The organism is Nostoc sp. NMS9 (assembly GCF_017114995.1).
Taxonomy (GTDB): domain Bacteria; phylum Cyanobacteriota; class Cyanobacteriia; order Cyanobacteriales; family Nostocaceae; genus Nostoc.
The window spans coordinates 1-57671 of sequence record NZ_JABXKL010000096.1; the positions used below are offsets into that span (position 1 = coordinate 1).

Below are 57671 nucleotides of genomic sequence, written 5' to 3' on the forward strand. Positions count from 1 at the left end.
TTAACGCTATTTTCAGCTTACTACCTGTCCCTTTCCTTATCCCGAACTCAGGTTAATCTAGCATTTTTTTTAGAAAGAAGAAGTTTTAAATAATACCAATTACAGCCAAAAGTTGAGAGTATTTTTGTTAATTATTATTGCTAATACTATCAAAGCTAAGGCTAATTTATTCCCGTTAAAACTTGAAAATTATTAATAATAATTTTCAAGTTTATAGATTAAAAGTATAATTTTATACTTTAATATAAAGACATGATAAAGGCGATCGCCTAATCCCGCGAAGAAGAATGCGATCGCCTTTATGTCACCCCTTTATCAGGAGACAAATACAATGATGGCACAATTACAAAAGTCTGCCCAATCACAGTTAAAGCAATACCTGGGTGAAAATTTAGATACACCCACCCGCAAGGAATCAACTGCACAGCCATTTCCCAACAGAGAACCGATTAAGCATCTACTGATTGGTTCTCCCAAAGCCGTTAGCAGTACAATTCACTACTTGCAGGTAATTGGCTATGCCAGTGTAGGAGATTGGAGTCCACTGCTACCAACCGCCAACCCAGGTGAAGTAATGAGTATTTTAAGCCGTCAAATTTTAAGGCAATAACCCCTATCTAACTTAGATCCCCGACTTTTCAAAAAAGTCGGGGATCTGAACATTGCTTAAAGTTTAGGCTTGGGAAAAGAAGTCGTTGCAAATTAGGAATATGGTATTTGATTGGGACGAAGAAAAAGCCAAAAGCAATCTTGCCAAGCATAATGTTTCTTTTGATGAAGCTACTTCTGTATTTGACGATCCGCTGTTTTTAACCTTTGCCGATCCAGAACACTCCCTTCAAGAGCAACGCTTCATTATCATGGGAGAATCAGCCAAAGGGCGATTACTAGTTGTCGCTTATACTGACCGTGCAGGCACCACGCGCTTAATCAGTGCCCGTCCAGCTACCCGTAAGGAACGCAAAGCTTATGAGTCAGACCTTTGAAATGGATGATGACTTACGTCCTGAATACGACTTTACTCAACTCCCAGTTATAGCGCGGGGTCAAGGGCGCAAACGATCCACCCTAACTGTTCAGTTAGATCCCGATGTAGCAGCAATTTTTCCTGATTCTGCGGCAGTTAATGAAGGGCTGCGCCTATTAATAAGATTGATTCAACAAACATCATCCCAAGCAGGTGTACAGTCTGTACCTGCATCAAAAGAGGCATAGCTATTAATCTCAATTTGTAGACTCAATCAACAGCACCTTAAATCTTTGTGGACACAAGACTGAGTTTTACGATGTGCCAAAATAAAATATCAGTGAAATTACAGTCTTGACCAATGGTGTGGAATTCGGGGCAGCAGTTATTTGGCGATCGCTACATAATTGAGAGAAAATTAGGCGAAGGTGGAGTTGGGATTACCTATCTCGCTAAAAATCGACGCGGTGAATTGCGAGTCATCAAAACCCTCAGAGAACAAATCCTCAATGATCCCAAATGGATACCACATCAAGATAAATTACGGCATGACTTTCGAGATGAAGCTTTGCGACTGGCTTTGTGTCGCCATCCTCATGTTGTGCAGGTAGAAAATGTCTTTGATGAAGGTAATTTGCCATGTATGGCGATGGAGTACATCGAAGGCGAAGATTTGGGGAAGCTGATAACCGAAAAAGGGGCGTTACCAGAAGCAGAAGCACTACTATATATTAGGCAAATTGGCGAAGCTTTGATATTGGTTCATGAGAAAGGCTTGCTGCATCGGGATTTGAAGCCGAGTAATATTATGATGCGGGCGGGTAAACCAGAAGCGGTGCTAATTGACTTTGGTCTTGCTAGACAATTTATTTCTGGTGGAGTTTTAAAGCATACAGAGAATCATACCCCTGGTTATGCCCCACCAGAACAATATGTACCCATCGAACAACGGGGAGAATATATAGATGTTTATGCCTTAGCCGCTACATTATATTCTTTAGTGACTGGACAATTGCCCATGCCAGCACCAGCTAGACTGCAAAATTTTACGCTACAAGCACCCAAGGAGTTGAATGGCAGTGTTAGCGATAGGGTGAATGAGGCAATTATGAAGGGGATGGCGTTAAATTACAAGTTTCGTCCCCAGTCGGTGGAGGAGTTGTTGGATTTATTGGGTGCGAGTCCTATACCGCCAACACAACCAGTAATATCTCGTCCCAATACACCCTCATCTTGGGAATGCGTCCACATCATCCCCGGTACTTGTAATGAAATAGCCCTCAACCCCAAGGGAGATATTTTAGCAATTGCAGCAGGTTGGCTTATTCACTTCTTTTCATCAACTACAGGTCAACTTCTCCACACTATCACTACCGATCATCCTGAAACTATTCATTGTCTCATGTTTAGTAGTGATAGAGAAATAATAACTAATGGTTATGTTGACAAGAATATCAAACTGTGGGATGTGCAAACAGGTAGAGAAATTCGCACCTTCACCTATTTTACCTACGTTGGAACTGTCGCCATAAGTACTGATGGTCAAATTCTGGCTAGCGTTGGTAATGAGACTATCACACTGTGGGATGTGCAAACAGGCAGGGAAATTTACACACTCACTGGTCATTCCCATAATCATTTTAGCGACCTAGCCATGAGTCGTGATGGACAAATACTCGCCAGTAACTCAAATAAGACTACCAAACTTTATTCAATAGCAACAGGTAGGGAAATTTGCACCCTAACTCATAGTCATTCTGTCGCTTTAAGTCCTGATGGACAAATTCTGGCTAGCGGTAGTGATGACAACACTATCAAACTGTGGGAAGTGCAAACAGTTAGAGAAATTTGCACCCTCACTGGTCATTCTCAATTGGTATTTACCCTCGCTTTTAGTCCTGATGGGCAAATTCTCGCTAGCGGTAGTAATGACAACACTATCAAACTGTGGGAAGTGGCAACAGGGCAAGAAATTCGCACTCTCACTGGTCATTCCAAGTCGGTTTATTCCGTCGCCATTAGTAGTGATGGGCAAATTTTAGCTAGCGGTAGTAATGACAACACTATCAAACTGTGGGAAGTGGCAACAGGTAAAGAAATTCGCATCCTGATGAGTGGTCATCACAAATGGGTTAGTTCCGTCGCCATCAGTAGCGATGGGCAAATCCTGGCTAGTGGTGGTTGGAACCAAACTATCAAACTGCGGTCAGTGACAACAGGAAGGGAAATTCGCACCCTCACTGGTCATTCCAGCTGGGTTTATTCCGTCGCCATCAGTAGTGATGGACAAATCCTGGCTAGTGGTGATGGGGACGGCACTATCAAACTGTGGTCGGTGACAACAGGGCAAGAAATTCGCACTCTCACTGGTCATTCCAAGTCGGTTTATTCCGTCGCCATCAGTAGTGATGGGCAAATTTTAGCTAGTGGTAATGGGGACGGCACTATCAAACTGTGGTCAATGACAACAGGTAGAGAAATTCGCACCCTCACTGGTCATTCCAACTGGGTTAATTCCGTCGCCATCAGTAGCGATGGGCAAACATTGGTTAGTGGTAGTGGTGACAGGAGTATCAAACTGTGGAATGTGCAAACTGGCAGAGAAATTTGCACCCTAACTGGTCATTCCAACTTGGTTGATTCCGTCGCCTTCAGTAGTGATGGGCAAATTCTCGCTAGTGGTAGTAGGGACAAGACTATCAAACTGTGGTCAGTGACAACAGGGAAAGAAATTTGCACCCTCAGTCATTTTGACCGGGTTGATTCCGTCGCTTTTACCCCCGATGGATGTTGGCTTGCTGCTGGAGGTAGGAGCGGAAATATCAAAATTTGGCGATCGCAGCTAGTGGTACTATAACAGTAAAGAAAGTATCAGCAAATATTTTTATTATCTTAAATAGCAATACTCACGGTGATCGCTCACTTTGAGAATGACTGAGAATTGTGGATATAAAATGTTTGATAATAGAGTGCGATCGCTATTTTAGAAGTAAATCCATGTTGGATTTCACGGTGAGACTTGTGTAGCGAACATGACACGCACGCTAATGCTAAATTATCTGCTGTTGTTTTTCCACCTGCGACAACAGGAGTAACATGATCTATGTGAAATGTTGCTTCTTGTCCTGCTTGCGACAAACAGCAATACTCGCAGCGATCGCTTGCTCTTTGAATAACTAATTGACGTAAAGAAGCCCCAATTGTGGACATTGATTACCCAACTTATGTCTCAGTGTGCTTGATAACACACTGCGATCGCAATTTGAGTAGAGATAAAAATTCAGCTAACTCAACGAGTCCTTCCGCTTCCAATCTTTCTGTTTGAGTTAACTCCTCACCCGTATCTTGTCTGTCCAGTAAAAATTGCAAACGTTCTTGGACAGCACGAGGGAGTTGAAATTTCGCTAGTTCAACGGGTATCTCGATTATCTCCGCCATATATGAGACTCTAACCCCAAGAGCAGCAGACACCTAAAAATTATAACAGTTAGCAGAAGGTTCCTCCTCCAGGGCAGGAAAGGCAACAGAAGTAGAAGTTATTGCCACAGTCGAAAAAGGTGTTACCTTTCCCGCTCAATTTGGTAGAACTGGATTTAGGTGTAACTTTCCCTTCAATGCTGAATGGAATGGCAAGTTTTATACTACTAAAAAAATTGAGGCAATAGCTGTTCAAGAGGAAGAAGACTGGTTAAAAAATTTTTAAAAGAATTAGCAGATTTACCAGAAGATGTGCAAGCTCGGATTGAACCAATCGTCTTTCAAGAACGATGAACTGCAAGCACGGATGGAAAAACTTTTAGAACGAAAAAAAGCTGATTTACTAACTCCAGAAGAAGTTATCGAACTTGAATAAATTGGAGAACTAGATAGAATTTTCACCCATATCAATGCAATGCTGATAGCTCAAAAAGATGAAAGTAATCAATAAAAATAATGATGAACACGCGATTAGTCGATTCGCTGGTACAAATTATTGAATCTCTCACTCCAGAAGAGCGCATCTTTTTACAACAGCGACTAAGCAGCCAGCCAATTCAAGTGACAGTCGGTGTCTGCGGGGGACAGCCACGCATTCGCAACACGCGCATCCCTGTGTGGACGCTGGTGGCTTTTCGCCAACAGGGAGCAGATGAGGAAGAGTTGCTGCGAAACTACTCTACCCTAACCCATGACGATCTAAAAGCTGCCTGGACTTATTATGAACAGCACCAAGAACAATTAGACCGAGCAATCATCAGGTTGACTGAGGATGATGATGGTTAAGCTTTACTCTAATAAGAATTTTCCTATGGATATAGTCAGAGAACTGCGCCAGTTAGGCTACGATGTCCTAACTTCCTACGAAGCAGGACAAGCAAATTAAGGTATCCCTGATGAGGAAGTTCTAATTTTTGCGACACAAAACCAGCGAATCGTCATCACTCTTAACCGTGACGACTTCATTGCCTTACATAATAGCGGCATTGCTCACAACGGCATCATTATCTGCAAAACTGATAGAGACTATTTAGGGCAAACTCAAACTCTCCACGCCTACTTGCAAGATATTAAGTCACAAAGTCTTGCTTGGGCGATGACACTGCAAAATCGCCTGATTCGCGTCAAAAAGCAGAACCAACCCAAATCCAGCCGACAAGTTTTTATCATTCAAGAATACCTAAGATAGGCATCAAAGCTGTTGAGTAAACACAAATTTTTAATTTGAAACGAAAACGTTCTGACTTCAAACCGGAACATTCTCACTTCAAACGAAAACATTCTCACTTGAAACTAAAATGTTCTGACTTCAAACCACAACGTTCTCACTTGAAACCGGAATGTTCTCACTGCAAACGAAAACGTTCTTACTTGAAACTAAAATATTAATGCTCTGAACTCGGAGTGTCTCACTTTAAACAAAAACACCCAAGCTCAGAGCAAAAAGTTTTATGTTTTTAGATAACAGCGTCGAGTTAATTTCTCAAATTACGACGCTTGTGGTTGTACTTTTTTAGCTTTCCGGGCAAATCTGCGTCCTAAATCATCAACCATTGAATCTAAACCAGAGCCTTTACCACTGGCTTTAGCATAGTTATATATCATCAAACCCGCCGCATAAGCTTCGCTACCAACAGCTACAGAAGTATCATCCACCAGTTCTTGCAGTTGCGTCAACGACAGCAAAATGGGATACAGGGCTTCAAATAATTCGATATCTTGGCGCATTTCATTCAAGTCAAAAGAACGAGGTAAGAAGTCAGGGTTTTGTGTGCCGATTTCCAATGCCTTACTCACAAACGCCCGACTCTTATCCCCCAGCTTGGGTAAAGCTTTACGCTCCTCGGTTGTCAAATCAATCAAGAACGGTAACTTTTCGCGGATAGTAGTAATAGCTTGCATCACGGCTTCCCTGTCTGCGGAGGAAAGTTTTGCACTGACTTTATTATCTGCCATTTTTCATACACCTTTAATGGTACTAAATTTCAGTATTCCCCAAGTAATTTAGAAAGTAATAGTTATTTATAAGCAATTAAGAAAATTTTTTATACCTTTAAACAAGTGATATCTCGCTAATTAGCAACCTTGAGCAAGTTTCACGATTAGAGTCCACTGGCATTTGACCTAAGGAAGCCAAACATTTAGAGATAATAGTAGCAGAGGTAATCTCAAAATTTGGCGTTAGCAGAGCGGTGCGCTAGCACTTCGCAGCTAGTTGTGGAATAACATTATTACTTCTATAGGAATCCTATTTGATTGCGTGAAAAAACTCAGTACACATCTATTCGCTTCTGTTACCTATTCCCTATTCCCTTTTGGAAGCTGTGAATTTAGCATAATAAGTACGGTAGAGCCATAAAAGTAATAGCCGAAAAATATCCAACCAAATTTTTATTATGACTTCTTCTCCCCATTACATCCCTCAATCTGACCCGCCGCTTCCTCCTTGGGAAACCCTACCAACGATGTACGATTTACCAAGTGACAACCCAGAGGAACCAGGTTTGCCAGACGATTTCCACTTTTTACAACCCTTACTTTTATACTTAACTTTTCAGCCCATTAACTGGAATCCCGAACTAGTTTACAGTGCGGCTGACCTTAATCTCTACTATGATTTACAGCATCCTTTGTGGTATAAACGCCCAGATTGGTTTGGTGTAGTAGGTGTAGGAAAATTATATAAAGGGCAAGACTTGCGGTTAAGTTATGTAACTTGGCAAGAACCAGCAAATCCCTTTGTAGTTGTTGAGTTATTATCTCCAGGTACGGAAGACGAAGATTTAGGCACAAGAAGAGAAAGTCCAGTAGATAAACCTCCTAGCAAATGGGAAGTTTATGAACGAATTTTACGGATTCCCTACTATGTTGTATTTAGTCGCTATACTAATGAACTTAGGGCTTTTCAGTTAGTCGGCGGTCACTATGAACCGATGAATTTGACCGATGGATACCTACTAATGCCAGAGATAGATTTAAGTTTAGGCTTATGGCAAGGTTCATTTCGAGATATTGAAAGGTTGTGGTTAAGGTGGTTTACCTTGACGGGAGAATTAATTCCCGCACCTACAGAGGAAGCTGCTGCTGCAACTGAACGAGCTATAATTGCAGAACAAGAAGCTGCTCAAGCCAAACGAAAAGCAGAACAATTAGCAGAACGTTTGCGTCAGTTAGGCGTGAATCCTGATGAACTAGATGAATTATTGTAGCTTCAGGAGTCTTTTCTGATACGCAGCATAATTTTCTGCTTTTGAGGAATTACCTCCACTAAAAATTTTGATAGCCGATGCCGAAGCAGCTATCTGATAACGATATTGGCTCCCAGAAAGATTAATTTTTGAGAGCGATCGCATATTTAGCACTTGAAATACATATAATATTCCTTTCAGCAAGTCTATAGCAACCTCAGTTTTTATGAAAAACCATGATGTCATGCTATATCCTTACTGTTCCTCAATCCAAGTTTCAATTGGGTTGCTAAGGCTAAGATCAGGTTCAGCAGCAAATCTAAAAGGCGATGCCCTGAACATTTGCAGATATTACCGCAGACACTGATTATGTTGCGGCGGCTAAAATACTTAAGTATGAGTAGTATGATCAAACTACTCAGGTTAAAATTGTCTATTTGGTAACACAAGACCATCAGAAAATTGTAGAAAAGTGTATTTCCTTGGCTCGATAGTGGTGTTAACCTCAATTTAAAGGATGTTATCAGCCTTTATCTGCTAGAGTTTCTGACTTTCAGCAAATTAGATAATTTATCAATAACAAAATCGCTAGGAGTGCGATGATGATGTCACAGTCCCCTATGACAAGACCAGAAATAGCTGCTGGAACTCTAATCGATAACCGCTATATTATCCAAAAACTTCTAGGACAGGGAGGATTGGGACGAACTTACTTAGCATTTGACACTCGTCGGTTTAATGAAGCCTGTGTTCTCAAAGAATTTGCACCCATTGGCACAGGCGAAAGTGGACTGGAACAATATCGTAACTTATTTAAAAGAGAGGCAAAAATTCTTCATCAATTGCAACATCCTCAAATTCCCAAGTTTTTGGCTTGCTTTGAAGGAGATGGTCGGCTATTCCTAGTACAAGAGTATGTTGATGGTAAAACATATTCAAGACTGCTAGGAGAACTTCAACGTCAAGGAAGAAATTTTTCTGAAGACGAAGTTATACAGTGGCTAAAGAATCTGCTGCCTGTTTTAGAATATGTCCATCAGCACAACATCATCCATCGAGATATTTCTCCTGACAACATCATGTTACCCGATGGCAAGGATCTGCCAGTGCTGATTGATTTCGGGGTAGGCAAGCAAATTGCTGACATGAACGAGGGGAGAAATTCCAACCAACAGGTAACGTTTGTTGGTAAAATGTCCCTTGTTGGCAAAGTGGGATATGCTCCCCGCGAACAGATTAGTTTGGGTTTATGTTCACCCTCTAGTGACCTTTATGCTTTGGGTGTAACTGCTATTGTATTACTCACAGCTAGAGATCCATCTTTACTAATGGATCAATACTCACTTGAATGGAACTGGCGTGATTATACCTATGTTACTGATGGGTTTGCTCAAGTGCTTGATTGCATGTTGGAAGATAGACCTAACAAGCGATACCAAACAGCCAGCGAAGTTCTTCGAGATTTAGAGCGTATTGGAGAACCAGAAGTGGCAATGTCTTCTGCAATCATGGTTGATGATTTGCCAGCCACAGTATTTAACCCGGAATTTCAGGCAATGTCGGCCATATCACAGTCATATAACCAACCTGAAGAAACAATTTTTAATTCACCTACTAGTCCCCAAACTGGGCAAAGAATTGAACAACAACAATCTTCACTCCAACCAGCATTTATCAAACATTGTCAGCAAGAATTAGCCTACCATATTGGCCCAATGGCAAATCTGATTATAGAAGAAATACTAGCTCACAATCCTTATATTTCAGCTGACCAATTTATTGAACTTGTAACTAAGGAAATTCCTAACCTTCAAGCAGCTTTTGAATTCAAAAAAAGCTTATTTTCATAGAGATTTAGACATCATGAATTGAGGAAGAATTTTTAATCTCTTAACTAATTGTGTGGGTTTAACTCAAGAGAGCCGTCTTGAAAGAGCCTCATTACGAATTATTGTAATCGCCTGTACCTCCTTGAGTACGTTTGATTCTTTTCATCGCCATTTCTAAACTTAACTGCATCCGTTTAAAGGCTTTAGCTAAATTACCGATTTCATCATTAGACATCTGCTCAAATTCTACTTCCATGTGTCCCGTACTAACTTCTTCGGCTATGCGAGTCATACGTTTGAGAGGCCTCACAACTTGTCGATTCAAGAACAAGTTGACTAACAGGATAGTCGCTATAAATATAGCTGATACAATCAAGATAATTAGTAAGGAAGACTGATTTGCCTTGCTGATGACATTCTTTGCAGGTACTGATATAATCTGAGCGCCAACAATTTCATTAAGCTTCCACCCAAATCCATTAGCAGCACCATAGAGACTAATCATACTTTGAGGTGCAGCTTCAGGTACACTATGACAGACCAGACAGCTTTCTTCAGAAACTGCTAAGGGACGAGCAATATAAAAGATATCCCCACCAGGAATTGAGCGAAATCCACTAACTTCTTTAAGGTCTGATTTATTTCTGAACTGTTCTACAATTTCCGTCTCAAAACCGTCAGCCTTATCCCGAAGATTTGTGGGATTGAGAGTTGCTTCTTTATAAAAGAAATCACGGTAGTCTGTTGTTTTCCGTAAAATTTCAAACACCTCTCGTGCTGAGTATCCAGGCACGGTTTGCGGCAAAAATTCAGTAGCCAATTTATCAACTAGCTCTGGATTCACTTGAGTACTGGTATATTTACGAACAGAACTCATTGTTTGGATGAGCATGAGACCAGTTGAGCTAATATCTTGTTTAGCATTCTCCCTCAGCAGAGAAGAAAGAGTAAATCCACTCAAACTCAGACCAAATGTCAAAATTACCAGTAGCAGAATTGTAAATTTTTGTTTCAAATTGAGATTCTTTAGCATAATTTTAGATTACCTACAAGTCAAATTATTATGAAAAAATATATCTAAAGTTACTGTTTACTCTAGCATGAGCAATCAACTTTCATATTTTCGTGTAAAGGTATAGTTTAGCCAAAACTATGAGGGTATATTCAAACTTTATACTATTAGTAATTATTGAGGTTAATTAAAATGTTCTCTAAGTAACTAAATGCCAAAAAGCTACAACAGCAATTCAAATGGAATTCCTAAAAATTCGTGTTGGCTGAACTGAATACCGTGCCAAAATAAATACCAGCAATTGTCAAATATTACTAATGGTGTGGAATGCAGGAAAGTCTTTATTCGGGGGACGCTACATTATTGAAAGCCAACTAGGTGAAGGCGGAATTGGCATTACTTATCTTGCCAGAAATCAACGAAATCAACAGCGAGTGATTAAAACCCTCAAAGAAGAAATCCTGAATCACCCCGCCTGGATACTCCACCGAAACAAGTTAAGGCAAGACTTTCGTGATGAAGCAGTTCGGTTGGCTGTGTGCCACCATCCTCATATAGTACAGATAGAAACCATCTTTGATGAGGGGAATTTGCCCTGCATGGTGATGGATTACATCGAAGGGGAAGACTTAGCACAGCGCTTGAGGCGAATAGGGGTGCTATCAGAGGCAGAAGCATTACTGTACATCCGGCAAATTGGCGATGCTTTGACCCTAATCCATTCTAAAGGACTGTTGCATCGGGATCTCAAACCACGCAACATCATGATCCGCATTGATAAATTAGAAGCAGTGCTGATAGACTTTGGCATTGCTAGAGAATTTGTTCCTAATATGATCCAAAGGCATACAGTGTATCGTACTCCTGGTTTTGCCCCACCTGAACAGTATGAATCAGAAGCGCCGCGAGGAGAATACATTGACATTTACGCCCTAGCCGCTACTTTGTATAATTTGCTTACCGCAGTTGTACCAACTAGTGCAGATGATAGACGTCACAATATTAATTTAGAACCACCACAATATTTTAATCCCAACATCAGCAACAGGGTAAATCAGGCTATTATGTGCGGCATGGATCTGGAGTCAACTTATCGTCCCCAGTCTGTGCAGGAGTGGTTGGATTTATTGGGTCCTGATACAGGGGAAAATGTAACCAAAATATCATCTACTTTAGTGATCAAATCTAGACTGCAACTACCAGTACCTGTTGTATTAGATCGGCAGAACTGGCAGTGTGTACAGACCCTCAAAGGTCATTCTAGTATGGTTCATGCGATCGCCATTAGCCCAGACGGGCAATTTATTGCTAGTGGCAGTAATGACAACACCATCAAACTTTGGCAAGTGGGAACTGGCAAGCTAGTGCGTCAACTGGGTCGTTGGTCTTCTAGTCATTCCAGTATGGTTCATTCCGTCGCCTTTAGCCCAATCTCTTCAAACCTTTCTTATCAAGGCGAGTCCGGCAAATCTGCGGGAGTTGCAGACCTGAACCGGGGAATCTTAGCTAGCGGCAGTTGGGATAATACAATCAAATTGTGGGATGTCAACACGGGTAAAGAAATTCGTACTCTGACTGGTCATGCTAATTGGGTGAATTCTGTTGCTTTTAGCCCAGATGGCAAGTTTGTGGCTAGTGGCAGTAATGACTGCACAATCAAACTTTGGCAGGTACACACAGGTATAGAAATCCAAACTCTCACAGGTCATTCCGACCCAGTTTCGTCAGTCGCTTACTTTCCAAGAACGCCTGCGACCACTAGCCAGGATAGACAGCTAGTAGCTAGTGGCAGTAATGATTACACTATTAAACTGTGGCAAGTATACACAGGCAGAAACATCTACACATTCACAGGTCATTCCTTCTTCGTCAACTGTATCGCCTTCAGCAAGGATGGGGAAATTATCGCCAGTGGCAGTGGTGACAACACGATTAAACTCTGGCATGTAAATACAGGCAGAGAAATTCGTACTCTCATTGGTCATTCCGATTCTGTTTGGTCAGTCGCCTTTAGCCAGGATGGACAATTTCTCGCTAGTGGCAGTTGGGACAACACTATCAAACTGTGGCACATACACAGTGGTAGAGAAATCAGCACACTTACAGGGCATTCCAACTATGTTAGATGCGTTGCCTTTAGTCCCGATGGCCAAACCCTAGTTAGCGGTAGTGATGATGACACGATTAAAATTTGGCGAAGAGGGTAGTAAATAATTCGTAATCTTTCTATAAATCTACAGATAGAACTGCGATCGCCCCAAATTTGTGACAATAATGACGGCAGCCGTTATTTTTGAACAATAAAAAATTATATGGGCTTTGGTATTGGTGATTTATTCTGGATTTTCCTCCTTCTGACTTCTTTGCAACCCCTTTGGCAAAAACGTCAAATAGAATATCGGCGCTTGCGTGCTTTACAAGAATTCCAGCAGGAACGCAAAAGTCGGGTGATTTTACTGATTCACCGCCAAGAGTCCATTAGCTTTTTGGGAATTCCCATATCTCGCTACATTACTATCGAAGACTCAGAACAAATATTGCGAGCAATTCGCCTCACACCCCCAGATGTGCCGATTGACTTAATTTTGCACACTCCTGGTGGTTTGGTATTAGCTACGGAACAAATCGCCAGAGCGTTAATTCGCCACCAAGCAAAAGTCACAGTCTTTGTACCCCACTATGCTATGAGTGGCGGTACAATGCTTGCGATCGCCTCTGATGAAATTATTATGGATGCTAACGCTGTCTTGGGGCCAGTTGATCCCCAACTGGGTAATTACCCCGCAGCCAGTATCCTGAAAGTGGTTGAAGATAAACCCATCAGTGAGATTGATGACCAAACCCTAATTATGGCCGACCTCTCACGCAAAGCAATTCAGCAGGTACAGAGGTTTGTACGAACTTTGCTAAAAGACAGCATACCTAAACAAAAAGTTCTGCCAGAAAATATCGAACCGATTATCGAAGCCTTGACAACTGGGCGCGTCACCCACGACTATCCCATCACTATTGAAGAAGCAACAGAAATGGGGCTGCCCGTAACCGTCGGACTGCCCCATTCTATTTATGATCTTATGGATCTGTACCCACAGCCACAAGGAGGACGACCCAGCGTGCAGTACATTCCTATGCCTTACAATGACCGCCGTCCAATTCTACCTACACCCAAGGGCAGACCCTTGGAAGAACCAAATCAGATGACTTGAGGGGCTTTGGGGTAGGAGTTTTTTGTGGCGACTAGGGTGTAGCTGTCGGTGTCGCTGTCGGTGTCGCTGTCACTGTTGGTGTCGCTGTTGGTGTTGCTGTTGGTGTCGCTGTTGGTGTTGCTGTTGGTTTAGCTGTTGGTTTAGCTGTTGGTTTAGTTGTTGGTTTAGTTGTTGGTTTAGTTGTCGGCTGGCTGAAGAGTGTCTTTGCTTCTTCATTCAGCTTTTGGCGGAGTGCTAAGTTAGCAATTCCAGTTTCTTGCAACTGATATTTTTTCTGATACTCCTTCACCACTTCTTCCGTGCGGGAACCATAAAAATGATCCCGCGGCAGGGGAGGATTTGGCTTCACCACTACATTCAAATTTCTGTGCAGAATTTGAACGATGTTAGCAGCAAAATCTTGGGTTTTTGGCCCTGCGATGCCATCAACTGGTTTTAGTTTATAACCAGTCTGAAATTCTCGAATTGCCTTTTTAGTTTCCTCGTCTGTCAAAGCAGTATTTGTTACCTTGACGTTATAGCCTAATCCCCGCAATACCTCACGGAATTGCTGGGGCGTATAACTTTTTTGAGGGGCTGCAAAACCTGTGTCTGCAATTACCAAACTAGCAGTCATCAGGCAAGTAACAGCAAAGGTTGCGCTTGATTTTCCAAACCCACACCACATACTTAAAAACTCCTTTGGGTTAAATCAGCAGGATTATAAACGTTAACAGCTGCATTTTAAGTTTGTTTAATAACTTTTTTCACGATTATTTAATGAATTTTGAACAAATTATGATTTTTTTTTGTTAAATTTAGCTAAATCTGTAAAAAACAATTTGTGTCATCTATCAAAAGAAGTATCTTGTATTAGCAAAGATACAGCGGTTATCATTTGAAGCGAATATACCCTTTTAACACTAAACTGCGGTAGGAAATCACATCTGTGCATTGGCGTCAACTTAAGGTGAAAGGCAGTCTCTTTACCTGTGGCTGTGCTGCAATGAGGAGTATTTTCAGCCTATGGTTGGAAAAGAGGTTTTAAAGGACTTTTGTTTTGGCTGAAGTACTTCTACTGGGGTCTACTCGACTGGAAATTGCTGTAATTGGTTAGAAAGGGCCGAAAATTAATAAATGAAAGAATTTATGTTTTAAACACCTAAACAAGTATCATATATTACATAAAATGAAAAAGATAAAATCTTCTAAGCAGCGTAATCTTTGGTTTGAAAGATTTATGGCAATTGCTGCTGCAGTAAATTTAAGTTTAGTGTTGTTTGATTTAAGTTACGTACCTTGGCGAGATTTCTACTTGCGAAAACTTCCCCAAATTACTAATATTTATGACCAAATCAAAGGTATTGAAAGCCATCGAGACACAAAAAGTTATCTAGACACAGTAGACGCATTAGAAGAACAAGTTAGGCAAACAGGTTTACAGTCGCCTCAGGTAAATAGCAGGCTAATACAAATAAGTCGTCTTAGCAGCGAGATGATTGACAGTAACCCGTTTGCGGGAGCGAATAAGAGTGGGACTTTGGAAAAAATCAAACAAAGGATGCGATCGCACATCCGCAAAGAATCTGCAAAACAGTCCTTCGCTACTTTTTGGAGTCAGTCATACTTATCACAAAATGGCTGGCTTGAAGAAATTAATTTTTTTAACAAGAGCATCCGCCCTTTGATCGCCAGTAACTACTACCGCCAAATCGGGGAAAATGGGGATTTTGTTGATAAATTCTGGATTATTGACTTACCCTTTGTGATTTTATTTGGTGTAGAATTGCTGGGGCGTACCTTCTTGCTCAGACGCCAACATCCCGGTTTTAGCTGGTTAGAAGCAGTATTGTGGCGTTGGTACGATTTATTTTTACTACTGCCATTTTGGCGAGGGTTGCGAATCATACCTGTATTAATTCGCCTCGATCAAGCGCGGTTATTGAATCTGCATCCAGTGCGAAAGCAAATTAATCAGGGGATTGTCGCCAATTTTGCCGAAGAACTGACAGAAATTGTCGTGGTGAGGGTAATTAATCAGGTTCAGGGTTCAATTCAGCGGGGTGAATTAACAAGCTGGCTCTCGCAACAAGAAAATTTACGTCCCTACATAGATATTAATAATGTGAATGAAATGGAAGCGATCGCAGGTCTTTTGGTAAAAACAATTGTCTACCAAGTGCTACCTGATATCCAACCTGCGATCGTTGCCATTCTGCGCCACAACATCGAAACCGTCTTCCATCAAGTTCCCGTCTACCGCAACCTCCAGAATCTCCCTGGCGTGGGACACGCTCAAACCCAGTTAAGCGAACAACTGGCGACTCAAATCACAACTAATCTTTACAAAACTTTAGTTAGGGCTGTTGAAGACCCTGTAGGAGCAAAACTCACCAGTCAACTAATAGAAAGCTTCACCAAGGTCTTGGGATCTCAAATCAAGGAAAAACATGTACTCTCAGAAATTCAGAGTTTACTTTTTGACTTCTTAGAAGAAATCAAACTCAACTACGTCCAGCGTTTATCCCAAGAAGACATAGACCAAATTATCGAGCAAACCCGGCAGTTAAGAACACAAGTATCAGTTCCCGTAGTAGTGGATAAAGGCGCTACTCTCCCAAAAATACGCGAAGGGTAGGGAGAGCAGAGGGGCAAGGGAACAGGGGAGATGAGGAGCAAGGGTGACAAGGTGACAAGGGGGTAAACAAAACTCCTAACTCCTAACTCCTAACTCTTAACTCTTAACTCAGCACTCCTAATGCCCAATCCCCAATCCCCAATGCCCAATCCCCAATGCACGACTATAAAAGAAATGCGCTAAACTCGAATTAGGCGAATCATAATTTGGTTCGTCACAAGACTTCTTGGAAGATATACCTATCGCAGGAAGTGGGTCGATGCCCACTTTTTTTATTGAATTCTCTCATGGTTCATCCTTTAGTTCCACAAATTATTGATTTGGCGACACCAGTGGCAGAAGAACTGGGATTGGAAGTGGTTGGCGTGGTTTTTCACACCAACCAAAGTCCACCAGTGTTGCGGGTAGACATTCGCAATCCTGAGCAAGACACTGGGTTGAACGATTGTGAGAGGATGAGCCGTGCTTTAGAAGCCTCCTTAGATACTGCGGAAATCGTTCCAGATACATACGTCTTGGAAGTGTCTAGTCCTGGTATTTCGCGGCAGCTGGTAACAGAGAGGGAGTTTATTTCCTTTAAAGGATTTCCTGTCATTATCTCCACTTCGCCACCCTACGACGGACAACAAGAGTGGATTGGTCAGTTGATTCGTCGGGATGAGACAGCACTTTACTTAAATCAAAAAGGTCGTGTAGTCGAAATTCCCCGCTCCCTAATTACTAAGGTGCAGTTAGAGGAGCGCCGATAAACAAAGGGCTATGGCTCAAGAGTTAGAGACTAGAGCACCTTAGCTCAAGGCTAAAGATTAGGAACTAAGGGCTAAAGGTTAGAGGCTAGGGGCTAGAGGTTAGAGATTAGTTTAAAGCTATTCTCTAATCCCTGGCTCTAGTGCGTAGTTTTCAGTCCCCAGTCCCTACTCAGTAGAGACGCGATTAATCGCATCTCTCCCCACTCCCTAATTTTTAAAGGAGATTGCTTATGTCAATGGTTACTTTACCCGGATTAAAAGAATTAATTGAAAGTATAAGTCGCGAACGGAATTTACCCCGGCTTGCAGTTCAATCAGCTATTAGAGAAGCATTACTCAAAGGCTATGAACGTTATCGCCGCGCCCAAAATTTAGAGCGCAAACAGTTTGACGAAGATTATTTTGAAAATTTTGAAGTTGAACTCGATATCGAAGGAGAAGGATTTCGCGTTCTTTCCACCAAAACCATTGTTGAAGAAGTAGATAACACAGACCACCAAATTTCCTTAGACGAAGTTCAACAAGTCGCTCCCGAAGCGCAGTTAGGGGACTCTGTGGTGCTGGATGTTACCCCCGACCAGGGAGAATTTGGTCGGATGGCAGCGATGCAAACTAAGCAGGTATTGGCGCAAAAGTTACGGGATCAACAGCGCCAAATGGTGCAAGAAGAGTTCCAAGATTTAGAAGGAACTGTTCTCCAAGCAAGAGTCCTGCGGTTTGAGCGGCAATCAGTGGTTCTAGCAGTTAGCAGTGGCTTTGGTCAGCCAGAAGTAGAAGCCGAATTACCGAAGCGGGAACAGCTGCCCAACGATAATTATCGGGCAAATGCCACCTTCAAGGTATATTTGAAAAAAGTCTCCCAAGGTCAACAACGAGGACCACAGTTGCTTGTGTCTCGTGCTGATGCTGGTTTGGTGGTTTATCTTTTTGCCAACGAAGTCCCAGAAATCGAAGATGAGGTGGTACGTATTGTTGCCGTAGCTAGGGAGGCAAACCCCCCTTCCCGTTATGTCGGCCCCCGGACTAAAATAGCAGTAGATACTCTCGATCGCGATGTAGACCCAGTAGGCGCTTGTATTGGAGCTAGGGGATCGCGAATTCAAGTGGTAGTCAACGAATTACGCGGTGAAAAAATAGATGTAATTCGCTGGTCGCCAGACCCAGCAACATACATTGCTAATGCCTTAAGTCCAGCACGAGTAGATGAAGTACGCCTGATGGACCCAGAATCGCGGCAAACTCACGTACTTGTAGCTGAAGATCAATTGAGTTTGGCTATTGGGAAAGAAGGACAAAACGTCCGTTTGGCAGCCCGTCTAACTGGTTGGAAAATAGACATTAAAGACAAAGCTAAGTATGACTATGCAGCAGAGGATACCAAATTTGCAGCCGTTAGAACAAAATATCAATCAGAGGAATCAGAAGAAGACGAGCTTGAATATAAAGAAGAATTCGAGGATGAAAATCAGAATGAATTAGAAGAGGAAGATAGTTTTGACAATAACGATGATGAATAATTGATTAATTTTGTAAAGTTTTGATACTGTAAGATTGTAGTCTCAGTCTCAAGGATTATTTTCTCAAAAGCTACTTGGTATAAGTAAAAAATAGTAATAATAAACTTCTTTTTACATCCCAAATCCTGGACTGAGATCGCAAAGAACCGATGCAACCAAATTATCGGCGCTGTATTAGTTGCCGTAAAGTAGGCTCAAAAGATGAGTTTTGGCGGATTGTCCGCGTCTTTCCATCGGGAAAGGTACAATTGGATCAGGGCATGGGGCGTTCTGCCTATATTTGTCCAGAAACGAGTTGCTTACAAGCGGCTCAAAAAAAAAATCGACTAGGGCGATCGCTACATGCATCAGTGCCAGAAGCACTGTACCAAAGCTTGTCGCAACGTCTAGCCCGCAGTAATACCCAAAACCAAATTTAGTTGGAACAACTTTGTGACGTAATCATTAGAGGAATTGTGTCGAAAGCCGAAATCGCGCTTTCATCACACTCCCTGTTGAGCGTTAAGGTTAGTGCCAAAATAGTAAATGGGTGTAAAAGGCATTCGGCTCTCCAATAACGAGGGGCGAGGCACCATTCCCAGAACAAGATGTAATCGATTGTGTTGTGGAAGACTCAGAATCAACAAAACAAGAAACTACAAAATGGCAACCTGGTAGCGCTCAGGCGCAGTTCGGCGTCAAGGGTTCCTATAAAAATCTTTTATTTAAGAAATTTTTATGGGTATCCCTCAACCATCATTCCTGGTGGGGATGCCATTATTAAACCGAAACATCTCTCTTTCCTGATTGGAGGCACCGGCAAAAACTGAACGGCAGTCTAAAAACAGTAATCCAAGGATGGAGATGTCGCACTCCCAGGCAACCATCCGCTAAAACTGTAAATTAAAGGGGAAGAGTGGATGAACAACGGCAAAGTTAGAATTTATGAATTATCAAAGGAATTGAATTTGGATAACAAAGAGCTACTAGCAATTTGCGACCAGCTCGATATTGCGGTCAAAAGCCATAGCAGCACGATTTCAGAATCCGAGGCAGAAAACATCCGGGCGGCAGCAGAAAAGCTTGCAGCTACGAATGTGTCAGCCAAAAAGGAACTAGGTACAACCAGCCATAAGCCGAATTCACCACCGAACGGTGGACGTAACCGACCTGCTGCACCCCACAAACAGCAAATTTTGGAAATACGCAAACCCAAAATATTGAGAAATACTACCTCCAACGCCCCAGAGGCGTCACTTGCTAACAATACCCAAGCTGCCTTGTCTGAAGCTAATCCTCCCTCTCCTCCACGGCCTTTCGCTACACCAGTCTCACCCCTGAAACCGGCAGCACCAACTCGACCTGTGCCCCGGACTCAATCTGAGACTCAAGAGCAACCTCCGATCGCTGACTTGGAACAAACGCCTAATCCAAATCCAGCGCCGGAAAAAATAGCATCCCAAAAACCGGAAAAAACAGTTACACCCAGACCGAAATCGGAAAAACCGATCAAACCGCAACTAGTTGCTCCTCCAGCCAGACCTGAGGCAGAAGTTGCCCAGGTGGAAGATGAGCCGCCAGTATCTCAGGCAGATAAACCGATCCTCAAACGCGACCAACGGCTACGACCCGCGGAAGGCGATCGCGAGCAAATTAAGCCAAGAGTCGCTAAACTGCCAACAGACCAGTCTGCACCAGGTGCGCCACAAAGGACTAGTCGTCCTACCCCTGCACCCAGCAGACCAGAGCAGAGAGGCAATAGACCATCTGCACCATCACAATTGGGAGAAGGACAAAGACCCAGACCGGCACGTCCAGGTGAAGCAGTAGCAGCCGCAATGCCGATCGCTACTCCACCCAGACAGATGTCAGGCATAGCGGGCAAATCTCAAGGATTGGGTGATGAGCCAGTCACACCGGATCTCCTCGATTTGAAACGCCCAAGTCCGCCTCGACCGACCAAAGGCGGTAAAAAGTGGGTAGAAGAGGAAATAATTGACGAGGTTAAAGAGAAGGCAAAAGCTGGCGTCAAAGGCAAGCGAATCAAACCCATACTTGATGATGAGTTTGAAGAAGATTTGCTGGATGATGACGATATAGATTCACCAGCCACAGTCCAAGTCAGCCTTTCTATCGCTCGTCCTCCCAAACCGAAAGCGACTCGACCTGTACAGATGCCAGGTGCAACCCTTGCTAGCGCCCCAACTGCAAGAGCCAGAAAGTCTGGTTCTAGGTCTGGTTCCAAATCTGGTTCTGGGCGCGACCATCACCAAAACCGTCGCCAAGAAGCCGAGACAAAGCGCGATCGCCCCGAAAAAGTGACGATCACAGGGCCGTTGACTGTGCAAGAACTTTCTGACGTTTTAGCCGTTCCTGATACAGAGATTGTCAAAATCCTGTTCCTTAAAGGTATGGCGGTGAGTATCACTCAAAATTTAGATATTCCCACAATTACCTTGGTAGGAAAAGAACTAGAAATAGAAGTTGAAACCGCCGAACGAGAAGCAGAAGCTCGGAAAATTACGGAAATGGTTGGTGCAGAAGACCAAGAATATCTCCACCGCCGTCCGCCTGTCGTGACAATTATGGGTCACGTAGACCACGGTAAAACAACCCTGCTCGACTCAATCCGCAAAACCAAAGTGGCTGCTGGTGAAGCTGGCGGTATCACTCAGCACATTGGTGCATACCATGTGGATATAGTACACGAGGGCAAACCACAGCAGATAGTCTTCCTGGATACTCCTGGTCACGAAGCCTTTACAGCTATGCGGGCACGAGGAGCGCGGGTAACAGACATTGCCGTCTTAGTAGTGGCTGCTGATGATGGTGTCCGTCCCCAAACCATTGAAGCCATTAGCCACGCCCAAGCCGCAGGAGTACCAATTGTTGTTGCAATCAACAAAATTGACAAAGAAGGGGCACAGCCAGAGCGGGTTAAACAAGAACTGACCCAGTATGGTCTGACATCAGAAGACTGGGGCGGTGAGACAATCATGGTTCCCGTGAGCGCCATCAGAGGTGAAAATCTGGATACGCTCTTAGAGATGATTCTCTTAGTAGCAGAGGTTGCAGAACTATCTGCCAACCCAGATCGTAACGCCAAAGGAACTGTCATTGAAGCACATCTGGATAAAGCTAAGGGAGCAGTTGCTACCCTACTAATTCAGAATGGCACCCTGCATGTGGGAGATATCTTAGTAGCTGGCTCGGCCTTCGGTAAAGTCCGGGCGATGGTGGATGACAGAAGTAAGAGAGTAGAAATTGCTTCTCCTTCCTTTGCTGTCGAGGTACTAGGTTTAAGTGATGTGCCAGCAGCTGGCGACGAGTTCGAGGTCTTCCAGAACGAAAAAGAAGCCAGATCTCTCGCTAGCGATCGCGCAGACAGACAACGCCTATCCCGCCTATTACAAGGACGTGTTACCCTCACAACCCTGTCGGCTCAAGCACAAGAAGGTGAGTTGAAAGAACTCAACTTGATCTTGAAGGGAGACGTACAAGGTTCGGTGGAAGCCATTGTGGGAGCGCTCAAGCAAATCCCGCAAAACGAAGTCCAAATTCGGATGCTGTTGGCTACGGCTGGGGAAATCACCGAGACAGATATCGATTTAGCAGCTGCCAGTAACGCTGTAATTATCGGCTTCAACACCACTTTTGCCAGTGGCGCTAGACAAGCCGCTGATGAAGCAGGTGTCGATGTCCGGGAATATAACGTCATCTACAAACTCCTAGAAGATATCCAAGATGCCTTGGAAGGTCTCTTGGAACCAGAGTTGGTGGAAGAACCCTTGGGTCAAACCGAAGTCCGTGCCGTCTTCCCAGTCGGTCGTGGTGCGGTTGCCGGTTGCTACGTTCAATCTGGCAAGCTAGTTCGCAACTGCAAAGTCAGGGTGCGACGTGGTGGTAAGGTGATCTTTGAAGGCGTCCTTGACTCCTTAAAACGGATGAAAGAAGATGCTCGTGAGGTCAACGCCGGTTATGAATGCGGTGTCGGCATGGATAAATTCAATGATTGGGTTGAAGGTGACATCATCGAATCCTATCAGATGGTTACAAAACGCCGCACTCTCACCTTAACGAGATAGTGTTGAGGGTAAAATGGTTAGAAGTTAGGAGTAATAAATTAGGAGTTAGGAGTTAAAGGCTGCTAATTCTTAACTCCTAACTCTTAACTCACAACTTTTTATAATATGCATTCATTTCGCTCTGAACCTATTTTGTGGATTCACGTTGCTGGATTGGCGACGTTGCCTGTTTTTTTAGTACTCTGCTTATTGTTCTTGTCTGTAGGCGAGCCGTTTTTGCCGGTCTGGATGGAGCTATTCTTAGTTGCCGCCATTGGTGTTCTCCCTCTGTTATGGATGCAGTTGCGTCGCCCCTTTTATATATTTGCTCTTTTAGGAATAGCCCTAAAGCCAGAAAATCTGACTGAACGGCAGCGGAAAATTCTCTGTTTAATTAATACAAAGTTAAATCGTATCCTGGCATTAGCGGCAGCAGTATTGTCGGTTTGGATACTGTGGAATCTTTACCAAATTGCCCCATTAGTAGCAAATTCAGCTAAATTCCTCCCACAATGGCGCAGCCTTGCACTAGTGCTTGCGGGATTAGCCTTTTTGGGCAGCAATCTATTTTTACAAATACCTGTGAGTGTAATGCGAGTTTTGGTGATTAATGAGACAGAATTCGCTGGCATCGAGCCATTATCTTTAGAAAAGATTAAGCAAGATTTCACCATTTTAGGAGTGCGGGTTAATCAAATCGTGCCCCGATTATTGCAATCATTGTTTAGGATAAATACAGATTCGTAGTAGCCCGTAAAGTATATTATTTCACTTTCAAGGGCTAGAGAAAAGAGCAGGGGGGCAGAGGAGTAGAGGAGAATAAATAACCAATGCTCAATGCCTAATATCCAGTTACCGTTGAAGTTTAAAATAAAGGAATAAGGAACTATGGCTCAAATTCCAGCTTCTAGCGATCGCCAATTTTCTGTTAATACTGAAATTTGGTATAGCCTCAAATGTGCGATCTCCACTAGTTCCGGTTTTCAACGCTGGCAACTAGAACGCGATGCTCAATTAGAAGGAATTCGCTTGGAACATCAGGTACAAAGGTATTTAAGGGAAACTTTAGAAACTTTAGCTTACTAAACACCAAATAAATCTTGTAGGCTTGTTTGCAAGCGGCGGAGTTGACGGTATGCACCCTTCAAGCGATCGCCATCAACTTCCACTTCATTAGTGGGATAATTCTTAATAATTTTAATCAGCGACACTTGCCCGTCTTGATTCGCAGAAAGTACCAAAGCGGCTCGTAAAGCTTGCCGATTTGCTCTTTGAGACGGTGTATAGGTAACTTGACTAATTCGATCCAAAATAATATTACCAATCTGGCTATTCAGCACTTTATCTAAAAATACAGGGTTTACCTTCACAGGCTTTGTTAAATACTGACGAATGGTTTTGGGGTCTTGTCGTGCCAAAGCTAAATTAACTTTTAGTGAACCTGAGAGTTCACCTGTTTGGGCAAAGGTGGATAGTTCCTCTACAGAAAGTGATTCACGGAAGATACTATACTTCAGCACTACTCGTTCTGCTGCAAAGGCAGGAGTGGACAAAAACAGAAGACAGATAATGCCTACTAAAACTAAGACGCGACGCAGCCCTAAAAAATAAAAATGCATTTCTCCCGATTTCCAATAGGTTTGCTTTTTCTGTGATGATATTTCAGCAGAATTAGTTGTGGTATCTAGCTTTAGGGAATACTAAAAATCGCCTCATCTCCATAGTGCCCCTAAGAAAATTTTCTGAATAACACAATATAACTAATGTATAAGTTCTGTGACCTATCTAGGGAATTTAGCTGAATCAGTGCTAATCATCCAGTATAGTTTTGCATGGGTTTTAGAGCAGCTACAACGCTGTTATCTTTAACCTTGTTTGATATACGGTAATTCAGCACATCACAGACGGAAAAAATGAAATATCGGGGTTCTCACATTTGTCTGGCGAAAAATTTTCGCCTTCTTTCTAGCAGTCATCTCAGATACACTTTGCGCCTGGGAGCCGGACTAACGGCAATACTTGTTGTTTCTAGTGGGTCAATACTACTACCTAATGAGGTTAATGCTGGTGCTACTCATCTAGAAAATATCGCCCCAACTCTTACAGCACAAGCCCCTGCAACTGCCGCAGCGATTTACGTTAATCCAGCAACTGGTGCAGATAGGGCTGGTGCTGGTGCAACCTCAGCTGCACCCTACAAAAGCATCAGTTTCGCTCTCAGTCAAGCCCAAGCAGGTGCAGTTATTCAATTAGCACCTGGTAATTATAACCAGGAAAGTGGTGAAACCTTCCCGCTTTTACTTAAACCAGGGGTGACACTGCGGGGTGATGAAGCTACTAAAGGTCAGGGGATATTGATTACAGGTGGAGGTTTCTACACTAGTCGCACCTTTGCTAGACAGGATATTACCATCCTTGCCGAGCAAGATACCACGATCGCTGGTGTCACCGTCACCAACCCAAATAGCCGGGGTACGGGTGTGTGGGTGGAGTCAACTAATCCGATTATCAAAAACAGTACTTTTACTAACAGTGTCAGAGAGGGTGTTTTTGTCACAGGTACAGGCAATCCCAAAATTGAAAGTAACCTCTTTGTGCAAAACAAAGGCAACGGAATTTCAATTGCTAAGACTGCTCAAGGAGAAATTCGGAGTAACTTATTTCAGGATACTGGTTTTGGTCTTGCGATCGGTGGGACTTCTACACCTCTAGTTATAGAAAACCAAATTATCGAAAACCAAGATGGTCTCTTTATCTCAGAGACTGCCAAACCCGTGTTGCGTAAGAATGTCATTCAGAACAATAAGCGGGATGGAGTAGTAGCAACTGTTAATGCTTTACCCGACCTTGGCACCAACCAAAATCCTGGTGGCAATCTTATCCGCAATAACACTCGTTATGATGTGAACAACGCCACCAAAACCGGTAAAATCGTCGCTGTTGGCAACGATATCGATCAGAAAAAGATTTTCGGCTCAGTAGATTTTGTTGCTGCAACTGTTGATGTACCGCCTGGAGGGCCTGTTGCCTTTAAAGATGTACCAGCAAATTACTGGGCAAAAACTTACATCGAAGCTTTAGCCTCCCAAAATATTATTGCTGGTTTTCCTGATGGCAGCTTTAAACCCAATGAACCTGTAACCCGCGCTCAATTTGCCACTATTATCACTAAAGCCCTAACGCCACCAACCAAACGTGCAGCCATTCAGTTTAAGGATGTAGCAAGCAATTTCTGGGCTTATGCTGCTATTCAATCTGCTTACCAGAGTCAATTTGTTTCTGGTTATCCTGATGGCACCTTTAAGCCACAGCAGCAAATTCCTAGAGTGCAAGCGCTAGTCGCTTTAGCTAATGGTTTGGGCTTAACTGCGAATAATCAGAATGTCCTTTCTTTTTACACCGATGCTGCCCAGATTCCTAATTATGCGATCGCTCCTGTTGCGGCGGCAACTGCCAAGCAACTAGTGATCAACTATCCCACAGCCAAGCAACTCAATCCTAATCGTCAGGCGACTAGAGCCGAAGTTGCTGCCTTTGTTTACCAGGCACTTGTCAATGCTGGACGTGCCCAACCAATTCCTTCATCCTATTTGGTAACAGTTCAGTAAATGTCTAGTTAGCAAATTGGAAGCGCCAGACTAACAAATTATCAGTCTGGCGCTTCCAAATAATGTGAGTTTTATTAATTTTAAGGTTTTTTAAACATAAAATTTGGGGTCTTTAAATATAGCCGACCCCATTTGAATGTGATTGGATTTATGGTCAGGGTCTTTATATAGCTAACCCCGTTTCAATAATTTCTATTTTCTCAGAACTTTTTGCTTTTTGGAATTTCCTAATAATTTTTTTATTTTTTCTCTCTTGATATTTTAATCTTCATAAAAGCATGAGTAAATTTGAAGAAAAGATATATCAAAAGAAAGTAGTCGAAAATTAACTAGCTAAAATTTCTCCCTTCAGGAATTAGGATTTTTACCCGAATTGGGACGTTGTTGCCGACGTTGTTCCCAGCGCCAGAGGAAGACCATTAGGGCAACGATTCCTACTTGGAGAGCTAAACTAGGCAAAGCACTCTCAACATCTCGTCCAGCAAGCACTTGGAAGAAAAAGACAAATGCACCGAGTGAACCAGAAGCACCGAAAGCAATGTAAAAAAATTGTCGTAAGCCGCGATAAGGAGCGGCTATTTCTGCTTTGAGGCTGGCATACTGTTCAGGATTAAGGCGATTTTTCTGATTTTGATCTACCATGATTAAATCATGTTATGCTCTTAGATTGTGTACGCCGATGTGGCTCAGTGGTAGAGCAGCTGATTCGTAATCAGCAGGCCGTGGGTTCAAATCCCATCATCGGCTTTGATGAAAGTATTGCTCAATAGTCAAGTTTGACATAAGTTAATGTACAGTGACTAATTATTTGTTGTCGGTGACAGATTAATGTCGTTGTGACAAATTATTGTCATCAAACCTAGAAATTCGCTTCCATGCGAACGGGAACCTTGGTTATTTGATGAGTCTCTTCCCGAAGAAAAGATGATGATTTAGGTGAACCCGCCTCTACTGACCGCAATGTGAATTATGATTTGAGTACAAAGGTTCTAGTAAAGGTTTTAGAGCCATGAAATACAAAGTCTATGAACTGATTGGCGAAAACTGCATGAGCCAGAAAGCTGGGCAGCAAATCTATGATTTAATTTATCCTCAACTGCAAGCAGGAAAACCAGTAGAGCTAGACTTTGCTGGCGTAAGAAGATTCTTGTCTGTGTTTTTCAATTTTGCCATTAGTCAATTATTACGTGATATCAAAGCCGAAGACTTAGATCGGCTTCTAGTTGTATCTAATCTCAATCCTGTTGGTCAAGAGACCTACGATAATGTGTTTGAGAATGCAAAGCGTTATTACTCAGATCAGCAGTATCGTCAAGCTGTAAATGAAATGATTCTTGAACAATCTGTTTGTTAGTGATGACAGTTAACTACACTGTACAAGCAGATGTCATTGACATCACAACTGATTCCCCCCAAAAAGGGGATATTTGATTTTAGTTGATACAAATGTCTGGTACTGGCTAACATATCCTCAAGCAAGTTCGTCTCTCAATGCGTATCAAAGCATCTATTCAAACTACATCACAGATACTTTTACAGCAGGTGCTACCCTTTGTTGTTCTGGCCTATCTCTAGCAGAATTAGCTCATATTATTGAAAGAGAAGAAAAAAAGCTATCATCTTACAGTTCTAGCAGAATTAACAATAAAGAATACCGCCATAACTACCCCTCACAAAGAGCTAAAGTTGTTTCTCAAGTAAAAGCTGCATGGAATCAAGTCAAGAACATTTATGCTCTTCAAATTAGTGTCCAACTCGATGAAAACACTGTAGATAATGCTTTAACTCAGTTCAGTAATCAATGCTTGGATGGTTATGATTTGTTCATTCTGGAATCAATGAAACAAGAATCAGTCAACAAAATTATTACTGATGATGGCGATTATGTGACAGTGCCAGGAATTCAGGTATTTACTGCTAATCCAGGAGCGATCGCCGCAGCTAAAAATCAAGGCAAACTTATAACTAGATAAGCATTGTCCTAACCAACTGCCAGAAATTACACAGCAGTTACTCGCATCTTCAAAACCCATTGCGTACAGCGCGTTGGCGTACCCTTCAGGATCTTGCTACGCGCAGCCTCTCGTAGAGAAGGTATCGCTTCCCAGACGAATTACGAATTATTTTGGTGGAATTTTCCCGTCATTCTGAGCTTGTTTAATCGCTCGTTTCACAATTAACACCGCCATCTGAGACAAAGAACGCTCCTCTGCATCAGCCAATTGTTGCAGGGCTTCTTTGTCTTCTTCTTCCATGTAAATAGTTACTGTAACTTTTCCCATATCACCATCATAAGCGATTTTGTTTGTTTATATATTTATCACATAATAACACATTAAATAACATAAAGATAGTTTGTTTTTATGTATACTTACAGATAAGTCAAAAGCCAGCCATCAACTTTCTCGGGCGGATGCTGGCTTTTGGCCCCCCTATCACAGGAGACATATACAATGTTAAAGCCTGTTAGCTACAAAACGGATAAACACAGAGCTTATCAACAAGCTTTAGATGATTTCGGCATCACAGAATTACTAGCAAAGCTCAACAACTACTCTGACGCTGACTTTGATAGCACCTGGATACAACCCCAGCAGCAAGAAATAGAAAGTCTAGCTGCAATTCTGGTATCTGGGTTAACTCACAGCATCAATGGTAAGTTGATTGCCAATTATCTCAATCTCATCCGGCACAGTCACCAAGATATAGTCCCAGGTTTGATTAACCTGAAATACCCAGACGCATCTATTGAGCTTCCAGACAACTTTCCTGATGTAGCAAAGACACCCAGATTTTTATATGGCGATCGCTTGCGTTGGCTCTCTGCCCAAAGCGATACTGACTGGGGTGTTGTCATTGGTCGATTTTATAGCTTTGCTTGCGATCGCTGCTGCTGGAGTTGGTGCTACCTGATTTGGTTAACCAAAGATAGCCCTAGTGCTGCTTGGACATCTGCCGATATTGCTTGGGAAGAAGATTTAGAACCAATCAGCGAGGAGACACATTTATGAATCCTCATCCACTCAAGCAGCGAGAGCAAGATTTGATGCAATTCTACAGTTATTGTCAATTGGGTATGACTCCCAAGCAGTTTTACTCCAAATGGCAGGTAAACTACGAACAAATGGCTCAGATTTGCTCTCGTTCCCTGTCCACAGTTCGACGCTGGTTTGCTAGAGGTAAAAACTATCGTCGTCCTATGCCAGCCGATTTATGCCACCTGGCGCTGATGAACTTTTTGCTAGAACACTTTGAGGATATCCCCGAAGAACTGTTGCAAAAGCTTTGTTTTCCAGACAAGAGTGAGTAGAAACTGCATCTAATTGCAATATCAAAATGATATTTCTTGCCAGCCACCATCACAGTAGGCTGGCTTTTATGCTTTTTCTTTTGACTTTTAACTTTTGACTTGGAGCAAAGCGACCATGACTTATCTTGAAAAGCTCAGTCCTTGGTGTATAGTCAGGCTTTTACCTAATATGCAGAACCAGATTGTAGCTCGTTTTCGTCGCCGCAGTGATGCCGAAGCTCATTTACAAGTTTTACGCCGACTCATCCCAAATGTGAATTTTACACTGATTTTCAATGTGGTATTAGAACAGCAAAACCAGACTGCTGTAAAGTAAGTAGCGATGCCTGGGTTGGGCTACGCCAACGCATCCTCTTTTGACACTTGCGACGCATAAATGCGGGGGATTCCAGCGTCACTGACGTTTACAAGTAAACATGAGAAGAACAACGGGAACAAACACAACTGGTATTTATTCGGCGCTTGCCATAACAGAAATATTTTTCAAGTTCCAAACCCGGTAAACTGACGTATATATGGTTCGTGAAACGCCAAAATAATATCTTGCTTGGGTACTCCCATTTCAATTAATCGATTGGCAATTCCAACTTCGGTACCATCATGTTGAATCCATATTTTCCCATCTTTAATTCTATACTGTTTCTGCCGTAGACAGTTGCAACTCCACTTAGCATTCGTTCAGACATTTCAGAGAGAGCTTTATCCATCTGGGTTACTGTTTTACGCGATTCTTCTAGATTGGAAACCAGCGTATTATTAGCTTCTAGCACAGCACGGGTAGTGTTGATTAGGTGGTTGTAAGCTTCAATGGTTAACCCATGTCCTAAATCCAGATTTTCATCAATAGATTTAAGCAAGGCGAGACGAAGTTGGGCTTTGTCAATAGCAGCAGAACCACGAGTTTTTAAAGACATAACACATCCTTTTTTAATAATTCCTTTTTCAACATATAGGACTCCTATTTGATTTTTGAACAATCAAGCTGCCTAGAAGCTTGACATACAAAGCTTGACTTCTCAGTATACTGAGCAAGATTCAAGTAGGATTCCTATAGTGGAGTATCCTTTTGCCTGAGATGGGTAGTTTTGTGGATTTATTTCATTAAAATTTCAACGAAATAATTACGAGTTTGCGTGTGTTTTTACTCATTTTTCATATCGATTTGTTGTTTTAGAATAAGTACAATCAGCAACAGTAATCACAAAATCAATAATTGCGAACGCCGAAATAACAAATGCGTACCCCGAAATAACAATTGCGTACTCCGAAATAACAATTGCGTACTCCGAAATAACAATTGCGTACCCCGAAATAACAAATGCGATCGCCAAATCTATAAATGCCTTGACGTAGCCCAACCCAGGCATCGCTAAAATTACAATTGCATTCTCCAAATCGATAAATGCGTTGGAGTAGCCCAACCCAGGCATCGCCAAAATCACAAACGATAAATTGAAACTGCTACGGGGCGATCGCTAAAATCGCAATTGCAGTCACAAAATCGATAAATGTGTTGGCGTAGCCCAACCCAGGCATCGCTAGATTAACTTTTGATTATGAAAGTAAAATGAACTTATCCTCTACGTAAGCCCCATGATGGTTGTCCCAGAACTCGAACAACAACTCCTTCAGCTTTCACCTGACGATAAATTGTATATTATCCAACTCCTGGCACAAAGCCTGACTACACACAATAACAACACCCAATCTGTGCAAACAAGCAAAATATCAGAATTATTCCGTCAATCCCCCGTGGCTAAATTACCCGAAGAATTTGACCTTACTCGATTACTAAAAACCCTCATTGAGTCCCTACAACCAGCAACTCCAACCGAAATAACAGAATATCCCCTGCCTCAATTTTATGGATGTATCCAAGATGAAACCTTCTTCCGTCATCCCCAAGGACAACAACCAGAACGCGAACCAATCCTGTGAAATTCCTGCTCGATACTAACACCTGCATTATCTATATGCGAGGTAAAAATTCCACTTTAAAACAGAAACTAGAATCCACTGCTACTAAAGATATTGCCGTTTGCTCAATCGTCAAAGCTGAACTATTTTATGGTGCAATGAAAAGTGCCAACCCACAACGTAATCTTACTTTACAACAACAATTTTTAGCCCAATTTACATCACTACCCTTTGACGATTTAGCAGCAACGACGTTTGGAACAATTCGCTCTCAACTAGAAGCATTAGGTACTCCCATTGGCGCGTATGACTTACAAATTGCCGCCATCACCCTGACAAATAACTTAACCCTTATCACCCATAACACTAGAGAATTCCAACGCATTAATAACTTGTTGATTGAGGATTGGGAGATATAGTGATCGCCTAAATCACAATTGCGTTGGCGTAGCCCAACCCAGGCATCGCACCCTTGTTTTACCTGAAACTGCCACTGGGCGATCGCCTGAACAACCTTTGCAACTGTTAGAGTTTGACAAGCAAGCGGCATTAGAGGTACTTTGTCAGGGACAAACTGTGATTCATTTCTGGTGTGATCGCGTGCATCAAAAATTAAGGGACAATCTTAAAAATTATCGTAAATAAGTAGTGATGCTATAATATTTAATACTAATGTCAATTCTGGTACGTATATTCAACCTAAACAAAGACCATCTTATAATTGAATTCTTTGACATAAAATATTTCATGATCAAGCCAGCTTGCAATCCAGGTTCAAGGGTTCGTTACAGAGCAAACATCAAATTATCTAAAGAGCAAGATGAAGAACTTAATATTTCTTCATCACTTGTGTCTGAAACTACTTCTTTACATGGTGCGCTTACAGCATCAAGAAATGATGTGCGTGTCGTGGAGCTTTTTGCTGGAGCCGGCGGAATGGGTGTTGGATTTCTGATGGCTGGGGAGCAAAAAAAAGGATTTAGAATTATTAATTCTGCTGAAATTAACCCAATATATTTAAAAAGCCTCGAAACTAATTATCAAACATTTTACAATAACTCAACCAACCGTATTGAAGACTGTATCCCTTCAGATTTTACTCCTATAGATTTAACTAAAAAACAAGATTTTCAAATTGTAGACGAAGCTGTAAAAAAAGCAGATGGTGTGGATCTTGTTATTGGAGGAACTCCCTGTCAAGGGTTTTCACAATCTAATCGAAGTAATTGGGGTGCAAAGAATACGTATAATCAACTCGTTGAATACTTTATTGAATGTTCTTTAGAATTAGCACCGAAAGCAATTCTTTTGGAAAATGTGCAAGGTATTCTATGGACACCTCGTTCTAATAAAAGTAAGAATAAGCGTAAATTAACAGTAGTTGATTATATTGCAAGAAAATTTACGGATGCTGGGTATGTTCTTTTTCCCGCAGTTCTAGATGCTGCTTGGTATGGAGTTCCACAACACCGGAATAGATTTTTCTTATTGGCATTACATCAAGATTTAGGTTATACAGTTGATCACTTTGGGGAATGGGGAGCATTTCCGTTACCTACACATGGAGCAATGGGTAAATATAACTATGCAACGGTAAAAGAAGCAATTTTCGATCTACCTGTGATTGACAATGGCGAAGTCCGAGTTATTCAGGAGTATGACGAACCTACACAGGAACGATTAATCTCGAATCTGTTTTTGCGTCAAATGCGCCAAATGGCGACTCCAGGTATTATTGAAGGTCACATTGTTTCAAAACAAGCGGATTATGTAATTGATAGGTATAGACATATTCCGACTGGTGGCAACTGGCAAAATATTCGACACATGATGACTAACTATTCTGATATAGAAAATACGCACAGTAATATCTACAGGCGATTAAAGTGGGATGAACCTTCAATTACAATTGGCAATTATCGCAAAAGTATGATAATTCATCCAGAGCAAAATAGAGGATTATCATTGCGAGAAGCTAGCCGTTTACAGTCTCTTCCTGATTGGTTTACTTTTTGTGGTAATACAGATAATTCTAAAGCCTTAGGCATAATGCACAAGCAACAGCAGTTAGCTAATACTGTCAGTTTTCTTTTAACACTAGCGATAGCACAATATATACTAAAACTATAATTTTTGTTTTTGATATTTTTAAGAGCTTGAGGAGATAAAAAATATGGCACAAATAAATACCCTGAATGGAGATAACATTACTAATCTTAGAGAGTATTTGCATGATGAAGAGAATATCTCATACGATGATTTTGAGCAAATACTTCAAACTGCGTCTGAAGTATTAGAAAGATGTTTGGAACCTACACAAATTGGCTATGTTAAGGGATTAATTTATGGTCACATCCAAAGTGGAAAAACATCTATTATTCTGACAACGATGGCTTTAGCGGCAGATAATGGTTTCAATAACTTTGTAGTGATGACATCCAATCTAAATGACATCTATGAGCAAACGCTTGAAAGAATCAAAGGGGCATTAGATAGTTTTCAAGTTTTTGGTAAGACAGAAATTAGACAAACTTCAAGAGCTACTCATGGTTTACCACTTGCTCTAGTTTGTCCTAAATCTCCACGTCGTTTGCGAGATGCTTTAAATATCGTCCAGCTATCAAATTGGCAAAACCAACCAGTTATTATCATTGATGATGAGGCAGATCAAGCTAGTTTAGATACGAATATAAATGACCAAACTAGACCTACAAGTGCAGTAAATAGAGCAATTGTTGATTTAAGAAATCATCTGAATTCTCATACATACTTGCAAACTACCGCTACTCCTCAAGCATTACTATTACAAGATAGTCAAAGTGCTTTCAGACCTGATTTTGTCGTTGTCACTGAACCTGGTACAGGTTATGTTGGTGGAAACTATTTTTTTGATAACAATAACTTTAGTAATTCCGCTCATATCCGTCTAGTACCTGACATTGATCTTGATAGGTTGCGTACTAGCAACCGTATTCCTGATACTGTTATACAGTCAATGTTGCTATTTTTTCTAGGGGCAGCAATTTTAAGAATACAGGGAAATTCTAAAAAATACACCTATTTACTCCATACTAGTTTTAGACAGGGAGATCATCATTTAGCATCAGTATTAGTTGAGAACTTTAAGAATGAATTGATGAACCAGCTTAGACAAAATCCTAATGCTCCAATAACTGGTGTGTCTCCTAATCTCCTAACACAATTACAAAATGCTTATGATAATTTACAACAAACTTTTGTAAATGTTACAATTCCATTATTTAATGATGTTTTAGCAGAAACAGCAAGGCGAATTACCTCTACAGAAGTCATAAAAATTAACTCTGATACCGATGAAGGAATTGGCTCTCTAACACGAAAACATACCCTTTATATAGGTGGTACAAAACTAGGTCGGGGTGTCACTGTCAAGAATCTTCTAGTTACTTACTATGGTAGGGATGCTCAACAACCACAGATGGATACAGTTTTGCAACACGCAAGAATGTATGGATATCGTCAAAATGAATTACCAGCTATTCGTATTTACTTGCCAACTCATTTAGCTCAAAGATTTGTTGATATTCATGTCAGTGATAATTTAGTTAGAGAACAGTGCCAAGCAACTCATTTACCTATTCAGCTTATTCCTTTGATGGGAAGAGGAATCAGACCGACTCGCCGCAATGTATTAAATGAAAATACGGTTACTCTATTAACTTATCAAGGAGGAAGGCAGTATTTCCCTTCATTGCCAATATCAGATCCTAATATTTTGCGTAATCAAACCCAAGAGCTTGATAATTTGCTGTCTACCGCTAAATATTCTAATTTGCAACAACCATATGGAGTAACAATTGATGATATTTTAGAGATTTTGTCTTTTCAGTACCAAACACCTGGATCAAGTCGTACTTGGAATGATGATTTGATTAGGCAAGCCGTTTCTACCCTGCAAGATCAATCTAGATATCAAAACACTGGTTCATTAATTATTGTGAATCGCAAAGCCGATATTGGAAGAAGCCAAGATAGAGACGATCAAGTAGGCGCTGTGTTACCTCCTCATAATAGGAATGCTCCATACAACATTAACCCTAATTATCCAGCATTACTAATGACTCGAAATATTGGTAGCCGGGATAAGGGTTGGTATGGAGTACCTTTCTGGATTCCAGTTATCCGATTTCCAGATGGTAACTATGCGTTTTCTGTAAATGAAAGCTAATTTAAATTTCTTCAGATACCCTAGATAAACAACTTTTGAGCAGTTACTATCTCCTCAAACGGAAAGCGGCAGCGATCGCAACGCTCCTGCTCCCATAAGGCAGGGATTTTAAACCTAGCCCCACACTTAAGACATTTGGAAAGTAAACGCAAATTGTGGCGATGTCTACGACGGGCTACGCCTACGCGCTCACATAAAATCAACAGTAGGAATAACTTTACTGTGCGATCGCACATTTTTGACAACCAGAAAAATTCACGCAATTTTGGGTTGATATGCGATCGCTCTTTTGAACCAGAACCTCGAATTATTCCTCAAATTCAGTTTCGCAAAAAGCTTTTAACAAATCAATACAGTTAGCGATCGCTCCTAAATGAGTAATTTCATAACCGTGGGTATTTTGTGTAGGAAAGGCCAAACACGCAGCACGCCCAACATGACCAAATTTCATTGCAATCGAAGCATCACTACCAAACTGACTTAGTATCGTTAGCTGCACTGATATATCAAGTTGCTTGGCAGATTGGCGCAGTTGTCCATTTAGCCCCTCATCATATATTCCATAAGCATCTTGAGATAAAAGTACAGGACTTTCGCCATCTTTAAGCGGATATTCCTCAGATAATGGACAAATTTCTAAAGCAATCAACGCATCTAAACGCTGATTTTGGGTGAAAAATAGCGCCCCAATTGCTCCCACTTCTTCTTTAGCTGATGCTACTAAATAAACATCGACTACTGGCTGTTTGAGATTTTCAGCCAAAGCTAGCAAAATCGCCACAGAGGCTTTGTTATCCAAAGTGTAACCAGCAATATGATCCTTTAACCGAATTGGACGCTTGCGATGTTTGCCAATTACCATTCTAGTTCCAGGTCGAATACCAGCTGCTTCTAATTGAGCAGATGTCAGCTTCGTTTCAATCCAGGCATTTTCCCACTTCACAGTAGTATCTTCCTGCTGCACTTTTTGGGGTGATTCGTGGGAAACGTGGCGGGAACCAAAGCTGAGAATACCGTTGATAGTTTCGTTATCTCCCAGTAAATCGACAACGCCTTCGCCATAAACCCACGGGAAAGAACCGCCAAGTTTGCTTACTTTGACACGACCTTGATCACCAATACTCTTGACAATTGCACCAATTTCGTCTTTATGTGCTGTAATCGCCATCGCTCGGTCTGGATTTTTTCCTGGAATCTTGGCAATAATATTATCGGCGCGATCGCACCAGACTTCCACACCCAGCGCCGCAAATCGTTGCATCAACAACTGGTTAATCTCAGTTTCTGCACCACTAGGGGAATGGTGCATGACCAATTCTTCAATAATTTCAAATAAGCGATCGTAATCCCACATCAATTAGTTTAGTTTTCAACTGTTATATGAGACAATTGTGCATCAAAAACCCGGTCTGCTAATACAATTGCTGCTCTTTTTTGTTGACGCTTCAGCACTCCTACCGCACCAAAAGCACCAAGGGCTAAAATCCCCAAGTTTATCGCAGGTTCAGGAACAGACTTAGCCTCAATCGCTGCCAATGCAGTGTCTGCTACTAATTTATGAGCAGCGGTGGTTGGGTGGAAATCGTCCCAGAAGAGAAACTTGTTGTTAGCTGGATCGCATATATCTAGCCTAGATAGACAAGACTCAGTTACATTCGTAAAACCTAATGCACTTGTCTGATTAAATAAAGAAAAAGTATCAATAGGGATGATGTTGAGATTTGGGTTTTGACTCAAAGCGCTCACAGTTTGTGCTAAACCCAAGTTAAACTCACTAGTCGATTTACTAAGGGTTGCAGGGTTGCGATCGTCAATTGTAGCTGCTGGGATCTTTCCCAAATCTGACAAGTTAAACACCAAAATATTTTTCGCGCCGACTCCTACCAGAGTATTCAACGCCAAGGATATATTACTGATTGGCGTGGTAGAGTCTTCGGGGTTAAGAAAAAGGAAATCATTCCCACCTCCCCACAATGTATAAAGTGCATTTGGGTCAGCAGTTTGATTATTTGCTTGCAGAGTTCCAGCAAAACCAAGAACTTGTTGGAGTACTCCAGGTAAATTTGGATTAGGAACAACAGCATTACCTGAACCAGAGCTAGCACCACCGAAAGCGAAGTTTATTCCTTGGGTAGGAGGTATGGAAGGAATAGTAGTTAATAAAGTAGGCTTTAAACCTAGCTGCTCTCCGAGATAATCTACCCAAAGCGGCCCATTGGAAAAACGTCCTTCAAAATAAGGTGGGCTTTGAGGAAATGTTTGCCCAGTAGCATTATATATATTGCCTGTATCAGAAAGACTATCGCCAAATACATAAAGTCGATCAAAACTCCCTGCCGAAGCTTTGGTCGGCAACATGAAAGAGAATAGAACAAATCCTGCTGCTACAGCTTGTTTTTTCATATTTGTTTTACCTATGGTCTTTTTAATTTGTTTAAAAGCAATGAAACGGCGATAGTCTAACAACTTACTCTTTTGAGATACTTCCAAACTAAGTACGTCTATTGAGTTAATTTACGTTGTTTTACTTAACTATGCCTCAAAAATTCATCAAACACAGGTAAAAACGCTTAAAACACTGAGATTTACATTTTCTTGATGAAAAATAGGTATATTACAAAGAAATAGCAAAATTTGTCTACTAAAGGGCGGAATTGCCCACTTTTATGCTAATGCTGGACTAACCGCAACTAAATCAGGTAGACAGTTGTAGATACAGCTTTAACTTTGCTTTAATTTCAAAGCCTCAGTAGCCGAAACACCCTCACCCTGAGTACCGAAATACCACAAAGCCGTAGCAGCTTCAGCACGAGTTACTGATTTTTTGGGTTGAAACAGAGTCGTATAACCAAACACCCGCCGAATATTCGATTGTTCGCCATTCTGGTAATCAACCAGCACTGCTCTTAAAGCCTTAGAGTCAATTCGCGCTGCGTCTTGGAAACCCCAGGTTTGTTTGACTGCATCTAAGTTAGCAGAGGGTAAAGCTTGGCGAGTATCTAGGGGTAATTTCCACAGCAGCAACTGTTCCCGTGTTAGAGGTGCATCAGGACGAAACAAAACTACTGTAGAATCTCCAGACAAAGGACTAGGAATTAACCCAGCTTCGGCTAATCCCTGAATTGCTGGGAAATCAGGGTCTTTTGCTGACACATCACTAAAAGCTGGTTGAGTACTTTCCGATGCCAAGCGAATCTGTTTAGCTGGATTGTTGGTATATACAGCATTGTTAGCAGCAATTAGCCAACGGGCATATTCCCGATGTGTAACGATTTTACTGGGTTCAAACTGATTAGTTGTGGTAGTAGAGTTGCTCTTAGTTGTCTTTGTTTCTATAGATAAAACACCTAATGTAGCCAAGTCTTGGATATGTTGCTGCCATTCTTGTGGTACCTTATTCAGATCGTTGAATACCTGAGATTTAGGGGTGGCTATAGGGATTGTTTGGTTATTAGCTGTGCTTGGTGGTTGTGCTGCCGAGTTTGTGGGTGGTATTGGGCCAATGAACTGTGGATTTCCTGGTTGAGGAACGGCGTTAGTAGTTTCGTTAGTATTTGTATTTGGGGTAGGTTGTGGCGTTGCAGTACTATTCGGTACGTAATCAATCAGTAATTCAGTGGCTGTTTGGGGTTGATTAGGTGTGGCGTTAGTAACTGATTTGGGCTGAATGGAAACCTTCAACAGCAAATCGTTGCGACGTGCCTCAAAAGCCCCTCCGGCATCATCTGTAGGTTGTTGTAGAATCTGCCAGTTATTTGTTTGAAACTGGCTGCGATAAAAGCTAGCAATAAAATTACTGGGGTCAGAACTTAACCAACGAGTTGAGATTTTGTTTTCTGAGCCGCTAGCAGGTGTAACTTCCTGTAGTTTGGCATTGGAATATAAGGGGATATCTTTAGGAAAATCAGCTGGTAACTGAACTGCTGATTCATTTTGCTGTGCTTGCGGTTGATTACCTTGAGATTCTCCAAAGACAACTCCATCGCTTTGCAGTTTCGGATCTGCCGCCAAAGATTGCTCAAGGTTTTTGGCGACCGGACTATTAGCACAGGCTGTTAACGAAGTGAGTATAACAGCCCAAATTAGAAATACAGCTGGACGTTTACAGGGAAGCACAGGAAATCACAAATTGAGTTTCAATTCCTACCCTAGCGCAGACTGTCCATTAAATGGAAATGGGGTATGGGGCATGGAGAATAGACAAGGTAGACAAGGGAAAGACTTGTTCAATAATTCTCCGTTATCCCCTCGTGTCTCCTGCTTTCCTCTGACTCTATACATCACCAAAAAACACTACCGACTCACTACGTCTTCTTCCTAAATGTCTATGTTGGTGATGATATCTCCAAAAATGAGTAAACGGTAGCAAAAGCTACCGTATTGTCTTCGTTTTACAGCCATTAGGTTTTGATAATTCCTATGCTTATTTATAGAGTTCCCTAAAATTCTGGAAAACTAACATTTTTGGAAAAAAAACATAAATAAACTTGAAATCCTTGCTAGATAAGAGTTTTATGAGTTGGGAGTTCGTAGTAAGGACTTTAGGATTTAGATGAGGACTAGAGCCACCGACTACAAACCGATCGATACTAGATTGTGAACCAATTTTTCAGAGAGTTATCTAAACATTCAAGTTGTAAAGCAGGTAACTGATTGATAACTGGTCAAAAAACAGTTTAGCTAGCAAAAGCTTGAATCTACTTCCAGATGTACTAGTTGTAACGCGATCGCCAAGCAACTGAAGTGATAAACTAGGAATAAAGCTCCCCTTAGCCTCACCCAAAGAGGGGAATAGACCGAGTTAACTAACACTGGCTGACAATCGATTCTGAAAATTATTCATCTGACGATGGTAATGTGAGTCAGGCAATAGCTGAAAAATGCCAGTGTTATACAATTGCAGGAACTTAGCGTAAGTTGGTTATTCTTGGCGACTGGGGTAATAGGTAAAGCACTCAAGTGTTGCAGCAGTTTCCCTATCTCTAAATTGATTTTCTGGAGAAAGTGCTACTTGTGCTGTCGTCAAGAGTTTATTAACAGCCTCGAAAACAGTGAGTACTTCCTCTAAAAGTGCGTAGTTTACCGCCGTAGGCATCGCCTCTATGTTATCCAAAACTTTCCCTCAATCAACCCATCCCCTGTTATTCTTGGATAGGGCTGTGGTTCTTTTAGGAAAGCTGGAAGGTGCGCTTCGCAAGTTATAGAGGTAGTACAGAGTTGGCTTTGGCTGTTTGTCCCAATGCCTAGTTAATGATTGGCTAGAAGCGAAAAAGACACTTCATCAAATGCACTGGCGGTTGAGAAAACCCTCTACAAACTTGGTCTGAACAGTTAACAGCTTCCTGATAGATTAGATACAATCAGCATCTGTGTTTTCTTGGGCGGTCGCTTGCTCAAAGCGAGTACTCAAATTAACATGGTGCTGGACTAGCCGATTTGACATAGTATTAAAACTTTCACCTGCTGGCTCTGGCGAAAATTTTTGATTCAGGGCAAATTAAGACTTATATTCAAGGGGCTTGGGTGTTTCTTGGAGATGAAGTTAACCAAAAGTGAGCAAAAGGCTGAAAAAGATATATCTGATGTCAAAAACGCAGATCGGATAGGAGTATGAAAATCTAAAATAGATATTAAGAAGAAAAAACAACGACCATCGACAACCGTCAGTCCTTTTTACTTTCTGTAAAGCGTCACCGGGTTGTTACCAGTGCTGAAACACGATTACATGCAAGTTTCCCAGGATCAGCCTATTTATTCTGAGGCTCCACTCCAGCTGTTACTGTTTGTCGATGGACGCCCCAAGTCCCGTCAACAGGTGCAGCGAATACGTGCTTACTTAAAAGAATTGCAGGCTGAGTATAGTTTTGAACTTCAAACTATTGATGTTGGTCAACAACCTTACTTAGCAGAACACTTTAAATTGATAGCAACGCCAGCTTTAATCAAAATTCACCCGGAACCACGACAGGTTTTGGCTGGGAGTAATATCATAGCGCAATTGAAAAACTGGTGGCCTCGCTGGCAAGCAGCTATAGACGCCTATTTGAAATTACAGGAAGACTTACAAGAACGGATAGACGATAATGCTAGGGTGACATCACCCAAATCCACCATCCGTTCAGTTGCTGTTTCTGCCGAACTTATCCGACTTTCAGACGAAATTTTTCGCTTAAAGCAGGAAAAAGATAACCTCCAAGAGCAGCTACAGTTTAAAGATCGGGTGATTGCGATGCTGGCACACGATCTCCGCAATCCCCTAACTGCCGCCGCGATCGCCATAGAAACTCTCCAATCTAACTACAATTTAGAAACAGGCCAATTTCAGCGCCTCAAACCATCCTTGACGGCGCATCTATTAAAACAAGCCCGTAATCAAACTAAGATCATCGATCGGATGATTGCCGACCTTTTGCAGGTAGGTCGTGGCAAAGATACAGAGTTTCCTATATTACCACAAAAGGTACAGCTAGGTAAACTGTGCTTAGATGTACTAGAAGAATTGTGCGATCGCTACACCGCCAAATCTCAAGAGGTGGAAACAGATATTCCCAATGACTTACCTTATGTATATGCTGACCCAGAACGCATCCGCCAAGTGCTAGTAAATCTGTTGGATAATGCCATCAAATACACTCCAGAAGGTGGCAAGATTAGCATTGCCGGATTGCACCGCACTACCCAAAAAGTTCAGTTTAGTATTGGCGATACTGGGCCTGGTATTCCTGTAGAGAATCGCGATCGCATCTTTGAAAACCACTTCCGCCTGCAACGGGATGAAGGTACAGAAGGTTACGGCATTGGCCTTTGTTTATGCCAACGCATCGTTCTGGCACATTATGGCCAAATTTGGGTGGATTCTGCCCCTAATAACGGAGCATGGTTTCACTTCACTTTGCCAGTTTATCCTTCTTAGGTATTGGGCATGGGGCATTGGGCATGGGGCATTGGTAAAAAAAACTGGCAACACTTAATGACAAATGACAAATGACAATTAAGAACTTGAGACAAAGCGATCGCGTCCCCCGGCCTTTGCTTGGTAGAGTGCTTTATCTGCCAGCACGATCAACTCTGAAGGTGAAGATTCCCAAGTTGGGACAACAGTTGCCACGCCCATGCTGAGAGTGACGTGCTGACTCACCGCAGAACCGTCATGAACAATTTGCAAATCTTTGATTCCCGCTTGGATCGCGGCGGCAACGTGAAGTGCGCCAGATGCAGGAGTATATGGCATAATTACAGCAAATTCTTCGCCACCATAACGCGCTACTAAATCCTGATGTTTTTGTGCCTTAAGGCTTAAGACAGCACCCACCTTTTGTAAACATACATCCCCTGCCGGATGGCCATATTTATCATTATAAAATTTAAAAAAGTCGATATCACACAAAATCATTGACAAGGGAAATCCCTCTTGTACGAGATTAATCCATTGAGTATTGAGATAATCGTCAAAGCGGCGACGATTAGCCAACTCAGTTAAGCCATCTACATTGGCAAGGTGATGCAAAGCTTCGTTTGCCGCCTCTAACTGTTTGTATACTTGTGCTTGCTGTAGCAGTCGGCGCAACCGCTGGCGTAATACAGGCCAGTGAATTGGCTTAGTGACATAATCACTCGCTCCCGCTTCAAAAGCACGGTTTACAGATTCCTCATCGTCCAAGCATGTGATCATCAAGATGGGAGTGCGCTCCCATATCTTAGAGATGACCGTATTGTTAAGGGTCGAGTCAGTATCAAAGGTGGCAAGGGCTGAGATTAAATTATTCCTGGCAATCTGGAGCAAGTGTTTACAGCAAGTAAAGCCATCCATCACAGGCATTACAGCATCTAGCAAAACTATATCCGGTTTGATAGTCTCGTAGGCATCTAAACATTGCTTACCGTCATTGACCTCGACCACTCGATAACCTTCTTGTTCCATTGCTTTACGCAACAATACCCGGATGGTCTTGTCATCATCAGCCACTAGAATCAGTGGTGGTTGTTTAGAAACAGAAAATGGGCTTATACCTGACATGAGTTGCCTTCCACTTGCGGGACTATCCTGAAAAAGGCTGTGCAACTCAATCGCATGGGGGCGATCGCTATTTTCATCAATGCCAGGATTTGCGGCAAAGGTGTATCTGGCTTCACAGTCAACTGTTTTTTAACAATGGACAGCCCAATGTTGTTGGGCCAAGCAAGCGGTAGATAAATAAGTTGCATAGACAATCTGTAATTGGAACACGAAGGCAATTGCTACCTTTTTGTTCAGCGATGGTTATGGGAGGAAATGTTACTTTTATATTTCCCTATTGTTAAAGTCAAATTACAATTTTTTTGAGAATTACAAATACACACCTTAATTCTTTAGTTGTGTAGTTAGTTGAGAAACCTAGCGATCCAGAGCAAGGCAATTGCCAAAGTACCCTCAGAAGATAGTTAATACTAAATACTAATATCACCTGACTGAAATTTATTTAGTCTATTCGACAAGGCTTGCTGAGGTTTAGTATAATTACATAAGATTGAGATTCAACTTACTTTAAAGCTTTATTTTCAAGTGACTCCATAACTATTTCGTTCTAGCCATTAACCGCCCAGAACTACAGTTTTGCAGATCATACTCAATTCTGTTTTAACGGACTAAACCGCGTCTACCTTGAAAACCGTAGTTTTTTGGAATTAGGTTAAAGCTCAGAACTCAAGCCACAACCGAATAATACACTCTCCTTAAAAACTCCAGGTTTCAAAATGGACGGGGTTTATAACCTTTTGTCAGTCGTTTTTAGACGAATGAGTGCTATTAAACTCAGAATAAATTCTGAGGCAGATTAAAATGAAATCGCGCTGTAAGTCGTTCTGGGCTAATAAATGAAGTTAAATTTTATTTAATTAAGTTCAGTATATCTATTTATCTAAAAAATAGACTGTTCTTTTGGAAAGATAGCAATTTAGTAGCTAATATTATATGTTACTACTATATACTAAATTAAGATTAAAATTTTGAACAACTAATCCTCTAACTGCTTTACAGACAGCACATAAAACTGCTATCTTTTTGAATACACAAACAAGGAAAAGTTATTACAAAAATAATCTAAACCTATTGACATTCGCTAATTTTTTAAAATGCCAGACTCATTAATGTATCAGCAGGATAATTTTGTTGTTCTCGAAACAAACCAACCAGAACAATTTATGACACCATCAGAGTTATTAGAAAAGCTCAAAACAACTCTTCAACAACTCGTAATTCAAGATTTGCCGCCTGACTTGCAAAAATTTGATACTGTGGAAGCTCAAGCACAATATTTACTTGACACTAGCTGCAAATTAGATATTAGCCCTGGGCAATATTTACAGTGGTACGCAGTTCGTTTAGAAAAGTAAGTTTTTGCTTAAGTGCATAAGAGAAGCCCAAAAATTTTAAGATTTTAAGTAAAAGTTGCTACCCAGATTTCCGACTTTTTGAAGAAGTCGGGGATGTAAATCGTGGTTAAGGGAATTCCAAAAAGAATAATTACTAATTCATAATTCATAGTTAAAGACACTGTACAGTAGGCCACACAATCATCAAAAATTTAGTGGTCAAGAAGAGAATAGAGAGTACAAGAGCTACCACTAATTGTAATTATGAATTATTAATTATGTTGACTGTTGCAGAAATATGGGTAACAACAAGTCATAAAGGAATGAAGTTTGGGTAACGATAATTTTTGCTCTTGACTATTGACTACTGACTAGTGATTCTTTTTGAGTATTGATTAGCGCTAGCTCAATTGTATTTTCAGATGGCTGCGTTATTTGAATTTCCAATCCAGGTCCAAAATAATTGGTCATTTTTTCATGCTTTTTTTGCCATACATCAATTGGTATTAGCGGTGAATCAAATTCTAAAATTAGAGCATAGCTCCCATTAACTTCTGTTTCTCGTAACCCTGTGACTGTTGGCCGTTCCTGGTCAGTGGGACTCAAACCCAGAAAAGAAAGTGTTGTATCTAGATGAGAATCTTGACCGTAGCAATATCGGGTGATGTCTTTGCGAATTTTATTTTGCGTATCAGTTGCTTGCTGCTGGCGCAGTATCAATGCTGATGGTGACGTAGTTTGGGTAAATGGTACTGGCTTAAGTTCATTAGCTTTTAGCGCCAGTCCTCCCAATAATAGAGGAATCCCGTAAAAAAATCCGACAAGATTGAGTGTGGCATTATTATCAGCATAGGCGACGAAGCCAATGATGGTTAATATGCCGCCGATAGTTAGACCGAGTGTTCCCAAAGAGATTTGGCGTAGCATGAGCTTAAATTAGTATAAAGTCTGAATACCTTAGTTTTATTATCATCGGCTATGAGCAACAAATTAGGAAAGAACATCGTCCCCAAGGGCTAGTAATTCAACTAACCCTAAATTGCCATATTCAGGCGGTTAGAAACCGCACGCCAGTTGCTAAAGAGACGGAAGGGAACACACCAAGAGCGAACAAGTCAGGCATTTTTGCCCAAACCACTGGCTTCGTTTAAACGAGACTTTAGCCACCTTTGTCTTTGTGGTTTTCAAACACTAAATTTTTCCTTAGTCTACATTCGCGCAGCATCTCGTAGGGAAGGCAAGTGGCTCTAAGTTGACTACTAAGGGCGTAGAGTGTCCCAGAATATTAGATTTTGAGTTAACTTTAAATTTAAAGGTAGTTAAAGATAGGAAAAAAATAATGGATCTACAGACTATAAAAGAACGAATTGTCGCAGTTCAAAGTAAACGCGATTATCTATTAAGCTTACTGGAGCAACCAAACCTGGGAACTTTGAGAATTGATGTAAATCAGGCTTTGGAAGAACTGGATGAACTAATTGATGAATTTACACGCACCATTCCGGTAGAGTAGAAATAATCAAAAATTACGTCGGTTTAACCTCAACTTCAGGCTAGACCGACGTTATTCAGTAGTATCATGTCTTCAAATCCCCAGAATTGAACTAAGCCTGAGTTGGCGAAGCAATAATCACTGCATCATTTATCCTGCCACTGAACCATCTCCTGCACGCTGACCTAACTGCCTAACTAAAGCAATAAGTTCGCTTGTAGGGACATCTTTCTTGCAAACGTCATCAAAGCTAGACATTGCCTTTGTACCGTGAAAATTTACGTCTTCCACTGATGAGTAAGCAAGTATCTGGGTGTTCGGAGATATAGCTTTAATGTGACTAGACGCACTCCACCCATCCATGACTGGCATCTGTAAATCTAGAACAATTACGTCAGGATGGCAACGTTTAACCATTTCTATAGCTTCTTCACCATTACTGGCTAAACCTACTACTTGAATATTTTCCTGGCAAGAAAAAACCAATTGTAAGGTTAAGCGAGTCAGTTCGTGGTCATCAACTACTAAAACACGCAAGGTAGAAAGCTCGCAGGATAACATTAACATTGAGGGGAAAGACAAATTTATTTAGAATAACCTCTCCAGTTTATGAGAACAAGTGCCAGCACTGACTCTATCCTATGGTTGAATAACTTGTATGAACCTATGACAAACAACTTAGACAACTACTCAAAAAATTCAATTTTTCTAAAAAAACTAAGTTGAGCTAGTTGTCAAGGTATAAGAACTTATTTTTTAATCAATCAGGTTGGGACTACACCAGTTGAGCGTAATGCCATGTTCATGAGAATTTTTTGTGAATTAGCTTCTGGAGAATCATCATAAGGACGCCGTTGAATGTAAGTACCATCAGCTTGTAATTCCCAAGCTTGGCGATTATCTGCGAGCATAATTCCCATAATTTCTTGCAAATCTTTAGCAATATCTGGGTCTTTTACTGGAGTAATTACTTCGACTCGGCGATCCAGGTTGCGGCGCATCCAGTCAGCACTGCCGATATATATCTCCTCCTCTGTATTGTTATGAAAATAATAAATCCGAGAGTGTTCTAAAAAGCGACCGACAATACTGATAATGCGAATGTTTTCACTAATGTCTTTGATTCCTGGGCGTAAACAACAAACACCCCTGACAATTAAATCGATTTCTACTCCGGCGCGGGAAGCTTCGTATAAAGTGGCAATAATTTCTGGATCGACTAGGGCATTCATTTTGGCAACAATGCGTCCAGAAAATCCATTTTGAACATTTTCAATTTCGCGGCGAATTAGTGCTAAAAAGCGATCGCGCATATTCACAGGCGCAACCAGCAACTGTCGATAAGATTTTTGTAGGGAATATCCTGTTAAGAAATTAAATAAATCTGTAATGTCAGCACCCAATTCTTCACGGCAACTAAACAATCCCAAATCTGTATACAGTCGTGCCGTTTTCTGGTTATAGTTACCAGTGCCAATATGCACGTAGCGACGTATCCGGTCTTTTTCGCGCCGTACCACCATGACGGTTTTACTATGGGTTTTTAGCCCGACTAAACCATAGACGACATGAACTCCAACTCTTTCTAGTCGTTTTGCCCAGTAAATATTATTCTCCTCATCAAATCGCGCCTTTAATTCCACCAGCACAGATACCTGCTTGCCATTTTCGGCAGCAGCAATTAAGGCGTTGACGATGGGCGAGTCACCAGAAGTCCGGTAAAGGGTCATCTTGATGGCTAACACATTCGGATCGTAGGCAGCATGGGTAATAAAGCGCACCACTGTAGCCGAAAAGGATTGATAGGGATGGTGTACTAGTAAATCCTTTTCCCGAATTACAGCAAAAAAGTCTTTTCCTTCATCCGTCTCCAGCGCATCTGGGTCTAAACTCGGTTCTCTCAGCCTTTGCAGGCGTAACGGTACAACAGATTGGCGTGGTGGATCTTTGAGTTCCGGCAATGGTAAGGACATAAAGTACATTAAATCCCGCAGTCCCAAAAGACCATCTACCTCGTAAACATCACTTTCTGTTAATTCCAAATCATGTAATAATCGCGATCGCACTATTTCCGGAGTCTGGGATTGAATTTCTAGCCGGACTGGACTACCACCTAGGCGCCGTTTTCGCAATTCCTGTTCGATCGCTAACAACAAATCATCTGCTTCATCTTCTTCTAAGACCAAATCGGCATCACGGGTAATGCGGAACGGATGATATTCTTGAATGTTCATCCCTGGAAATAGTGATTCCAAGTTATGAGCGATCGCCTGTTCTAAAGGTACTCCAGTCCAATGGGCAGGTTTTTCGCTGTTCTGATCTCCCAACTCAGGCGGTATCGGTAAAAATCGTGGTAGAACACTAGGGACTTTGATTCTGGCAAAGAATTCTTCTTCGGTGTCTGGGTTCTTGACCACAACAGCCAGATTCAGACTGAGATTAGAAATAAAAGGAAAGGGATGACTAGGATCAACAGCCAGAGGTGTCAAAACTGGAAAAACTTGTTCCTCAAAATAGCTGTTGAGATGAGTCCGCTGCTTTTGATTTAAATCTATGTAATTCAGAATATGAATGCCATGATTTACTAGTAGAGGACGAAGTACTTCCTCAAAATGTTGGTGCTGTTTCTGAAAGTGGGGAGTAAGGGTAGACCTAATATCGTCTAGTTGTTGTTGTGGTGTGCGACCATCGGGAGTTAACAGGCTAACTTTTGCCTCTACTTGTTGCTTTAAGCCAGCAACGCGCACCATGAAAAACTCATCCAAATTAGAGTTAAATATTGCCAAAAACTTGAGGCGTTCCAGAAGAGGCGTGCGATCGTCACAGGCTTCATGTAAAACCCTGGCATTAAATTCTAACCAGCTTAACTCTCGGTTAAGATAATATTGTGGATCGCTGAGATTGATGGGGGTAGCGCTTTTCTTAGATTTTGCCATAATGACCTAAAGGCAGGCAGATGTAGCCCATTGAACTGGGGGACAATAAATATAGTAAGTTAAATGGTGCTTGAGCAAAACGCTAAGGCAATTTTTGGCTGTGCTTATTCTCTACCTCGCTACTGGTAAAGGACAGACATCATACTTAAATCAAAAATCTATTTGTATTTAAATAACTTTAGTCAAAGACCGAAAAATTTACTTGTGTAGGCACGAAAGCCAATATGACTAAGAAATTTTTGGGTTTGCGCGATCGCCTTGGGTATCTTCCAGATAATCACCCTACCCACTCAACCTATAACTAGATTTTATAGCCGTTTTCAATTTTGTGGAATATGGTATTGGCGTCTATTTATGTGCCCTTTCAAAATATTGCATCCATACAATAACTGCGATGAGCCTGGGGATTCAAATCGTTGCCCACAGCATATTAACCATAAAGATGCACTTAAGATTTAGCAAAGATATGACATAGCCATATCTGACAAGTTTTAACGAATTATTAAGCAGTGTTTACAGAGGATTGGGGTGTTGGAAGCAGTCTAAAGCCTTACCTCCAGTACTTTCTGAATTTAGTTTTCCAAAATCTGAAATTTGGTAATCATTGCCACAACTTTTATACAGACACTGAGTAGATACAATTCTTGCTGCAACTCTATTTTTATGAGGTTTATGAAGCTTTTTTTCAGATCCACACCAACAATCCCATCTATTAGTTTTTTTAATTTATGACCGCCGGAATTTTTTTAAATTTCAGTATTATTACTAGGATATTTTTGGGAGGCAATGGTTATATTGAGAACGTAAAGAGAAACAACACGGGGAGTTTGTTAATCATGAAAATTTCTGCGATCGTTAAAGGAAGCATCTGCTTGTTAGGTTTGGTTGGCGTTAGTAATATCCTGGCTGCACCAGCAAGTGCAGGGCAAGCTTCTGCTCGGGGTGCGGTTACAGTAGTTAGACCATCAGGTTCTTCTCTCAGCGTCAGTGGTGAGTTGGTTGGAGCTACGGGTACGGACTTTACTGCACTAGATGTTGTTGTTGTTGGTAATACTGGTCCAGGTACAAACCAAGAAGTTGTCACAGGCCTCACATTAACCCCAACAGTTGGAACAGCTTCAAGCACACCTCCCACCACAATTGCAGCAGCTATTGCAGCACAGATTGCTGCCACTCCTGTTACAGCTGTTGAAGATTTAGCAACCCTTGTCAGAGCAGCTGGTGTTGGTGGCGGTCTAGAGTAGATTGTAATTTTTGCCTTGTAATTACTTACAAAATTTTTGACAACTGACAGAACAGTTGAATAAATCAATAGTTCATAGGGAAAAGAAATAGCAATGCTATATCTGTTCCCTATATTTATTTTGTGGCTCAGATTCCCGACTTCTTCAAGAAGCCGGGAATCTTGTTGTTCATCTTGTCCCTCGTTGCCTCGTTCCCAGCATTGGTGTCAACTTAAGCTAAAAGCTATATCGAGCAAGGGTTGTACGAATCCCCACGCCCTCATCCCCTAACCCCTTCTCCCTCAGGGAGAAGGGGAATTTAATTTCTAGCTCCCCTCTCCCTGAGGGAGAGGGGCTGGGGGTGAGGGCAAAACGTTGTCACAAAACGGGTTTCACGTTAAGTTGACACCAATGGCGACACGAGAGCCTTTGTTTATTGGGCGCTCATGTTGCCCACCCCACAATATTGGATAATTTATTTCTTGGAGTTCCCTAATGATTTGCTATGCAACTCCTCATCATCTTTTTACATAGCTTTAGTGATATCAATATAAACCCTGAAACTCTCACTAAATATTGAATAGAGAGCTTGCGTAAAAATACGAAGCCTCAAAATGTCCATTTTTCACAAAACGCTCCCAACAAAGGTTTTATATTTTTATACACTGAAAGAATAAAAGCCAGATAACAAAAGGTTCTGCCTCGACTTCTGCTGGCCGATGCATATTCTGCATTTCCAAGCAAAATCTGGAAACGAGCCTAAGGCGAGAAACATGAGGAGTTTATAAAACATGAATAGCTTATCCAACAAATTGTCTATAATTCTTCGGGGAAGTATTTGCTTGTTAGGTTTAGTGAGTGTAGGAAATTTTTTAGCAGCACCAGTAAATGCACAACAAGCTACTGCTATTGGTGCTGTTACTCTTATTAGACCTTCTGGTAGTTTTCTCAGTGTCACTGGCGAGGTAACTTTACCTTCTGGCTCTTACTTTAATGGAGGTGTAACAATTTCTCCTACCTATGGAGGCATCGCAGGTGGAAATGACGAAACCATAACTAGTCTAACTATAACCCCAGAAGGAATTCAAACTAATGCACTCTATACCCCAAACCCATCTATTAATACAATAACTAACTTATTAAATAATAGTACTTCTGTTGAAGATTTAACAGCTATAATCCGAGCAGGGGCTGGTAATAATGGCTTGGGTAGTTTAGATTAAATATAATTGACAAATTAAAAATTTTAGATGCCTGAATTATTTAAAAATTCAGGTATTTTTTGCGCTTTCTTCAAAATCTATAACCACCTTGAAGCTTTAGATCAAATCCATTCTCGCCTGTACCAATTTGAGTTTCTATAAACACACTGTTAACTGGAAAAGTATGTCTCATAATAACTCCATAGTTGAAGCCAGAAACTCGGCTGCTTAAGCCCAAATTATTAATACTATAATTTTTTAGATAAACACCAGCAGAAATATTTTTACTGACTCTGTGTAAACCCTGAAATTCAAAGAAAAACTCTTTACCCATCTCTAAATTTGTCTTGAGATTCAAACCATGACTAGTACTAAATTCTCCATTGAAAAGACCTAAAAACTCCCCATTACTATTATTTTCAATAAAAGCAATACCAGGAGCTAAAGAAAACCCAAAATTTCTTTCTTGATGCTGATATAAATAACTTAAATAAGTAGAAAAAGGATTATTTTTATTAGAGGCACTATTCCAATCAACTCTCAAGTATGGTACGTGAGTGTTGATAGCTACAGGTCTTTTGGCTGAATTTAACCGGATATCAGTTTTAATATAGTTGAGAAGTATATTAGTATATAAACCTAATGTTGGTTCTTCCGTCCCTAAATTATTGTTAGAAACGCCTGGTGCTGAGTTAGCATCTATATTAAACCACGTTCCTAAATTAGCACTATAGTTAAAATTTCCAGAAGAACCTGCTGCTAGCAATTCAACTGTTGGCAAAGACAGATAACCGTTAAAGCTATTAAAACTAACACCTATTTTGTCAACTCTAGTAAGTTCCATATAATCGAATGCTAAATCTGCTGCTCGTACTTGGAGCGGTACTAGCGTTGAATCTGCTGAATTAAATTTTTGTACAAATCTTTGCCCTTGGGGGTTTGTTAAAATAACTTCTACAGCAGAGGCTTCGTTGATAGGATCGATAGAAGTATCATTTAAAGGGATTGGAATACCAATATAGGTTAAAGGCCCAAATTTTTCATTAGAGAGCCTGAGATCGGAAAAAAATGTATTGCCTTCATCTAAAATAGAAATATTTCTTTCAATAAACTGAACTGCTCGTTTGTAGTTTCCTGTTCTTATTTGTAAAATGTTAGAGTGATTAGGAGTGACTTGACTGGGAAATGTGTAAGTTCCAGATACCTGCTCTAACCCACTAGATGCATTGGCATAAGATAAAGTGCGATTCAGCCTGTTATTGATTTGTCTTCTTTGTTCAGATGTAGCAGTTGTACTTAAAGAAGTCAAGCCTTCTCCATTCTTAAATTTTTGTCTAGCTTCTTGTAGACCTTGTTGAATATTATCAATTTTAATAGCTTCAAAAACTTCACCTAATAGCAAACCTAATGTAGAATTCACCGATTGGATAGCATCAATACTAGTATCGCTAAATTTAGCTGTTAGAGATAATCCTGGAGCAGAAAAAATATTAGAATAAGTAGCTTTAATTGCAACTGGATCGTATTGAATTAAGCTGCGATTATGAGGATGGCTAACATACAGTCTGTGCCAGTCAGAACTTTCTTGAGCTTGAGATAGTGTCTCAAATACTGGTTCTCTTCTTCCTAAAGATAACCACATTAAAGAGTTCAAATAATGGTAGTCTTTCTCTGATTGAGAAAGAAAAGGATTGACTGCTACATTTAACAAATCATAGTTATCAAATTTGCCAAGTTGAGCAACCTTAATACCTGGTAAGGAAGAGATAGGAGCATTAAAACCAAAACCCTCTCCCGTCAATATATTTCCCCAGGAGATACCAGTAGCTTCTAGGGCACTATTAGGAATAATTTCGCCTATCTTAAGTTTGACATTTCCATCATCTAGTAAAGGCTGTATATTCGTCGTTGGAAAGCCTTGCAAAATTTTGGGAGCATTGGCAGCATCTAAAGCTTGAAATAAAGCTTGCCCACCATCAATACTCAAAGTAGAGCCACTACCAATAGCTGGAATAGGATTTCTTAGAACTGTGACATTAGGATTGCTTGAGTCAATTCCACTATTAATAGTAACTCTGCCAGCAGGTACCCCTTCAGTATTTACCAATTGTCCGGCTATTGAGGTTATGGAAAAATTATCAGTATCAACAGTTCCAAATAAATTCTGAAAATCTGTAGGTATAGCGAATAGAGTTTGCAATCCCCAAAATGCCTGTTGTGAGGTTACATTTTGGGTAATATAAGTATTAGTTTGTCTTCCTTGAGAGAGGATACCGACTTGGGAGCCTTTAGTTTCAACTACTATTCTATTGCGATCGAGAACCCAGTAAAACTGGTCAGCCTTGGGAAATTTGGCATAAGTAAACTTATCAATAATCTGATTGTCTCTAGAAAATCTTACTCTTATATCCGTATCTATATAATTTTCATTTTCATTTGGCTTAAATAATTCTGTGGAAAAAGTAAGGTTATCTGTAGGGTTAACAATCCAAGGATACTTATTGGCACTAAATGTTAGGGCATCAAGAATTATTGTCTTTTGGATTGCTTGTGGTTTCTTTTTTGTTCGACGTAATTTTTCTATTAGTATTTGTTGCTGGGGTGTGTATGGTTTTGACGGATTTAAATTTGATGGTTGAATTGTATTTGGTTGAGGCTTTTCTTGATCTTCTCCAGGTAGCTTGGGAGGCTTGTCTTTGTATTCTTCAATTGGAATAACGTCAGCAATGGTGAATTTTCGTAACTGTTTTGGTTTCTTTAAGTTAGAGTTAGATTTTCTTAAAGTCTGTTTTAACAGTTCTTTGCTTTGAAAGTTATTTATTTTTTGCCCGGAATTGATTAATGACCTGTTATGATTAGCCATTAAAACAATATTGTTTGGACTGCTTATGCCGAGAGCGATCGCAGATAATTTAATAAATATAATTTTGTATAAAACTGTTGAAAACAAGAAACATATTCCAATAAATTTTACATTTTTATTGAATCTCATTAGGGAGATATTGATGATTTTTCGATTTGAATTTTTCAATGTTTTCAGAATAAAAGTTTTGGCGATTCCAACTATTGAGCATTGGCTAATGTCGAAAATTAACCATTATTTAATAATTAGTCTTTGAATTTATTATTGATTTATTTGATTCGATGGATTCAACAGTGTTTCAGTAAATATAGATAATCAAAAAAGTTTGATTTCTTATCCTGTCTGCAAATAAAATAGGATTAAGCAGATTTACTGCAACAAGAGTGTAATTCTTGAGCAAAAATTCAACCTCAGCAAAATCACCACAACTCAAAAATTGGGCTATTATTTGTCCGTATAAATACGTAATTAAACCTATTCAATTAAAAAAATGGAGTAAAAATATACTTCAGACTACTCGCTGCCGTCTGGTAATTTGATACACTTACGCTACTACCGTATTACTACTGCTGTTACCAATATAATTTTTTATACATATATAGTACACTGATCGAGCGAATTGAGGATACTCTGAACCATGTAGTGGAAATAGTAGAGCGATCGCATCGACCTAGAATGGTTTAGTCCAACTGGTAAATTACTCTGGTCAACTCACTAAATCTCTTATATCTAATAACTAAATCTAATCATGCACAGTAAATAATATCAGTCCTAAACTTGTCTACACTAGGATAAGTGCAATGTCTACGACGGGCTACGCCTACGCAATAAATTTGTGGCGTAGACAGGCAGTGGCTGATAAGAGCTTGTTTAAAAAGTTGTAAAGTATATTCAAAACTCCTCTTCAAACCTCTCCCTAAAACGACCATTATCTTGTAGGGAAAAAGGCTGGGAGAGTTAGGTTTCTAAGGCTTAGTGTTACGAAAAATACTTTTCAAACATCCTTTAAGAATCGCTTTTAACAGACTTTCTCAAACAGCTAAAGGTGAGCAAAAGATTAAGAATTATTAAAAAAGGTTAAGCTATTATTCAGAGAATTATGCTGCTGACTGGATATCACATTTAGATTTATTAAAATAAGTTAAAAATTAATGGAGTTTAGACATATTGATACAGAAGTAACAAGGTTAGAAGCTCTCCGCCAGTATCAAATTCTTGACACAGAACCCGAAGAAGCCTATGACAATCTTGCTCAGTTAGCGACCTTTATTTGTGGCACTCCCATATCCTTGATAAATTTTATTGATGAAAACCGTCAATGGTTTAAGGCAAAAATAGGTCTAGATGTATCAGAAATGCCCCGGAGTGTTGGATTATCTTATCTTTGCCAAGAGCAGCGTCATGTTGTAGTGATTTCTGATACCCTAGCTGATGAAAAGTTGGCAAGTAATCCGCTAGTAATTGGCTATCCATATATACGGTTTTATGCAGGTGTACCCTTAATTACTCCGAAGGGAGATATGTTGGGAACTCTGTGTGCAATTGACCAAGTTCCACGACAACTAAGCCAAAAACAAGTGGAGGCGTTTGTGGGTTTGAGTCGTCTGGTAATCGACCAACTCGAACTCAGGCGTCATGTAAGAGAGGTATCTAAAGTTACTGAGAAACTAGTGGCACACGAGCAAGCAGCCCGCGCCCAATCTGAAGCCGCCAAAACCCGCATCACTAATCTTGTCGAAAGTATCACTGATGGTTTTTTTGCCCTGGATCAAAAGTGGCAATTTACCTATATTAATGGTCAAGCAGAACGGCTGTTGCAAAAAACTCACAATCAGCTTTTGGGTAAAAACATCTGGGAGGTGTTTCCAGAAATTATCGGCACAACATTTGATTGTGAATATCGCAGGGCAATCTTAGAACAGGTTAGTGTCGAATTTGAGGAGTTCTATTTGCCACAGCAGCAGTGGCTTAAAGTCCATGCCTATCCGGCAAAAGACGGCTTGTCTGTTTATTTCCAAAACGTTACTGAACGACGGAAAACAGCAGAAGCACTACGAGAAAGTGAAGAACGTTGGCAATTAGCATTACATGGTAATAATGATGGTATTTGGGATTGGAACCTCAAGACTAATGAAGTGTTCTTCTCAACTCGATGGAAGGAAATGCTCGGCTATAAAGACCACGAAGTTTCCAACCGTTGGGATGAATGGACAAAACGAATCCATCCCGATGAGCAAGATTGGGTACTTCAGGCTTTCCAAGACCACTTTGCCAAGAAAACACCGTTTTACGTCTGTGAATATCGGGTCCAGTGCCAAGACGGCAGCTATAAATGGATTCTAGATCGAGGACAGGCACTTTGGGACGCATTAGGTGATATAGTGCGGATGGTTGGTTCTTATACTGATATCACAGATCGCAAGCGGGCAGATGAAGAATTAAAGCGGCAAAATCTGCGATCGCAACTATTTGCCGAAATTACCCTGAAAATTCGAGAATCTTTACAAATAGATGAAATTCTTCAAACCACTGTCACAGAGGTACAAAAATTACTGCAAGCTGACCGAGTGTTAATTTTTCGACTGGAACCTGACGGTTCGGGAACAGTGGTACAAGAGGCAGTGCTGCCTGGTTGGCCGGTAATTCTAGGAAAAAATCTTTTGGACTCCTGCTTTAAAGAAGAATATATAGAAAGATATCGCCAGGGAAGAGTAAGTGCCCTTGAAGACATTGAAGCTGCTCATATTCAACCATGCCATCGAGAATTTCTTCAGCAGTTTGCTGTCAGGGCTAATCTGGTAGTGCCGATTCTTGTCAGGGACAATATTTGGGGCTTATTACTAGCTCATCAGTGTGGCGCACCTCGACAGTGGAATCAGTTTGAGATGGATTTGTTACAGCAATTAGCGAACCAAATTGGGATTGCTTTATCTCAGGCACAACTATTAGAAAAAGAA

54 protein-coding genes, 1 tRNA gene and 2 pseudogenes (1 of these 57 running past the window's edge) are annotated in these 57671 nt (G+C 41.0%); 36 read left to right on the forward strand and 21 right to left on the reverse strand.

Annotated elements, in window-relative coordinates:
• Positions 1-331: 331 nt before the first annotated feature.
• From HWQ40_RS31800 to HWQ40_RS31815, 4 genes are all read left to right on the forward strand, one after another.
• On the forward strand, positions 332-610 hold the full coding sequence (locus HWQ40_RS31800; protein WP_292785907.1) for a hypothetical protein: 279 nt from the start codon (positions 332-334) through the stop codon (positions 608-610).
• A 100-nt stretch (positions 611-710) separates the two neighbouring features.
• The gene (locus tag HWQ40_RS31805) at positions 711-986 is read left to right on the forward strand and encodes a BrnT family toxin (protein WP_292785909.1); all 276 of its coding nucleotides are present in this window, start codon (positions 711-713) and stop codon (positions 984-986) included.
• The gene (locus tag HWQ40_RS31810) at positions 970-1215 is read left to right on the forward strand and encodes a hypothetical protein (protein WP_292785911.1); all 246 of its coding nucleotides are present in this window, start codon (positions 970-972) and stop codon (positions 1213-1215) included. The genes HWQ40_RS31805 and HWQ40_RS31810 overlap by 17 nt, the downstream gene beginning before the upstream one ends.
• A gap of 113 nt (positions 1216-1328) precedes the next feature.
• Positions 1329-3824: a serine/threonine-protein kinase gene (locus HWQ40_RS31815; protein WP_292785912.1), complete on the forward strand. Its 2496-nt coding sequence runs from the start codon at positions 1329-1331 to the stop codon at positions 3822-3824.
• Between the two features lie 62 nt (positions 3825-3886).
• Here the strand turns inward: HWQ40_RS31815 and HWQ40_RS31820 are convergent, their stop codons facing one another.
• Complete coding sequence (locus HWQ40_RS31820) at positions 3887-4177, reverse strand: HNH endonuclease signature motif containing protein (RefSeq protein ID WP_292785913.1); 291 nt, start codon at positions 4175-4177, stop codon at positions 3887-3889.
• A gap of 12 nt (positions 4178-4189) precedes the next feature.
• On the reverse strand, positions 4190-4405 hold the full coding sequence (locus HWQ40_RS31825; protein ID WP_292785915.1) for a hypothetical protein: 216 nt from the start codon (positions 4403-4405) through the stop codon (positions 4190-4192).
• A 495-nt stretch (positions 4406-4900) separates the two neighbouring features.
• Here HWQ40_RS31825 and HWQ40_RS31830 point away from each other — a divergent pair, with 495 nt between their 5' ends.
• Both HWQ40_RS31830 and HWQ40_RS31835 read left to right on the forward strand, forming a co-directional pair.
• Positions 4901-5230: a DUF433 domain-containing protein gene (locus HWQ40_RS31830; RefSeq protein ID WP_292785917.1), complete on the forward strand. Its 330-nt coding sequence runs from the start codon at positions 4901-4903 to the stop codon at positions 5228-5230.
• A gap of 103 nt (positions 5231-5333) precedes the next feature.
• Positions 5334-5633, forward strand: a complete 300-nt coding sequence (locus tag HWQ40_RS31835) for a DUF5615 family PIN-like protein (protein WP_292785996.1) — start codon at positions 5334-5336, stop codon at positions 5631-5633.
• A 299-nt stretch (positions 5634-5932) separates the two neighbouring features.
• On the opposite strand, the gene HWQ40_RS31840 is transcribed toward HWQ40_RS31835, so the two are convergent.
• On the reverse strand, positions 5933-6400 hold the full coding sequence (locus HWQ40_RS31840; protein ID WP_292785919.1) for a hypothetical protein: 468 nt from the start codon (positions 6398-6400) through the stop codon (positions 5933-5935).
• A gap of 440 nt (positions 6401-6840) precedes the next feature.
• Here HWQ40_RS31840 and HWQ40_RS31845 point away from each other — a divergent pair, with 440 nt between their 5' ends.
• On the forward strand, positions 6841-7653 hold the full coding sequence (locus tag HWQ40_RS31845; RefSeq protein WP_292785922.1) for a Uma2 family endonuclease: 813 nt from the start codon (positions 6841-6843) through the stop codon (positions 7651-7653).
• Here the strand turns inward: HWQ40_RS31845 and HWQ40_RS31850 are convergent.
• Entirely contained in the window at positions 7645-7878 is a 234-nt protein-coding gene (locus HWQ40_RS31850) for a hypothetical protein (protein WP_292785924.1), read from the reverse strand. The two genes, HWQ40_RS31845 and HWQ40_RS31850, sit on opposite strands and share 9 nt — an antisense overlap.
• 359 nt (positions 7879-8237) lie before the next feature.
• On the opposite strand from HWQ40_RS31850, the gene HWQ40_RS31855 reads away from it, so the two are divergent.
• Positions 8238-9482, forward strand: coding sequence for a serine/threonine-protein kinase (locus HWQ40_RS31855; RefSeq protein WP_292785998.1), 1245 nt, complete (start codon positions 8238-8240; stop codon positions 9480-9482).
• A gap of 91 nt (positions 9483-9573) precedes the next feature.
• On the opposite strand, the gene HWQ40_RS31860 is transcribed toward HWQ40_RS31855, so the two are convergent.
• Positions 9574-10494 carry a DUF3365 domain-containing protein gene (locus HWQ40_RS31860; RefSeq protein ID WP_292785926.1) on the reverse strand — a complete coding sequence of 307 codons (921 nt, stop codon included), beginning with the start codon at positions 10492-10494 and terminating at the stop codon, positions 9574-9576.
• A 296-nt stretch (positions 10495-10790) separates the two neighbouring features.
• Here HWQ40_RS31860 and HWQ40_RS31865 point away from each other — a divergent pair, with 296 nt between their 5' ends.
• Together HWQ40_RS31865 and HWQ40_RS31870 are read left to right on the forward strand one after the other, a co-directional pair.
• Positions 10791-12680 carry a serine/threonine-protein kinase gene (locus HWQ40_RS31865; RefSeq protein WP_292785928.1) on the forward strand — a complete coding sequence of 630 codons (1890 nt, stop codon included), beginning with the start codon at positions 10791-10793 and terminating at the stop codon, positions 12678-12680.
• Between the two features lie 105 nt (positions 12681-12785).
• Positions 12786-13679 (forward strand): hypothetical protein, encoded by an 894-nt coding sequence (locus HWQ40_RS31870; RefSeq protein WP_292785930.1) that lies wholly within the window; start codon positions 12786-12788, stop codon positions 13677-13679.
• A gap of 31 nt (positions 13680-13710) precedes the next feature.
• Here HWQ40_RS31870 and HWQ40_RS31875 read toward each other — a convergent pair whose 3' ends face one another.
• A complete protein-coding gene (locus HWQ40_RS31875) occupies positions 13711-14346 on the reverse strand; it encodes a peptidoglycan-binding protein (RefSeq protein ID WP_292785932.1) in 636 nt (211 codons plus the stop codon).
• 501 nt (positions 14347-14847) lie between these two features.
• On the opposite strand from HWQ40_RS31875, the gene HWQ40_RS31880 reads away from it, so the two are divergent.
• The 7 genes from HWQ40_RS31880 (at position 14848) to HWQ40_RS31910 (ending at position 23691) form a co-directional block, all read left to right on the forward strand.
• Positions 14848-16296, forward strand: coding sequence for a hypothetical protein (locus HWQ40_RS31880; RefSeq protein WP_292785934.1), 1449 nt, complete (start codon positions 14848-14850; stop codon positions 16294-16296).
• A gap of 287 nt (positions 16297-16583) precedes the next feature.
• On the forward strand, positions 16584-17045 hold the full coding sequence (gene rimP / locus HWQ40_RS31885; protein WP_292785935.1) for a ribosome maturation factor RimP: 462 nt from the start codon (positions 16584-16586) through the stop codon (positions 17043-17045).
• A 230-nt stretch (positions 17046-17275) separates the two neighbouring features.
• Positions 17276-18562 carry a transcription termination factor NusA gene (gene nusA, locus HWQ40_RS31890; RefSeq protein ID WP_292785936.1) on the forward strand — a complete coding sequence of 429 codons (1287 nt, stop codon included), beginning with the start codon at positions 17276-17278 and terminating at the stop codon, positions 18560-18562.
• A gap of 149 nt (positions 18563-18711) precedes the next feature.
• Complete coding sequence (locus tag HWQ40_RS31895) at positions 18712-18981, forward strand: YlxR family protein (RefSeq protein ID WP_292785937.1); 270 nt, start codon at positions 18712-18714, stop codon at positions 18979-18981.
• Positions 18982-19461: 480 nt separating this feature from the next.
• Entirely contained in the window at positions 19462-22626 is a 3165-nt protein-coding gene (infB, locus tag HWQ40_RS31900; RefSeq protein ID WP_292785939.1) for a translation initiation factor IF-2, read from the forward strand.
• 105 nt (positions 22627-22731) lie between these two features.
• Complete coding sequence (locus HWQ40_RS31905) at positions 22732-23352, forward strand: low-complexity tail membrane protein (RefSeq protein WP_292785941.1); 621 nt, start codon at positions 22732-22734, stop codon at positions 23350-23352.
• Between the two features lie 141 nt (positions 23353-23493).
• Positions 23494-23691: a hypothetical protein gene (locus HWQ40_RS31910; protein ID WP_292785942.1), complete on the forward strand. Its 198-nt coding sequence runs from the start codon at positions 23494-23496 to the stop codon at positions 23689-23691.
• Here HWQ40_RS31910 and HWQ40_RS31915 read toward each other — a convergent pair.
• Entirely contained in the window at positions 23688-24224 is a 537-nt protein-coding gene (locus HWQ40_RS31915; protein WP_292785944.1) for an alpha/beta hydrolase, read from the reverse strand. The genes HWQ40_RS31910 and HWQ40_RS31915 overlap by 4 nt on opposite strands.
• Positions 24225-24518: 294 nt before the next feature.
• Here HWQ40_RS31915 and HWQ40_RS31920 point away from each other — a divergent pair, with 294 nt between their 5' ends.
• Complete coding sequence (locus HWQ40_RS31920) at positions 24519-26213, forward strand: DUF1565 domain-containing protein (protein ID WP_292785946.1); 1695 nt, start codon at positions 24519-24521, stop codon at positions 26211-26213.
• 348 nt (positions 26214-26561) lie between these two features.
• Here HWQ40_RS31920 and HWQ40_RS31925 read toward each other — a convergent pair whose 3' ends face one another.
• Positions 26562-26855, reverse strand: coding sequence for a DUF3493 domain-containing protein (locus tag HWQ40_RS31925; protein ID WP_292785948.1), 294 nt, complete (start codon positions 26853-26855; stop codon positions 26562-26564).
• Positions 26856-26888: 33 nt separating this feature from the next.
• On the opposite strand from HWQ40_RS31925, the gene HWQ40_RS31930 reads away from it, so the two are divergent.
• From HWQ40_RS31930 to HWQ40_RS31940, 3 genes are all read left to right on the forward strand, one after another.
• A tRNA-Thr gene (locus HWQ40_RS31930) sits at positions 26889-26960 on the forward strand.
• Positions 26961-27222: 262 nt separating this feature from the next.
• Entirely contained in the window at positions 27223-27567 is a 345-nt protein-coding gene (locus HWQ40_RS31935; RefSeq protein WP_292785950.1) for an STAS-like domain-containing protein, read from the forward strand.
• Between the two features lie 73 nt (positions 27568-27640).
• Positions 27641-28186 (forward strand): PIN domain-containing protein, encoded by a 546-nt coding sequence (locus HWQ40_RS31940; RefSeq protein ID WP_292785952.1) that lies wholly within the window; start codon positions 27641-27643, stop codon positions 28184-28186.
• 147 nt (positions 28187-28333) lie between these two features.
• Here the strand turns inward: HWQ40_RS31940 and HWQ40_RS31945 are convergent, their stop codons facing one another.
• On the reverse strand, positions 28334-28495 hold the full coding sequence (locus HWQ40_RS31945; protein ID WP_292785953.1) for a ribbon-helix-helix protein, CopG family: 162 nt from the start codon (positions 28493-28495) through the stop codon (positions 28334-28336).
• 171 nt (positions 28496-28666) lie between these two features.
• On the opposite strand from HWQ40_RS31945, the gene HWQ40_RS31950 reads away from it, so the two are divergent.
• The 3 genes from HWQ40_RS31950 to HWQ40_RS31960 all read left to right on the forward strand — a co-directional run bounded on the left by HWQ40_RS31950 (position 28667) and on the right by HWQ40_RS31960 (position 29839).
• On the forward strand, positions 28667-29224 hold the full coding sequence (locus HWQ40_RS31950) for a hypothetical protein (protein WP_292785954.1): 558 nt from the start codon (positions 28667-28669) through the stop codon (positions 29222-29224).
• Entirely contained in the window at positions 29221-29523 is a 303-nt protein-coding gene (locus tag HWQ40_RS31955) for a helix-turn-helix domain-containing protein (protein WP_292785955.1), read from the forward strand. The genes HWQ40_RS31950 and HWQ40_RS31955 overlap by 4 nt, the downstream gene beginning before the upstream one ends.
• Positions 29524-29638: 115 nt before the next feature.
• Positions 29639-29839, forward strand: a complete 201-nt coding sequence (locus tag HWQ40_RS31960; RefSeq protein ID WP_292785956.1) for a hypothetical protein — start codon at positions 29639-29641, stop codon at positions 29837-29839.
• Positions 29840-30006: 167 nt separating this feature from the next.
• Here HWQ40_RS31960 and HWQ40_RS31965 read toward each other — a convergent pair.
• Together HWQ40_RS31965 and HWQ40_RS31970 are read right to left on the reverse strand one after the other, a co-directional pair.
• Positions 30007-30153: pseudogene (locus tag HWQ40_RS31965) on the reverse strand (element excision factor XisI family protein); the annotation flags it as partial.
• Entirely contained in the window at positions 30090-30437 is a 348-nt protein-coding gene (locus HWQ40_RS31970; RefSeq protein WP_292785958.1) for a hypothetical protein, read from the reverse strand. The gene HWQ40_RS31970 and the pseudogene HWQ40_RS31965, both read right to left, overlap by 64 nt.
• Positions 30438-31116: 679 nt before the next feature.
• Here HWQ40_RS31970 and HWQ40_RS31975 point away from each other — a divergent pair.
• The 5 genes from HWQ40_RS31975 to HWQ40_RS31995 all read left to right on the forward strand — a co-directional run bounded on the left by HWQ40_RS31975 (position 31117) and on the right by HWQ40_RS31995 (position 35647).
• Positions 31117-31461, forward strand: a complete 345-nt coding sequence (locus tag HWQ40_RS31975) for a hypothetical protein (protein ID WP_292785959.1) — start codon at positions 31117-31119, stop codon at positions 31459-31461.
• On the forward strand, positions 31458-31859 hold the full coding sequence (locus HWQ40_RS31980; protein ID WP_292785960.1) for a type II toxin-antitoxin system VapC family toxin: 402 nt from the start codon (positions 31458-31460) through the stop codon (positions 31857-31859). Before HWQ40_RS31975 ends, HWQ40_RS31980 begins: the two co-directional genes overlap by 4 nt.
• Entirely contained in the window at positions 31840-32085 is a 246-nt protein-coding gene (locus HWQ40_RS31985; protein WP_292785962.1) for a hypothetical protein, read from the forward strand. Before HWQ40_RS31980 ends, HWQ40_RS31985 begins: the two co-directional genes overlap by 20 nt.
• Positions 32086-32187: 102 nt before the next feature.
• Entirely contained in the window at positions 32188-33570 is a 1383-nt protein-coding gene (locus HWQ40_RS31990) for a DNA cytosine methyltransferase (RefSeq protein ID WP_292785964.1), read from the forward strand.
• A 43-nt stretch (positions 33571-33613) separates the two neighbouring features.
• Entirely contained in the window at positions 33614-35647 is a 2034-nt protein-coding gene (locus HWQ40_RS31995; RefSeq protein ID WP_292785966.1) for a Z1 domain-containing protein, read from the forward strand.
• Positions 35648-35954: 307 nt separating this feature from the next.
• On the opposite strand, the gene HWQ40_RS32000 is transcribed toward HWQ40_RS31995, so the two are convergent.
• The 4 genes from HWQ40_RS32000 to HWQ40_RS32015 form a co-directional block, all read right to left on the reverse strand.
• The gene (locus tag HWQ40_RS32000) at positions 35955-37001 is read right to left on the reverse strand and encodes a M42 family peptidase (RefSeq protein WP_292785968.1); all 1047 of its coding nucleotides are present in this window, start codon (positions 36999-37001) and stop codon (positions 35955-35957) included.
• Between the two features lie 8 nt (positions 37002-37009).
• Positions 37010-38050 (reverse strand): SGNH/GDSL hydrolase family protein, encoded by a 1041-nt coding sequence (locus HWQ40_RS32005; RefSeq protein WP_292785970.1) that lies wholly within the window; start codon positions 38048-38050, stop codon positions 37010-37012.
• A gap of 318 nt (positions 38051-38368) precedes the next feature.
• Complete coding sequence (locus HWQ40_RS32010) at positions 38369-39763, reverse strand: S-layer homology domain-containing protein (protein WP_292785972.1); 1395 nt, start codon at positions 39761-39763, stop codon at positions 38369-38371.
• 805 nt (positions 39764-40568) lie between these two features.
• The gene (locus tag HWQ40_RS32015; protein WP_292785973.1) at positions 40569-40760 is read right to left on the reverse strand and encodes a hypothetical protein; all 192 of its coding nucleotides are present in this window, start codon (positions 40758-40760) and stop codon (positions 40569-40571) included.
• A gap of 594 nt (positions 40761-41354) precedes the next feature.
• Here HWQ40_RS32015 and HWQ40_RS32020 point away from each other — a divergent pair.
• Positions 41355-42560: a histidine kinase gene (locus HWQ40_RS32020; RefSeq protein WP_292785974.1), complete on the forward strand. Its 1206-nt coding sequence runs from the start codon at positions 41355-41357 to the stop codon at positions 42558-42560.
• A 78-nt stretch (positions 42561-42638) separates the two neighbouring features.
• Here the strand turns inward: HWQ40_RS32020 and HWQ40_RS32025 are convergent, their stop codons facing one another.
• Both HWQ40_RS32025 and HWQ40_RS32030 read right to left on the reverse strand, forming a co-directional pair.
• Positions 42639-43664: a PleD family two-component system response regulator gene (locus HWQ40_RS32025; RefSeq protein WP_292785975.1), complete on the reverse strand. Its 1026-nt coding sequence runs from the start codon at positions 43662-43664 to the stop codon at positions 42639-42641.
• A complete protein-coding gene (locus HWQ40_RS32030; protein WP_292785977.1) occupies positions 43652-43852 on the reverse strand; it encodes a hypothetical protein in 201 nt (66 codons plus the stop codon). The genes HWQ40_RS32025 and HWQ40_RS32030 overlap by 13 nt, the downstream gene beginning before the upstream one ends.
• 906 nt (positions 43853-44758) lie before the next feature.
• Between HWQ40_RS32030 and HWQ40_RS32035 the strand changes: the two genes are divergently transcribed.
• Positions 44759-45019 carry a chlororespiratory reduction protein 7 gene (locus tag HWQ40_RS32035; protein WP_292785979.1) on the forward strand — a complete coding sequence of 87 codons (261 nt, stop codon included), beginning with the start codon at positions 44759-44761 and terminating at the stop codon, positions 45017-45019.
• Positions 45020-45355: 336 nt separating this feature from the next.
• Here HWQ40_RS32035 and HWQ40_RS32040 read toward each other — a convergent pair whose 3' ends face one another.
• On the reverse strand, positions 45356-45925 hold the full coding sequence (locus HWQ40_RS32040; RefSeq protein WP_292785981.1) for a DUF2854 domain-containing protein: 570 nt from the start codon (positions 45923-45925) through the stop codon (positions 45356-45358).
• A gap of 412 nt (positions 45926-46337) precedes the next feature.
• Between HWQ40_RS32040 and HWQ40_RS32045 the strand changes: the two genes are divergently transcribed.
• Positions 46338-46511 (forward strand): hypothetical protein, encoded by a 174-nt coding sequence (locus HWQ40_RS32045; protein ID WP_094348556.1) that lies wholly within the window; start codon positions 46338-46340, stop codon positions 46509-46511.
• Between the two features lie 129 nt (positions 46512-46640).
• Here the strand turns inward: HWQ40_RS32045 and HWQ40_RS32050 are convergent, their stop codons facing one another.
• Positions 46641-47057 (reverse strand): response regulator transcription factor, encoded by a 417-nt coding sequence (locus HWQ40_RS32050; RefSeq protein ID WP_094348557.1) that lies wholly within the window; start codon positions 47055-47057, stop codon positions 46641-46643.
• Positions 47058-47254: 197 nt separating this feature from the next.
• Complete coding sequence (gene ppk1 / locus HWQ40_RS32055; RefSeq protein ID WP_292785983.1) at positions 47255-49426, reverse strand: polyphosphate kinase 1; 2172 nt, start codon at positions 49424-49426, stop codon at positions 47255-47257.
• Positions 49427-50262: 836 nt separating this feature from the next.
• Between ppk1 and HWQ40_RS32060 the strand changes: the two genes are divergently transcribed.
• Complete coding sequence (locus HWQ40_RS32060; protein ID WP_292785985.1) at positions 50263-50670, forward strand: hypothetical protein; 408 nt, start codon at positions 50263-50265, stop codon at positions 50668-50670.
• Positions 50671-51440: 770 nt separating this feature from the next.
• Entirely contained in the window at positions 51441-51872 is a 432-nt protein-coding gene (locus tag HWQ40_RS32065) for a hypothetical protein (protein ID WP_292785987.1), read from the forward strand.
• Positions 51873-51942: 70 nt separating this feature from the next.
• Here the strand turns inward: HWQ40_RS32065 and HWQ40_RS32070 are convergent, their stop codons facing one another.
• Entirely contained in the window at positions 51943-54843 is a 2901-nt protein-coding gene (locus HWQ40_RS32070; protein ID WP_292785989.1) for a hypothetical protein, read from the reverse strand.
• A 374-nt stretch (positions 54844-55217) separates the two neighbouring features.
• On the opposite strand from HWQ40_RS32070, the pseudogene HWQ40_RS32075 reads away from it, so the two are divergent.
• A pseudogene (locus HWQ40_RS32075) lies at positions 55218-55426 on the forward strand (sensor histidine kinase); the annotation flags it as partial.
• Positions 55427-55865: 439 nt separating this feature from the next.
• A protein-coding gene (locus tag HWQ40_RS32080) for a GAF domain-containing protein (RefSeq protein ID WP_292785990.1) crosses the window boundary here: on the forward strand, positions 55866-57671 show its 5' portion. Its footprint extends 756 nt past the window's final position; the window shows 1806 of its 2562 coding nt (coding positions 1-1806); it begins with the start codon at positions 55866-55868; its stop codon lies off the right edge, out of view.

What these genes read in the sequence shown, in the direction of transcription:
- HWQ40_RS31800 (WP_292785907.1), top strand. Translation starts at nt 332, where the DNA reads ATGATGGCACAATTACAAAAGTCTGCCCAATCACAGTTAAAGCAATAC.
- HWQ40_RS31805 (WP_292785909.1), top strand. Translation starts at nt 711, where the DNA reads ATGGTATTTGATTGGGACGAAGAAAAAGCCAAAAGCAATCTTGCCAAG.
- HWQ40_RS31810 (WP_292785911.1), top strand. Translation starts at nt 970, where the DNA reads ATGAGTCAGACCTTTGAAATGGATGATGACTTACGTCCTGAATACGAC.
- HWQ40_RS31815 (WP_292785912.1), top strand. Translation starts at nt 1,329, where the DNA reads ATGGTGTGGAATTCGGGGCAGCAGTTATTTGGCGATCGCTACATAATT.
- HWQ40_RS31820 (WP_292785913.1), bottom strand. Translation starts at nt 4,177, where the DNA reads ATGTCCACAATTGGGGCTTCTTTACGTCAATTAGTTATTCAAAGAGCA.
- HWQ40_RS31825 (WP_292785915.1), bottom strand. Translation starts at nt 4,405, where the DNA reads ATGGCGGAGATAATCGAGATACCCGTTGAACTAGCGAAATTTCAACTC.
- HWQ40_RS31830 (WP_292785917.1), top strand. Translation starts at nt 4,901, where the DNA reads ATGATGAACACGCGATTAGTCGATTCGCTGGTACAAATTATTGAATCT.
- HWQ40_RS31840 (WP_292785919.1), bottom strand. Translation starts at nt 6,400, where the DNA reads ATGGCAGATAATAAAGTCAGTGCAAAACTTTCCTCCGCAGACAGGGAA.
- HWQ40_RS31845 (WP_292785922.1), top strand. Translation starts at nt 6,841, where the DNA reads ATGACTTCTTCTCCCCATTACATCCCTCAATCTGACCCGCCGCTTCCT.
- HWQ40_RS31850 (WP_292785924.1), bottom strand. Translation starts at nt 7,878, where the DNA reads ATGACATCATGGTTTTTCATAAAAACTGAGGTTGCTATAGACTTGCTG.
- HWQ40_RS31855 (WP_292785998.1), top strand. Translation starts at nt 8,238, where the DNA reads ATGTCACAGTCCCCTATGACAAGACCAGAAATAGCTGCTGGAACTCTA.
- HWQ40_RS31860 (WP_292785926.1), bottom strand. Translation starts at nt 10,494, where the DNA reads ATGCTAAAGAATCTCAATTTGAAACAAAAATTTACAATTCTGCTACTG.
- HWQ40_RS31865 (WP_292785928.1), top strand. Translation starts at nt 10,791, where the DNA reads ATGGTGTGGAATGCAGGAAAGTCTTTATTCGGGGGACGCTACATTATT.
- HWQ40_RS31870 (WP_292785930.1), top strand. Translation starts at nt 12,786, where the DNA reads ATGGGCTTTGGTATTGGTGATTTATTCTGGATTTTCCTCCTTCTGACT.
- HWQ40_RS31875 (WP_292785932.1), bottom strand. Translation starts at nt 14,346, where the DNA reads ATGTGGTGTGGGTTTGGAAAATCAAGCGCAACCTTTGCTGTTACTTGC.
- HWQ40_RS31880 (WP_292785934.1), top strand. Translation starts at nt 14,848, where the DNA reads ATGAAAAAGATAAAATCTTCTAAGCAGCGTAATCTTTGGTTTGAAAGA.
- rimP (WP_292785935.1), top strand. Translation starts at nt 16,584, where the DNA reads ATGGTTCATCCTTTAGTTCCACAAATTATTGATTTGGCGACACCAGTG.
- nusA (WP_292785936.1), top strand. Translation starts at nt 17,276, where the DNA reads ATGTCAATGGTTACTTTACCCGGATTAAAAGAATTAATTGAAAGTATA.
- HWQ40_RS31895 (WP_292785937.1), top strand. Translation starts at nt 18,712, where the DNA reads ATGCAACCAAATTATCGGCGCTGTATTAGTTGCCGTAAAGTAGGCTCA.
- infB (WP_292785939.1), top strand. Translation starts at nt 19,462, where the DNA reads ATGAACAACGGCAAAGTTAGAATTTATGAATTATCAAAGGAATTGAAT.
- HWQ40_RS31905 (WP_292785941.1), top strand. Translation starts at nt 22,732, where the DNA reads ATGCATTCATTTCGCTCTGAACCTATTTTGTGGATTCACGTTGCTGGA.
- HWQ40_RS31910 (WP_292785942.1), top strand. Translation starts at nt 23,494, where the DNA reads ATGGCTCAAATTCCAGCTTCTAGCGATCGCCAATTTTCTGTTAATACT.
- HWQ40_RS31915 (WP_292785944.1), bottom strand. Translation starts at nt 24,224, where the DNA reads ATGCATTTTTATTTTTTAGGGCTGCGTCGCGTCTTAGTTTTAGTAGGC.
- HWQ40_RS31920 (WP_292785946.1), top strand. Translation starts at nt 24,519, where the DNA reads ATGAAATATCGGGGTTCTCACATTTGTCTGGCGAAAAATTTTCGCCTT.
- HWQ40_RS31925 (WP_292785948.1), bottom strand. Translation starts at nt 26,855, where the DNA reads ATGGTAGATCAAAATCAGAAAAATCGCCTTAATCCTGAACAGTATGCC.
- HWQ40_RS31935 (WP_292785950.1), top strand. Translation starts at nt 27,223, where the DNA reads ATGAAATACAAAGTCTATGAACTGATTGGCGAAAACTGCATGAGCCAG.
- HWQ40_RS31945 (WP_292785953.1), bottom strand. Translation starts at nt 28,495, where the DNA reads ATGGGAAAAGTTACAGTAACTATTTACATGGAAGAAGAAGACAAAGAA.
- HWQ40_RS31950 (WP_292785954.1), top strand. Translation starts at nt 28,667, where the DNA reads ATGTTAAAGCCTGTTAGCTACAAAACGGATAAACACAGAGCTTATCAA.
- HWQ40_RS31955 (WP_292785955.1), top strand. Translation starts at nt 29,221, where the DNA reads ATGAATCCTCATCCACTCAAGCAGCGAGAGCAAGATTTGATGCAATTC.
- HWQ40_RS31960 (WP_292785956.1), top strand. Translation starts at nt 29,639, where the DNA reads ATGACTTATCTTGAAAAGCTCAGTCCTTGGTGTATAGTCAGGCTTTTA.
- HWQ40_RS31970 (WP_292785958.1), bottom strand. Translation starts at nt 30,437, where the DNA reads ATGTCTTTAAAAACTCGTGGTTCTGCTGCTATTGACAAAGCCCAACTT.
- HWQ40_RS31975 (WP_292785959.1), top strand. Translation starts at nt 31,117, where the DNA reads ATGATGGTTGTCCCAGAACTCGAACAACAACTCCTTCAGCTTTCACCT.
- HWQ40_RS31990 (WP_292785964.1), top strand. Translation starts at nt 32,188, where the DNA reads ATGATCAAGCCAGCTTGCAATCCAGGTTCAAGGGTTCGTTACAGAGCA.
- HWQ40_RS31995 (WP_292785966.1), top strand. Translation starts at nt 33,614, where the DNA reads ATGGCACAAATAAATACCCTGAATGGAGATAACATTACTAATCTTAGA.
- HWQ40_RS32000 (WP_292785968.1), bottom strand. Translation starts at nt 37,001, where the DNA reads ATGTGGGATTACGATCGCTTATTTGAAATTATTGAAGAATTGGTCATG.
- HWQ40_RS32005 (WP_292785970.1), bottom strand. Translation starts at nt 38,050, where the DNA reads ATGAAAAAACAAGCTGTAGCAGCAGGATTTGTTCTATTCTCTTTCATG.
- HWQ40_RS32025 (WP_292785975.1), bottom strand. Translation starts at nt 43,664, where the DNA reads ATGTCAGGTATAAGCCCATTTTCTGTTTCTAAACAACCACCACTGATT.
- HWQ40_RS32030 (WP_292785977.1), bottom strand. Translation starts at nt 43,852, where the DNA reads ATGCAACTTATTTATCTACCGCTTGCTTGGCCCAACAACATTGGGCTG.
- HWQ40_RS32035 (WP_292785979.1), top strand. Translation starts at nt 44,759, where the DNA reads ATGCCAGACTCATTAATGTATCAGCAGGATAATTTTGTTGTTCTCGAA.
- HWQ40_RS32040 (WP_292785981.1), bottom strand. Translation starts at nt 45,925, where the DNA reads ATGCTACGCCAAATCTCTTTGGGAACACTCGGTCTAACTATCGGCGGC.
- HWQ40_RS32045 (WP_094348556.1), top strand. Translation starts at nt 46,338, where the DNA reads ATGGATCTACAGACTATAAAAGAACGAATTGTCGCAGTTCAAAGTAAA.
- HWQ40_RS32050 (WP_094348557.1), bottom strand. Translation starts at nt 47,057, where the DNA reads ATGTTAATGTTATCCTGCGAGCTTTCTACCTTGCGTGTTTTAGTAGTT.
- ppk1 (WP_292785983.1), bottom strand. Translation starts at nt 49,426, where the DNA reads ATGGCAAAATCTAAGAAAAGCGCTACCCCCATCAATCTCAGCGATCCA.
- HWQ40_RS32060 (WP_292785985.1), top strand. Translation starts at nt 50,263, where the DNA reads ATGAAAATTTCTGCGATCGTTAAAGGAAGCATCTGCTTGTTAGGTTTG.
- HWQ40_RS32065 (WP_292785987.1), top strand. Translation starts at nt 51,441, where the DNA reads ATGAATAGCTTATCCAACAAATTGTCTATAATTCTTCGGGGAAGTATT.
- HWQ40_RS32070 (WP_292785989.1), bottom strand. Translation starts at nt 54,843, where the DNA reads ATGAGATTCAATAAAAATGTAAAATTTATTGGAATATGTTTCTTGTTT.